The 57,435-nt window shown below is 72.6% G+C and carries 50 protein-coding genes (2 of these 50 cut by a window edge); 28 read left to right on the top strand and 22 right to left on the bottom strand.

The window, feature by feature from the left end; genetic code table 11:
• A protein-coding gene (locus HAV40_RS32830) for a polyprenyl synthetase family protein (protein WP_166388172.1) crosses the window boundary here: on the bottom strand, positions 1-337 show its start. Its footprint begins 794 nt before the window's first position; only the first 337 of its 1,131 coding nucleotides appear in the window; its start codon is at positions 335-337; its stop codon lies off the left edge, out of view.
• A gap of 68 nt (positions 338-405) precedes the next feature.
• Between HAV40_RS32830 and HAV40_RS32825 the strand changes: the two genes are divergently transcribed.
• The 7 genes from HAV40_RS32825 (at position 406) to HAV40_RS32795 (ending at position 7,051) form a co-directional block, all read left to right on the top strand.
• Positions 406-1,323, top strand: coding sequence for a phytoene/squalene synthase family protein (locus HAV40_RS32825; protein ID WP_166388171.1), 918 nt, complete (start codon positions 406-408; stop codon positions 1,321-1,323).
• Positions 1,323-1,730 carry a lycopene cyclase domain-containing protein gene (locus HAV40_RS32820; protein ID WP_166388170.1) on the top strand — a complete coding sequence of 136 codons (408 nt, stop codon included), beginning with the start codon at positions 1,323-1,325 and terminating at the stop codon, positions 1,728-1,730. The genes HAV40_RS32825 and HAV40_RS32820 overlap by 1 nt, the downstream gene beginning before the upstream one ends.
• Positions 1,720-2,055 (top strand): lycopene cyclase domain-containing protein, encoded by a 336-nt coding sequence (locus HAV40_RS32815; RefSeq protein WP_166388169.1) that lies wholly within the window; start codon positions 1,720-1,722, stop codon positions 2,053-2,055. The genes HAV40_RS32820 and HAV40_RS32815 overlap by 11 nt, the downstream gene beginning before the upstream one ends.
• Positions 2,048-2,713: a lysophospholipid acyltransferase family protein gene (locus tag HAV40_RS32810; RefSeq protein WP_166388168.1), complete on the top strand. Its 666-nt coding sequence runs from the start codon at positions 2,048-2,050 to the stop codon at positions 2,711-2,713. The genes HAV40_RS32815 and HAV40_RS32810 overlap by 8 nt, the downstream gene beginning before the upstream one ends.
• Positions 2,701-3,771, top strand: coding sequence for a glycosyltransferase family 2 protein (locus HAV40_RS32805; protein ID WP_166388167.1), 1,071 nt, complete (start codon positions 2,701-2,703; stop codon positions 3,769-3,771). The genes HAV40_RS32810 and HAV40_RS32805 overlap by 13 nt, the downstream gene beginning before the upstream one ends.
• Positions 3,768-4,886 (top strand): cytochrome P450, encoded by a 1,119-nt coding sequence (locus HAV40_RS32800; RefSeq protein ID WP_166388166.1) that lies wholly within the window; start codon positions 3,768-3,770, stop codon positions 4,884-4,886. The genes HAV40_RS32805 and HAV40_RS32800 overlap by 4 nt, the downstream gene beginning before the upstream one ends.
• 575 nt (positions 4,887-5,461) lie before the next feature.
• On the top strand, positions 5,462-7,051 hold the full coding sequence (locus HAV40_RS32795) for a pectate lyase family protein (RefSeq protein ID WP_166388165.1): 1,590 nt from the start codon (positions 5,462-5,464) through the stop codon (positions 7,049-7,051).
• 46 nt (positions 7,052-7,097) lie between these two features.
• Here HAV40_RS32795 and HAV40_RS32790 read toward each other — a convergent pair whose 3' ends face one another.
• From HAV40_RS32790 to HAV40_RS32760, 7 genes are all read right to left on the bottom strand, one after another.
• Entirely contained in the window at positions 7,098-7,682 is a 585-nt protein-coding gene (locus HAV40_RS32790; RefSeq protein ID WP_166388164.1) for a neocarzinostatin apoprotein domain-containing protein, read from the bottom strand.
• 11 nt (positions 7,683-7,693) lie between these two features.
• Positions 7,694-10,567, bottom strand: coding sequence for an ABC transporter permease subunit (locus HAV40_RS39010; RefSeq protein ID WP_166388163.1), 2,874 nt, complete (start codon positions 10,565-10,567; stop codon positions 7,694-7,696).
• Entirely contained in the window at positions 10,564-11,283 is a 720-nt protein-coding gene (locus tag HAV40_RS32780) for an ABC transporter ATP-binding protein (protein WP_166388162.1), read from the bottom strand. Before HAV40_RS32780 ends, HAV40_RS39010 begins: the two co-directional genes overlap by 4 nt.
• Positions 11,273-12,607 (bottom strand): type 1 periplasmic-binding domain-containing protein, encoded by a 1,335-nt coding sequence (locus HAV40_RS32775; protein ID WP_166388161.1) that lies wholly within the window; start codon positions 12,605-12,607, stop codon positions 11,273-11,275. The genes HAV40_RS32780 and HAV40_RS32775 overlap by 11 nt, the downstream gene beginning before the upstream one ends.
• A 3-nt stretch (positions 12,608-12,610) precedes the next feature.
• Positions 12,611-13,669, bottom strand: coding sequence for a COG1361 family protein (locus HAV40_RS32770; protein ID WP_166388160.1), 1,059 nt, complete (start codon positions 13,667-13,669; stop codon positions 12,611-12,613).
• Complete coding sequence (locus HAV40_RS32765; protein WP_166388159.1) at positions 13,666-14,610, bottom strand: WxL protein peptidoglycan domain-containing protein; 945 nt, start codon at positions 14,608-14,610, stop codon at positions 13,666-13,668. The genes HAV40_RS32770 and HAV40_RS32765 overlap by 4 nt, the downstream gene beginning before the upstream one ends.
• Positions 14,611-14,682: 72 nt before the next feature.
• The gene (locus HAV40_RS32760) at positions 14,683-16,338 is read right to left on the bottom strand and encodes a WxL domain-containing protein (protein ID WP_166388158.1); all 1,656 of its coding nucleotides are present in this window, start codon (positions 16,336-16,338) and stop codon (positions 14,683-14,685) included.
• Positions 16,339-16,549: 211 nt separating this feature from the next.
• Here HAV40_RS32760 and HAV40_RS32755 point away from each other — a divergent pair, with 211 nt between their 5' ends.
• Positions 16,550-17,239, top strand: a complete 690-nt coding sequence (locus HAV40_RS32755; RefSeq protein WP_166388157.1) for a hypothetical protein — start codon at positions 16,550-16,552, stop codon at positions 17,237-17,239.
• 133 nt (positions 17,240-17,372) lie between these two features.
• The gene (locus HAV40_RS32750; protein ID WP_166388156.1) at positions 17,373-18,959 is read left to right on the top strand and encodes an SDR family oxidoreductase; all 1,587 of its coding nucleotides are present in this window, start codon (positions 17,373-17,375) and stop codon (positions 18,957-18,959) included.
• Positions 18,960-19,034: 75 nt separating this feature from the next.
• On the opposite strand, the gene HAV40_RS32745 is transcribed toward HAV40_RS32750, so the two are convergent.
• The 3 genes from HAV40_RS32745 to HAV40_RS32735 all read right to left on the bottom strand — a co-directional run bounded on the left by HAV40_RS32745 (position 19,035) and on the right by HAV40_RS32735 (position 23,864).
• Positions 19,035-21,263, bottom strand: a complete 2,229-nt coding sequence (locus tag HAV40_RS32745) for a M4 family metallopeptidase (RefSeq protein WP_166388155.1) — start codon at positions 21,261-21,263, stop codon at positions 19,035-19,037.
• A gap of 162 nt (positions 21,264-21,425) precedes the next feature.
• On the bottom strand, positions 21,426-22,448 hold the full coding sequence (gene cydB, locus HAV40_RS32740; RefSeq protein WP_166388154.1) for a cytochrome d ubiquinol oxidase subunit II: 1,023 nt from the start codon (positions 22,446-22,448) through the stop codon (positions 21,426-21,428).
• 12 nt (positions 22,449-22,460) lie between these two features.
• Positions 22,461-23,864 carry a cytochrome ubiquinol oxidase subunit I gene (locus HAV40_RS32735; protein WP_166388153.1) on the bottom strand — a complete coding sequence of 468 codons (1,404 nt, stop codon included), beginning with the start codon at positions 23,862-23,864 and terminating at the stop codon, positions 22,461-22,463.
• A 275-nt stretch (positions 23,865-24,139) separates the two neighbouring features.
• Here HAV40_RS32735 and HAV40_RS32730 point away from each other — a divergent pair, with 275 nt between their 5' ends.
• A complete protein-coding gene (locus tag HAV40_RS32730) occupies positions 24,140-26,737 on the top strand; it encodes a cellulose binding domain-containing protein (protein ID WP_203671025.1) in 2,598 nt (865 codons plus the stop codon).
• A 94-nt stretch (positions 26,738-26,831) separates the two neighbouring features.
• Here HAV40_RS32730 and HAV40_RS32725 read toward each other — a convergent pair whose 3' ends face one another.
• Positions 26,832-28,052, bottom strand: a complete 1,221-nt coding sequence (locus tag HAV40_RS32725; RefSeq protein WP_166388151.1) for a thrombospondin type 3 repeat-containing protein — start codon at positions 28,050-28,052, stop codon at positions 26,832-26,834.
• A gap of 113 nt (positions 28,053-28,165) precedes the next feature.
• Here HAV40_RS32725 and HAV40_RS32720 point away from each other — a divergent pair, with 113 nt between their 5' ends.
• The 6 genes from HAV40_RS32720 (at position 28,166) to HAV40_RS32695 (ending at position 37,983) form a co-directional block, all read left to right on the top strand.
• Positions 28,166-29,650 (top strand): helix-turn-helix transcriptional regulator, encoded by a 1,485-nt coding sequence (locus tag HAV40_RS32720; protein ID WP_166388150.1) that lies wholly within the window; start codon positions 28,166-28,168, stop codon positions 29,648-29,650.
• A gap of 219 nt (positions 29,651-29,869) precedes the next feature.
• Entirely contained in the window at positions 29,870-32,119 is a 2,250-nt protein-coding gene (locus HAV40_RS32715; RefSeq protein WP_166388149.1) for an MMPL family transporter, read from the top strand.
• Positions 32,120-32,234: 115 nt separating this feature from the next.
• Complete coding sequence (locus HAV40_RS32710) at positions 32,235-33,014, top strand: adenosylcobinamide amidohydrolase (protein ID WP_166388148.1); 780 nt, start codon at positions 32,235-32,237, stop codon at positions 33,012-33,014.
• A 158-nt stretch (positions 33,015-33,172) separates the two neighbouring features.
• On the top strand, positions 33,173-36,547 hold the full coding sequence (locus HAV40_RS32705; RefSeq protein WP_166388147.1) for a 3-keto-alpha-glucoside-1,2-lyase-like domain-containing protein: 3,375 nt from the start codon (positions 33,173-33,175) through the stop codon (positions 36,545-36,547).
• Between the two features lie 153 nt (positions 36,548-36,700).
• Positions 36,701-36,859 carry a hypothetical protein gene (locus tag HAV40_RS32700; protein ID WP_166388082.1) on the top strand — a complete coding sequence of 53 codons (159 nt, stop codon included), beginning with the start codon at positions 36,701-36,703 and terminating at the stop codon, positions 36,857-36,859.
• The gene (locus HAV40_RS32695) at positions 36,859-37,983 is read left to right on the top strand and encodes a YeiH family protein (protein WP_166388146.1); all 1,125 of its coding nucleotides are present in this window, start codon (positions 36,859-36,861) and stop codon (positions 37,981-37,983) included. The genes HAV40_RS32700 and HAV40_RS32695 overlap by 1 nt, the downstream gene beginning before the upstream one ends.
• Positions 37,984-38,046: 63 nt before the next feature.
• Here the strand turns inward: HAV40_RS32695 and HAV40_RS38190 are convergent, their stop codons facing one another.
• Both HAV40_RS38190 and HAV40_RS32685 read right to left on the bottom strand, forming a co-directional pair.
• Positions 38,047-38,904, bottom strand: a complete 858-nt coding sequence (locus tag HAV40_RS38190) for a hypothetical protein (protein WP_203671026.1) — start codon at positions 38,902-38,904, stop codon at positions 38,047-38,049.
• A 254-nt stretch (positions 38,905-39,158) separates the two neighbouring features.
• Positions 39,159-39,626, bottom strand: a complete 468-nt coding sequence (locus HAV40_RS32685; protein ID WP_166388145.1) for a hypothetical protein — start codon at positions 39,624-39,626, stop codon at positions 39,159-39,161.
• A gap of 57 nt (positions 39,627-39,683) precedes the next feature.
• Here HAV40_RS32685 and HAV40_RS32680 point away from each other — a divergent pair, with 57 nt between their 5' ends.
• From HAV40_RS32680 to HAV40_RS32665, 4 genes are all read left to right on the top strand, one after another.
• Complete coding sequence (locus tag HAV40_RS32680; protein ID WP_166388144.1) at positions 39,684-40,340, top strand: HAD family hydrolase; 657 nt, start codon at positions 39,684-39,686, stop codon at positions 40,338-40,340.
• A gap of 73 nt (positions 40,341-40,413) precedes the next feature.
• Entirely contained in the window at positions 40,414-41,151 is a 738-nt protein-coding gene (locus HAV40_RS32675; protein ID WP_166388143.1) for an ATP-binding cassette domain-containing protein, read from the top strand.
• Positions 41,148-41,831 carry a hypothetical protein gene (locus HAV40_RS32670; protein WP_166388142.1) on the top strand — a complete coding sequence of 228 codons (684 nt, stop codon included), beginning with the start codon at positions 41,148-41,150 and terminating at the stop codon, positions 41,829-41,831. The genes HAV40_RS32675 and HAV40_RS32670 overlap by 4 nt, the downstream gene beginning before the upstream one ends.
• Before the next feature lie 258 nt (positions 41,832-42,089).
• Positions 42,090-42,845, top strand: a complete 756-nt coding sequence (locus tag HAV40_RS32665) for an alpha/beta fold hydrolase (RefSeq protein ID WP_308440995.1) — start codon at positions 42,090-42,092, stop codon at positions 42,843-42,845.
• Here HAV40_RS32665 and HAV40_RS32660 read toward each other — a convergent pair.
• Complete coding sequence (locus tag HAV40_RS32660) at positions 42,727-43,941, bottom strand: benzoate/H(+) symporter BenE family transporter (protein WP_239085756.1); 1,215 nt, start codon at positions 43,939-43,941, stop codon at positions 42,727-42,729. The genes HAV40_RS32665 and HAV40_RS32660 overlap by 119 nt on opposite strands.
• Before the next feature lie 245 nt (positions 43,942-44,186).
• Between HAV40_RS32660 and HAV40_RS32655 the strand changes: the two genes are divergently transcribed.
• Complete coding sequence (locus tag HAV40_RS32655; protein ID WP_166388139.1) at positions 44,187-44,768, top strand: helix-turn-helix domain-containing protein; 582 nt, start codon at positions 44,187-44,189, stop codon at positions 44,766-44,768.
• Between the two features lie 121 nt (positions 44,769-44,889).
• Here the strand turns inward: HAV40_RS32655 and HAV40_RS32650 are convergent, their stop codons facing one another.
• Positions 44,890-45,651 (bottom strand): class I SAM-dependent methyltransferase, encoded by a 762-nt coding sequence (locus tag HAV40_RS32650; protein WP_166388138.1) that lies wholly within the window; start codon positions 45,649-45,651, stop codon positions 44,890-44,892.
• 105 nt (positions 45,652-45,756) lie between these two features.
• Here HAV40_RS32650 and HAV40_RS32645 point away from each other — a divergent pair, with 105 nt between their 5' ends.
• The 3 genes from HAV40_RS32645 to HAV40_RS32635 are packed head-to-tail and all read left to right on the top strand — an operon-like array spanning position 45,757 to position 47,790.
• A complete protein-coding gene (locus HAV40_RS32645) occupies positions 45,757-46,044 on the top strand; it encodes a hypothetical protein (protein WP_166388137.1) in 288 nt (95 codons plus the stop codon).
• Between the two features lie 34 nt (positions 46,045-46,078).
• The gene (locus HAV40_RS32640; protein ID WP_166388136.1) at positions 46,079-46,684 is read left to right on the top strand and encodes a TetR-like C-terminal domain-containing protein; all 606 of its coding nucleotides are present in this window, start codon (positions 46,079-46,081) and stop codon (positions 46,682-46,684) included.
• On the top strand, positions 46,681-47,790 hold the full coding sequence (locus tag HAV40_RS32635) for a serine hydrolase domain-containing protein (protein WP_166388135.1): 1,110 nt from the start codon (positions 46,681-46,683) through the stop codon (positions 47,788-47,790). Before HAV40_RS32640 ends, HAV40_RS32635 begins: the two co-directional genes overlap by 4 nt.
• Here the strand turns inward: HAV40_RS32635 and HAV40_RS32630 are convergent.
• Complete coding sequence (locus HAV40_RS32630; protein WP_166388188.1) at positions 47,777-49,396, bottom strand: serine hydrolase; 1,620 nt, start codon at positions 49,394-49,396, stop codon at positions 47,777-47,779. The genes HAV40_RS32635 and HAV40_RS32630 overlap by 14 nt on opposite strands.
• 134 nt (positions 49,397-49,530) lie before the next feature.
• On the opposite strand from HAV40_RS32630, the gene HAV40_RS32625 reads away from it, so the two are divergent.
• From HAV40_RS32625 to HAV40_RS32615, 3 genes are all read left to right on the top strand, one after another.
• The gene (locus tag HAV40_RS32625) at positions 49,531-50,739 is read left to right on the top strand and encodes a cytochrome P450 (protein WP_166388134.1); all 1,209 of its coding nucleotides are present in this window, start codon (positions 49,531-49,533) and stop codon (positions 50,737-50,739) included.
• The gene (locus HAV40_RS32620; protein WP_166388133.1) at positions 50,736-50,960 is read left to right on the top strand and encodes a ferredoxin; all 225 of its coding nucleotides are present in this window, start codon (positions 50,736-50,738) and stop codon (positions 50,958-50,960) included. Before HAV40_RS32625 ends, HAV40_RS32620 begins: the two co-directional genes overlap by 4 nt.
• Positions 50,961-51,236: 276 nt before the next feature.
• Positions 51,237-52,688, top strand: a complete 1,452-nt coding sequence (locus HAV40_RS32615; protein WP_166388132.1) for an SDR family NAD(P)-dependent oxidoreductase — start codon at positions 51,237-51,239, stop codon at positions 52,686-52,688.
• Here the strand turns inward: HAV40_RS32615 and HAV40_RS32610 are convergent.
• Together HAV40_RS32610 and HAV40_RS32605 are read right to left on the bottom strand one after the other, a co-directional pair.
• Entirely contained in the window at positions 52,667-53,383 is a 717-nt protein-coding gene (locus tag HAV40_RS32610) for a 4'-phosphopantetheinyl transferase family protein (RefSeq protein WP_166388131.1), read from the bottom strand. The two genes, HAV40_RS32615 and HAV40_RS32610, sit on opposite strands and share 22 nt — an antisense overlap.
• Positions 53,380-54,390, bottom strand: a complete 1,011-nt coding sequence (locus HAV40_RS32605; protein WP_166388130.1) for an alpha/beta hydrolase family protein — start codon at positions 54,388-54,390, stop codon at positions 53,380-53,382. Before HAV40_RS32605 ends, HAV40_RS32610 begins: the two co-directional genes overlap by 4 nt.
• 115 nt (positions 54,391-54,505) lie before the next feature.
• On the opposite strand from HAV40_RS32605, the gene HAV40_RS32600 reads away from it, so the two are divergent.
• On the top strand, positions 54,506-54,898 hold the full coding sequence (locus HAV40_RS32600; RefSeq protein WP_166388129.1) for an ATP-binding protein: 393 nt from the start codon (positions 54,506-54,508) through the stop codon (positions 54,896-54,898).
• A gap of 21 nt (positions 54,899-54,919) precedes the next feature.
• On the opposite strand, the gene HAV40_RS32595 is transcribed toward HAV40_RS32600, so the two are convergent.
• From HAV40_RS32595 to HAV40_RS32580, 3 genes are all read right to left on the bottom strand, one after another.
• Positions 54,920-55,315 (bottom strand): PPOX class F420-dependent oxidoreductase, encoded by a 396-nt coding sequence (locus HAV40_RS32595; protein WP_166388128.1) that lies wholly within the window; start codon positions 55,313-55,315, stop codon positions 54,920-54,922.
• A 70-nt stretch (positions 55,316-55,385) separates the two neighbouring features.
• Positions 55,386-56,447, bottom strand: a complete 1,062-nt coding sequence (locus tag HAV40_RS38185; protein ID WP_203671029.1) for an N-acetylmuramoyl-L-alanine amidase — start codon at positions 56,445-56,447, stop codon at positions 55,386-55,388.
• Between the two features lie 179 nt (positions 56,448-56,626).
• Positions 56,627-57,435: the final stretch of a PQQ-dependent sugar dehydrogenase gene (locus HAV40_RS32580; RefSeq protein ID WP_166388127.1), read on the bottom strand. 1,270 nt of this gene lie beyond the right edge of the window; 809 of the gene's 2,079 nt are visible here — the last part of the coding sequence; its start codon lies off the right edge, out of view; its stop codon occupies positions 56,627-56,629.

Here is a 57,435-nt window from a genome sequence, read left to right as displayed (position 1 = left end):
CGTCGTGGACGAGCGCGAACGCGTGCAGCAGTTCGAGGGCGGCGAGCGCGGGCAGCACCGGCTGCACCGGCGCGTCGGGCCCGGCCACGCTGCGCCAGCCCCAGTAGGCGAACAGGGGCCGCAGGCGCTTGCCGCCGCCGAGCACCGCGTCGCGGGTGGCGGCGAGCAGCGGTTCGAGGGCGTGGTCGACGTCCAGCAGCGCGGCGGTCTCCGCGAGAACGAAGTCGCTGAGCGTGGCCTCGACACGTTGTTGCAGGTCGGCGGCGTGGTCTACCGACCCTGGGCCCGCTGGCAGGGTAAAGGAAGGAGCGGTCGCGGAGAAGGTGTCGTTTGCCACGGGCCAAGATTAACGTAGACTCGGAGTTGCGTCGATTGTTGAGTCGATTTTTCTGACAGGAGAGCCCCGTGGAGCCTGAACTCGCCGCGGCGTACGAGCGCTGCCGGCAGCTGCACCGCCACCACGGCCGCACCTACTACCTGGCCACCCGCCTGCTCCCGGCCGCCAAGCGCCCCCACGTGCACGCCCTGTACGGCTTCACCCGCTACGCCGACGAGATCGTCGACAGCACCGACGACCTGCCGCCCGCCGAGCGCGCCGCCCGGCTGCGCGAGTGGTCCGACCGCTTCGTGGCGGGCCTGCACGGGGCCCGGGTCGACGACCCGCTGCTGCCCGCGGTGCTGCACACCATCGAGCGCTACGACATGGACCGCGCCGACTTCGCGTCGTTCCTGCGCAGCATGGCCATGGACCTCGAAGTCACCGAGTACGCCGACTACGACGACCTGCTCGACTACATGGAGGGCTCCGCCGCGGTCATCGGCACGATGATGCTGCCCATCCTGGAGCCGGAGAACGCCGCCGCGGCCCGCGAACCCGCCCGCCAGCTCGGCCTGGCCTTCCAGCTGACCAACTTCCTCCGCGACATCGGCGAGGACCTGCAGCGGGGACGGATCTACCTGCCCCAGCGCGACCTGCGCACGTTCGGGGTGAGCCCGGCCGAGCTGTACCAGGCCGCCGCGCGCGGCACCGCCACCACGGCGATCCGCGAACTGGTCCGGTACGAGATCGTCCGGGCGCGGGAGCACTACGCCGCCGCCGCACCCGGCGTCACCATGCTCGCGCCGACCTCCCAGGCCTGCATCCGCACCGCGTTCCACCTGTACGGCGGCATCCTCGACGAGATCGAGCGCGCCGATCTCGACGTGTTCGCCCGCCGCGCGACCGTGCCCACCCGCCGCCGGTTGCAGGTAGCCGCCCGCTGCCTGCTCACCCCCGCCGGCACCCCGATCGCGACGCCCCGCGCGCCGGAGCGGGCGAGCTGATGGACCCACTGCGCTACCTGTTGATCCTGGCCGCCTGCGTCGCCGTGACGCTGCCGCTGGAGCTGGTCCTCGGCGCGCGCGTCTACCGGCAGCCACGGCGGCTGCTCCTCGCGCTGGCGCCGGTCGTGGCCGTGTTCGCGCTCTGGGACCTGATCGCCGTCGCGCGCGGCCACTGGTGGTTCTCCGAGCGGTACACCACCGGCGTGATCCTCGCGGGCCTACCGTGGGAGGAGTGGCTGTTCTTCCTGGTCGTGCCGCTGTGTGCGCTGCTCACCTTCGAGGTGCTGGGCCGCGGCCCGCAGCTGCTGCGCCGCGCCCGTGAGGCCCGGTCGACGCACCGCCGCGCCACCGACGGGGAGCCCGCTCAGCCGCAGCTGCCCGCCACCGGGAGCAGCCGTGGCCGCTGAGTACACGATCGCCGCCGTCGCCGCTCCGGTGGCCGTGGTGGGGCTGGAGCTCGCCGTGCTGCGCACCGGTCTGCTGCGTACGGTCCGGTACTGGGTGACCGTGGCGATCTCGCTGGCGTTCATGGTGCCGGTCGACGGCTGGCTGACCCGGCCCGACGCGACCGTCGTGCACTACGCCGAGGAGCAGATCAGCGGTCTGCGCGCGCCGTGGCACATCCCGGTCGAGGACTACGGTTTCGGCCTGGCCCTGATCACGCTGACCCTGCTGCTCTGGCAGCGCCAGCGCGGCCGTACGCCCGCCGAGGGCGAGGCCCGTGATGGCTGACCCGGTGGGCGCGTTCCTGCGCCGCGGCTTCACGTACATGGTCCGGCGCGACCTGCGTGGGGTATGGCTGCGCGGCGGCCTGCCCCGCGGCCCGTTCGTCTGGGCCGCCAACCACCACAGCTGGTGGGACCCGTTCGTGGCGTCCGTCGTGCTGGACCGCTCGCAGCATCAGGCGTGCCTGGTCATGCAGCAGGACAACCTGGCCCGGTACCGGTTCATGCGCCGGGTCGGCGTGTTCGGCACCGCCGAACCCCGCACCGGCCTGCGGCTGCTCGCCGACGGCCGCTCCCTGGTGATCTACCCCGAGGGCGAGTTGCGCCCGGCGGGCCCGCCCGGCCCGCTGTCGCCCGGCGCGGCCTGGTACGCCCGCCAGGCGCGGGTACCGCTCTACGCGGTCGCGGTCCGGGTGGTGCTGCGCGGGCAGACCAAGCCCGAGGCGTACGTCTCCTGCACCGAGGTGACCCGGCGCGGCCGTGACGACCAGGTCACCGAGCTGCTCACCGACACCCTCGCCGCCGACCTGTCCGCCCTGGACAGCCAGCTCGCCGCCGCCGAGCCCCGGCGGCCGCTGGCCAGCTTCCGCCGGGTGCTGACCGGGCGGCGCAGCGCCGACGAGCGCATCGACGCCGTGCAGGGGGCCGCGCCGTGGGCCTCCTGAGCACCGCCGTCACCGGCTTCCACCTGGTCAAGACGGCCGGGCTGGTGAGCAATACGCGCTCGTTCCCGGTGCTGGCGCGCGGGCAGTCCACGTCCGGCCGGCCGCGTACGTCGCTGCTGGTGCCCGCGCGGGACGAGGCCGCCCGGCTGCCGTACACCCTGCCGGGCCTGCTGGCGCAGCCCGCCGAGGAGATCCTGGTCCTGGACGACGGCTCGACCGACGGCACCGCGCGGATCGTGGCGGGTTTCGACGACCCGCGCCTGAAGCTGATCACCGGCACGCCCCGGCCCGACGGCTGGATCGGCAAGAACTGGGCCTGCCACCAGCTCGCCCGGGCCGCGACCGGGGACCTGCTGGTCTACCTGGACGCCGACGTGACACTGCGGCCCGGCGCGCTCGACGCGGTCTGGACGCAGGTGCGCCGCCAGCGCGCCGACGTGTTCTCAGTGTTCCCGCGCCAGCAGACCGGCACCCTCGGCGAGCGCTTCCTGGTCCCGCTGATCGACGAGAACCTGCTCGGCTTCCTGCCGCACCAGCTGCTCGACCTGCCGATCCGGGCCGCCGCCGTGGCCAACGGGCAGCTGCTGGCGTTCCGGCGCGCCGCGTACGAGCACGTCGGCGGGCACGCGGCCGTCGCCGGGGAGATCGTCGAGGACCTGGAGCTGGCCCGGCTCAGCCGCCGCAAGGGCCTCAAACTGGGGCTCGCGCTCGGCGGCGACCTGGTCAGCACCCGGATGTACGACGGCTACCGCAGCGCCGTACGCGGGGTCGGCAAGAGCATGCGGGCCGCGCACGGGGGCAGCGACGTGCTGCTGGCGGCCAGTTTCGCCTGGAACGTGACCGCGTACACGCTGCCCTGGCTGCTGTGGCGGCGCGGCGGAGCCTGGCGGGCCGCAGCGCTGCTCGGGCTCGCCGAACGGGTGCTGTCCAACGCGAAGACCGGGCGCGGCGCGTACGCCGAAGCGGCGCTGGTGCCGTTCACCGCGCCCGCCGCCGTGCCCGTCTACCTGACCGCGCTGCGCCGCACCGCCGTCTGGAAGGGACGGGAGTACCGGTGAGCCTCCCCTCCCCCGCGGGCACGCCCCTGCTCGGCCACCTGTGGCGCTGGTCCACGAACCCGGTCCGGCTGCTGCAGGACGGGGCGCGCACCGGTGACGTGTTCCGGCTGCGGCTGTGGCGCACCGCCGTGGTCGGGTACACCCCCGACTGGAACCGGGCCGTGCTCGGCGACCTGGACACCTTCCGCAGTATCGGCAGCCTCAGCGGGCTCACCCCGTACCTGTCGGCGGGCGTGGTGTACCAGGACAACCCCGAGCACGATCCGCGCCGCAAGGAACTCAACCCGCACTTCCACGCGCGCGCCCTGGACCACCTGCTCGAACGCCTCGACCTGGTGGGGCGTGCCGACCTGCCCACCGGCCGGTTCGAGGCGCTGGGCTGGGCCAGCGACGTGGTGCGCCGGATGCTCAACGCCGCGTTCTTCGCCAACACCATGCCCGATCGGCTGCTGGCCGACTTCCTGCACCCGCTGCAACGCGCCGCGCCCGGCCCGATGATCCCGCGCCCGCTGCTGTTCCGCCGCCTCGACGCCGCCATCGCCGCGATCCTCGCCGACCCGCCGCCGGGCAGCCTCGCCGAGGCCATGTCCGGGATGGACGGCGCGGTCGCCGAGATCCGGGTCGGGCTCGCCGCCGGATACGACACCACGGCGCACACCCTCGCCTGGGCGCTGTGGCACCTGGCCGGTGCGCCCGAGTGGCGGCAGGCCGACACGCTCGGGCAGGTGCTCGACGAGATCCTGCGCCTGTACCCGGCCGGGTGGCTCGGCAGCCGCGTCACCGCCCGCGACACCACCGCCAGCGGCGTCCACCTGCCCGCGAACACCCTGGTGCTGTACTCGCCCCTGCTCACCCACCGCGACCCTCGGCTGTGGCCCGACCCGCACGCGTTCCGGCCGGAACGCTTCGACGACGGCCGTCCCGCGTGGGGTTTCCTGCCGTTCAGCGCCGGACGGCGCACCTGCCTCGGCGCGCACCTGGCCCGAGCCATGCTGCTCGCCGCCCTGCGCCCCTGGTCCGACGCCAAACTAGCCCAGCTAGAGGGCGACCCCACCCCCTCCGCCGCCATCGCCCTACGCCCCCGCGGCCCCCTCCACCTCGACCGCCGCTGGTAACCGCCCTACCCGGCGCCCTGCGAAGCGGCCTGCGGCCGAAGATCGCCGTTTCAGGTCGAAAGGTGAGGTCTGGCCGCACTTTTCGACCTGAAACGGCGATCTTCGCCTCGGGACCGGCAGCGGGTCTGCGGACGATCGTCAATGGATCGCGGGGCGTGCAACCGGCCGACGCTGCAACAATCCTGCAAACGGTGATCCATTGACTTCGTCTCGTCCGGACTGCACCGTGTTAGGGAATGCGCTTTCCCGAAGCGCCGGCGGAACGGGCCTCCCGCCGGTCGTGACCGGGGCGCGTGGCTACCGGCGCCCGGCCGTTCCCCGATCGGGCGGCTCCGGCTCGAGACGGCAGCCCGCGACCCCGACGGTTCGGCACGAGCGCAGCCGCCGCCGGCCTCGAAGGCCCGATTCCTGGCCGCGACGGCACCGAGGTCCGATCCATCGCGACAACAGCACCCCTCCCCCAGGTCGATCCGCGACCCGCCGGCACAGGCGACAGGCCCGTAGCCTCGCCGACCCGCCGCGTCGACCATCACCCGCGGCGTACCTCCGCGACCGAACACGAAAGCGAGACGACGATGAAACGACGACTCGGATGGCGGCTCCCGGCCGCACTGGCCAGCACGGCCGTGGTGGCCGCGGTGGGCGTGGCCCTGCAGGCCCCCCAGGCCGTGGCCGCGACCGGCGGTGTCACCGGCTACGCCACCCAGAACGGCGGCACGACCGGCGGCGCGGGCGGCGCGACGGTGTCGGCCTCCACCGGCACCGCGATCCACGCGGCCCTGTGCAACCGGGCCAGCAGCAGCACCCCGATCATCATCCAGGTCTCCGGGACGATCAACCACGGCAACACCACCAAGGTGTCCGGCAACAGCTGCAACACCGCCGCGGACAAGATCGAGCTCAAGGAGATCAGCAACGTCACGATCATCGGGGTCGGCGGCGGCGCGATCTTCGACCAGCTGGGCATCCACATCCGGGACTCCAGCAACATCATCATCCAGAACGTGACCGTCCGGAACGTCAAGAAGTCGGGCTCGCCCCTGTCCAACGGCGGCGACGCCATCGGCATGGAGAGCAGCGTGCGCCGGGTCTGGGTCGACCACGTCACGCTGGAGGCCTCCGGCGGCGAGTCGGAGGGCTACGACGGCCTGTTCGACATGAAGGACGACGTCCAGTACGTGACGCTGTCCTACGCCATCCTGCGCAACTCCGGCCGCGGCGGCCTGATCGGCTCCAGCGAGAGCGACACCGGCAACGGCTTCATCACGTTCCACCACAACCTGTACAGCAACATCGACTCGCGTACGCCGCTGCTGCGCGGCGGTATCGCGCACATGTACAACAACCACTACGTGAACCTGCACGAGTCGGGCATCAACTCCCGGGCCGGCGCGAAGGCCAAGGTGGACAACAACTACTTCAAGGACTCCAAGGACGTGCTCGGCACGTTCTACACCAGCGAGCTGGGCTCGTGGCAGGTCTCCGGCAACATCTTCGACAACGTGACCTGGTCCTCGCCCGGCACCGACAACCGGCCCGCCGGTCCGAACGTGGTGTCCAACACGACCGTCAGCATCCCGTACGCGTACACCCTGGACGCGGCGAGCTGCGTGCCCAGCGTCGTCGCCGCGACGGCGGGTGCCAACAAGGGCCTGCAGGTGTCCAACGGCAGCTGCACCCCGGTCTCGCCGAGCGCGGGCCCGACCAGCAGCCCCACCCCGCGCCCGTCGGCGAGCACCAGCCCGTCGGCGCAGCCGTCGGCCTCGCCGAGCAGCAGCCCGCAGCCGCCGAGCGGCACCAACCTCAGCCTCGCCTCCGACGCCGGTGCCGACGGCTCCAGCAAGGCCAGCGGCACCAGCTACGGCAACGTGAAGGACGGCAGCCTGACCACGTTCTGGTCGCCTTCCGGCGCGACCGGTGACATCTCGGTCAAGTGGAGTTCCGCCAAGTCGGTGTCGCGGGTCATCATCCGCGAGGCGTCCGGCTCCACCGGTGCCATCGGGTCGTGGCAGCTGCTCAACGGGGCCAACGGCGCGGTCCTGAAGTCGGGCAGCGGCGCGGGCACGATCACCTTCACCGCCACCTCGACGACGAAGGTCACCCTGCGCATCACCAGCTCGTCGGCCACGCCGAAGGTCGCCGAGTTCGAGACCTACGCCAGCTGACAACGTCCGAGCGGGAGCCGTCGACCTGACGGCTCCCGCTTTCCTGTCAGCCGGTGACCGCTCGCCTGCGGCGCGGCATGAGCAGCAGGAACCCGATGCCGGGCAGCAGCAGCGCGGTGCCCGCCAGCACGATCACCCAGTGCTCGTCGCCCGGCCCGGTCTTGGCCAGCGTGCCGCCCGGCGACTGCGGCGCGGGCGAACTGCCGCCCGTACTCCCGAAAGAGATCTTCGTGCTGGTGGCGTTGGCCTTGACGATGTCGTCCGAGGCCGACGACGGCAGGATCTGCGCCGCGATGACGCATTGGCGCGTGGTGCAGTCGAACGAGCCGAACTTCTTCGCCACCCGCAACGTCACCGAGGGGATCTTCCCGCTGGCGTCGGCGTTGACGAACTGCGCCCCGCCCGCGAGATTGCAGTCGGTCGGGCCCTTCACCTCGGCGATGCACTGCCCGATCGCGATCTGCTTGAGGTTCGCGGTGAACCCCGAACCGTTGACCGTGATCGACGTACCGTCGCTGAGCCCGGTCGCCTTGCTCAGCGTCAGCACCGGTTTCGCGGCGGCCGGTGACGCGATCATCGGCACGGACACCGCCAGGACGGCGACGACCGCGACCGCACGTGCTCTCCACATGGGAACCTCCTTCAGACGGGGGCACCTGATCGGTGCACCGCGGCGGTATCGGCGCCGAGGTACGCGGCGACCACGGCGGGATGGGTGCGTACCTGGTCGGGTGTGCCGTCGGCGATGACCCGGCCGGAGTCCATGGCGACCATCCGGGTCGCGAGCCGCGACAGCAGCGGCAGATCGTGCTCGATGACCAGCAGCGCCACGCCGAGCTCCTGGTTCACCCTGGTCAGCAGGTCGGCCAGCGCCACCCCGTCGGCCTGCGACACCCCCGACGACGGTTCGTCGAGCAGCAGCAGCGACGGCTCCAGCGCCAGCAGGCAGGCCAGCTCGACCGTGCGGCGCGTCCCGGTGGACAGCTCCCCCACCTGCCTCTGCGCGTACGCCGCGAGCCCGAACAGGTCGACCAGGTCCCCGGCCAGCGCCTCCTGCCGCCGCTGCGGCCCACGCCCGCCGAGCGCGGCGGTCAGCAACCCGGTCGGCGCGAGCCGCTCCCCCGCGACCAGCAGCGACTCCCGCACCGTCAGCGTCGGAAACAGCCGCGCGTCCTGGAACGACCGCACCAGCCCCAGCCCGGCCCGCCGCTGCGGACTCCACCCGGTCACGTCCCGCCCCGCGAACGCCACCCGCCCCTGATCCGGCCGCGTGAACCCGGCCAGGATCTCGAACAGCGTCGTCTTGCCCGCCCCATTCGGCCCGATGATCCCCACGACCTCCCCGGCCCCCACCGCGAGATCGACCCCGCCAACGGCCCGCACCCCACCGAACGCCCGCGCAACCCCCCGCGCCTCCAACAGCGCCCCCGCCCCGACCACGACCGGCACCGCCCGCCGCGGCAACCGCACCGCCCTCACCGCGCCCGCACCACCGCCCGCACCCGTCGAGCTACCGCCCGCCGAGGCCCCACCCGGAAGATCGCCGTCTCGGGTCAAAACCTCAGGTGAGACCGCAGGTTTCGACCTCAAGCGGCGATCATCGTCGTCCAAGGGCCACCGTCCGCCGGGCAGCAGCCGGGCCACGCGTGAGCGCCACCCGCGCCGCCCGCCAGGCGACTCGACGCGTGACCGCTGCCTGCCGGGTAGCCGGCCGACCAGGCGGGCCAGGGGTTCGCCGAGGCCGCCTGGCATGGTCACGATGACCAGTAGCCAGCCCAGGGTCAGCGCGGCCTGGCCGAAGATGCCGAGTTCCACGAGGCCGGGCAGGCCGACCAGGAGCAGCGCGCCGAGGATCGAGCCGCCGAGCAGGCCGAGGCCGCCGACCACGGTCAGCGCGACCACGTCGATCCCGGCCGCCGCCGGGAAGCTGTTCACGGTGACCTGCGTCTGACCGTGCCCGATGACGACGCCGCCGAGCCCGGCCAGCGCGCCTGCCGCCGCGTACAGCTGGAGTTTGCGGCGCGGCGCGGGCACGCCCAGCGCGCGGGCCGCGTCCTCGTTGTCGCGCAGCGCCAGCACCACCCGGCCGAAGCCACCGGCCCGCAGCCGGTGCGCCAGCCAGAGCGCGAGCACCAGCATCAGCAGCGCGAACAGGTAGTAGTCCTTGGCCAGCACCAGCGCGTACCCGGTCCACACCGGCTTGGGCGCGCTGATCCCGTCGCCGAGCAGCCACGGCAGTCGCAGCAGCCACGCCTCGGCGGCCAGCGCGAACGCCAGCGTGGTGGCCGCCAGCGCGATACCCCGCAGCCGCAGCGCGGGCAGCCCCACCAGCACGGCCGCCCCGGCAGCGGCAGCGCATCCGGCGACCGCGCCGGTGAAGAAGTTCCCGGTGGATCCGGCCACGTGCAGCGACACCGCCGCGCCGATGCCCGCGAACGCGAACTGCCCGAGCGACAGCTCCCCGGCAAGGCCGGTCACCAGCAGCACGGACAGGCCGACGACCGCGAACCCGGCCACGGTGGTCAGCGCCGACGCGGTCTCGTTGGTGACCAGGTAGGCCGCCCCGGCCGCCGCCAGCAGGGCGAGCCCCGCCAGGACCCGTCCGGCCAGGGACGCGGGTGCGGGCACGGCGCGCGGCCAGCGGGCCTGCCCGCCGTCGCGGCGGCCGAGCTGCGGCTGGACCAGCAGCGCCACCAGGATGAACAGCGCCAGCGCCAGCGACACCCCGCCCCGGCCCGCGCCCATCGACAACAGCACCTGCTCGCCGACGCCGACACCGAGGCAGGCCGCGAACGCGACCGGCAGCGAGGCCATCCGCGCCGCCACCGCCCCGGCCAGGCCGCGCAGCAGCAGTTCGGGCCCGAGGGTGTCGATCGACTGCGCGCCCTGGGTGGGCGTCACCAGGATCGCCGAGAACGCCGCGACGGCACCGGCCATCGCCCAGGCCAGCGTCGTCATGCGCGCCGCCGGGATGCCGTTGAGCTGTGCGGTGTCCGGCGCGTCGGCCCCGGCGCGGACCGCCAGGCCGAACCGGCTGCGCCGCAGGAACAGCGCCAGGCCGCCCAGCAGCAGCGGGGCCAGCAGCGCCATGGCCGTGAACGCGGGCCCGACCGGGGTGCGCCCGAGCGTGAACGACGGCATGCCCGGCGGCTTCGGGAAGGTCAGCCCGTTCAGCCCCTGACTGCTCACCAGCAGCGCGAGGACCAGCACGAACTGCGACAGCCCCAGCGTGGCGATCATCCCGGTGACCCCGGGCCGCCCGCGCAGGCGGCGTACGACGGCGACCTCGATCAGCGCGGAGACGCCCGCCGAGACCGTCATGGCCAGTGGGAACGCCACCCAGTACGGCACCGCGGCACCGGTGACCAGCTGGCTGAGCACGGCCGCGCCGAAGACGCCGACCGAGCCGTGGGCGAAGTTGAGGAAGCGGCTCGACCGGTACACCAGCACCAGGCCCACCGCCAGCAGGCCGTACGTGAGGCCGGTGAACAGGCCCAGGACGATCGGGTCGATCATGCGTGACCGCCCAGCATCAGCGAGCGCACCAGCTCGGGCTGCGCGCGCAGGTCCTCGGGGCGGTGCTCGGCGGCGATCATGCCCCGTTCCATGAAGCAGATCCGGTCGACCAGCGACAGCGCCACGTTCACCGACTGCTCGACGACCAGGATCGCCACGCCCGTCGCGTTGAGCCGCCGCAGCAGCTCCAGCAGGCCGCCGACGACGATCGGGGCCAGGCCGAGCGACAGCTCGTCGACGAGCAGCACGCGCGGGCGCTGGATCAGGGTCTTGGCGAGCACCAGCATCTGCCGCTCGCCGCCGGACAGCGCCGAGGCGGGCTGGTGCGCGCGCTGCGCCAGGCGCGGGAACACGGCCAGGGCGGCGTCGACGGCGTCGCGGACCTGGGCGGGCGGCATGGCGTACCCGTGCAGGCGCAGGTTGTCCAGCACGGACAGCGAGCCGAACGCGGCCTGGCCCACGACGGTGGACAGGCCCAGCCGCACCCGGCGCACCGCCGAGACCCCGGTGACGTCCGCGCCGCCCAGCTCGACCCGGCCCGCCGTGGGCCGGTGCAGGCCGGACAGCACCCGCAGCAGCGTGGACTTGCCGACCCCGTTCGGGCCGCACAGGCCCACCATCTCGCCGGGCCCGACCCGCAGGCCGACCCCGAACAGCACCTGCACCGGACCGTACGAGCAGTCGATCCCGGTCGCCGAGAGCGCGTCAGCCGGCAAAGCGCTTCTCCTCACCGCGATAGGCGAAACACGAACACCCGGTGTCGTACGCCAGCACCCGGTAACCGCCGCCCGCCGCCCGCCGGTCCCCGCCGAGCAGCCCGCGCATGCCCGCCGCCGGAGTGAACCGGTCCCCGAGCGCGGCGGCCGCCCGCGCGAACGCGGCCGCGTTGAGGTTCGCGCCGAGGTCCTCCGCGGCGGCGTGCAGCAGCAGCGCGGCGTCGCAGTAGGTGACCGCGACGCGGGCGTTCTCCCTGGTCTTGAAGCTCTGCCCGCCCTTGGCGAGGATGTCCAGGCAGGCCCGCTCGGCGTCGCCGCCGGGGAACGGCAGCCCGCTGTCGGGCACGTCCTGGCTCGGGTTGAAGCCGATGCCGACCATGCCGTCCAGGGCCGCGACCGGAATCGTGCCGGGGTTGTTCACCAGGAACGCCGGGTTGTCGAAGCTGGACACCGCGTAGCGGGCCGTGTAGCTCTGCGCGGCGGCCGTGGTCAGGAAGAACGACGCCAGCCGGGCCCCGCCGAGGAACATCACCCGGCTGATGCCACGGCTGCGGAAGTCGACGACGGCCTGGTTGAGCCCGGCGTTCAGGGTGCCGAGGTCGGTGGTGTCGACCCAGGAGACGGCCGGTGCGACGCCGAGCCTGCGCAGCTCCGGCTCGGCCAGCCGCTCGTAGACGGCATGGTTGACCGGGGTGTCGGCGGCGACCACGCCCGCCGCGTCGACGCCGGTGAAGAAGCCCTCGCCGTCCAGCGAGGCCAGCAGCGCCCTGACGAACTCGTCGTAGCCGGGATAGCTGGCCGACCACAGGTACGGCGACAGCCGCGCGTACGTGGCGTCGTCGTTGGGGACCAGGGTCGCGTCGAGCATCAGCGTGCCGCGCGAGGCGTAGCAGGGGCGCGCGTTGGACTGGAACTGCCCGGTCAGCACCACGGCGAACGCCTTGTCGTCCTGGGTGATCTGGTTGCACAGCTTCTCCTCGGCGGCCGGGGAGTCGTTGCTGGCCTCGTACGAGCGGAACACCGCCTGCATGCGCCGCCCGGCGATGCCGCCGTTGGCGTTGACGTGCTCCTCCAGGGCTTTGACCTGTGCCGGGAGGTCGCCCGCGTCGGCGGTGCGGAAACCCAGGGTGCTACCGGTGGTGCCCAGGTCGACGCCGACGAAGACGACCTTCACGGTGCTGTCGGTGACGCCGGGCCCGGTGCCGGTCAGCGCCACCGGCGGCCCCTGGTCCAGCGCGCCCGGCATGACGGCCGAGCAGCCGGTGAACGCCACCGCCGCCACCACCGTCGCGGCCACGGCGCGCAGCGCCGTAGATCTGTCCACGGGTCACCCTCTTTCGCGAACGGCAAGGTAGGCGTCGAGCGCTGCCAGGTCGACGACCGCGTCCGGCTGCTGCGGCTCGCGTTCCAGCAGGCGGCGTACCTCGTCGGGGGCGAGCTGCCCACCCGCGAGGCGGCGCATGCGGCCCGCGCCGGGCGCGTCGTCGAAGACGAGGTACGCCCCCAGCTCCGGCACCCGCACCACGGCGGGCAGCAGCATCGGCCCGTCCACGGCCAGCACCGGCCCGGCGGCACGCAGCCGTCGGCGGCGGACCAGCCGCAGCACCCCGAACACGATCAGCGCGACGCCGACGACGTTGAGCAGCACCAGCCCCCACGGGTACGCCTGGTGCACCGCCTTCGCCTGCCCCAGCCCGCCCAGCTCGGCGGTCACGGGGTACGCCCCGAACGCCGCGAACGGGATCGTGACCGCGACCTCGTACGTGCGGGTCTCGCCGGGCCGCAGCTCGCCGCTGGCCGGGGTGGGCACGGCGTCGAGCCCGTTGCCGACACGCACCGTCAGCGGGGCACCGGTCAGCGTCGACGCCCCGGCGTTGCGCACCGTGTAGACCAGGGTGCGGTGCTGCGGCCCGCCGAACCAGGCCGACACCGACCCGCCCCCGCTCAGCCGCGCCTCGACCACCTCGACCCGGGCCTGGGTACGCGGAGCCGCCGGCACTGGTCCCGTCGGGTGCCCGGACACCTCCAGCGGGGTGTCCACGTGCCCGCTCTCGCCGCTGCCCACCGCCGCGGCATGTACCACGCACGGGCAGGGCCGGGGCGGCTCGCCGACGGTGAGCACGACGGAGAACGTGCCGTCCGGCTTCACGGCGGTGGCCAGCGCGCCGCGCATGTCGCACGACGCCGACCCGCCCAGCGCCAGCTCCCCGCACGTGACCAGCTGCACCAGCCGCCCGGCGGGCCAGTTGGCACCCGTCACCCGCACGGTGTCCCCGGGCCGGGCCTTGGGCGCGGACAGCGTCACGCTCCAGCCGTCGGCCCGCGCCGGAATCGGCACCGCGAGCACGGCCAGCAGCGCGATCAGGGCGGCGGCCACGCGCTTCATGCCAGGCCTCGCGGGCGCGGGCGGCGGGCCCGTCGGCGGCGGCGGAGCAGCAGGAACGCGACGGCGGCGAGCAGGGCGAGCACGCCGAGCGCGGGCCAGACGCCGGTGACCGTGGTCGTCGAGCCGGTGGCGGTGACGCCGCCCTCGGCGGTGGCGGTGACCGTGGTGGTGACGACGTCGACGGGCCACGTGCCGCGCAGCGCCGCCCGCAGGCGGGTGCGCGCGCCGGGCACCAGGTCGGGCTGCGAGCCGGGTCCGGTCGCGGTGACGGTGTGTCCGAACAGGCCGGACGAGGTCACCGTGAGGGCGGGCACCAGGTGGATGTTGCCGGTGTTGGCCAGCGTGTAGGTCAGCTCCCCGGCGTCGGCGTCGACGTCCTGCACGGCCAGGCCGGGCACGGTCGGGCCGCTGACCCGCAGGTAGACGCGCGCCGCCACGGCGTGGGTGACGCCGACCGTCAGGCCGCCCTCGGCGAGCTGCCCGCTGGGCGTGGCCTCGGCCGCGACGACGCCGCCGACGTGGTCGCCGGGTGACGCGTTCGGCGGGACGGTGATGGTGAACGGGATGTCGGTCTGGCGCTTGGCGGGCACGACGATCTCGGCCAGGCCCAGCTGTGTCCACGCGCCGATGCCCTGCTGCCGCTCGGCCTGCGGGCGCAGCCCGAACCCGCCGTCGGCGCTGGTGTTGAAGGCGTCCGCGCCGTACAGGCGCAGGGTCATCGGGCGGTCGGTCAGGTTCGCCACGCGCACCGTGTCGATGACGGTGCGGCCGGGCGGCGACTCCAGGAAGAAGTACTGGCGGGGGGCGGGGCCGGGCTTGTCGGGCGGCGTCGGCACGACCGCCCAGCGGCCGTTGCCCGCGGCGTGGGCCGGGACCGGTGCCGTGACGGCGAGCAGCGCGGCGGCGAGCACGACCGCGGCCGTACGCGACCAGTTGGCCATCAGCCTCTCCCCGGGTGGTGGGATACAGGGGGCCGGTGGGGACGGATAGCGCCCGCCCCCACCGGTTCCCGCTCAGCTCAGCGTGATCGTGAGCGTCGCGGTGTACGAACCGGCCTGCTGGTACGCGGGCACGGTCAGGGCGAGCGCCGCGGAGGCGTCGAAGCTGCCGCCGGTGCCCGCCGCGTCGGCCGGAGCCGAGCACAGCGTGGCGCCGTCCACCGGTCCCGCCGTGCCCGCGGCCGCGGTGGCGGCGTTGGTCGCCCCGGCGGTGCCGGCGCAGGCGGGGGTCCAGGACAGGTTCGCCTTCGGGATGGTGCCGCCGGGGGTGCCGGTGAAGTCGGTGAGCGTGCCGACCAGGCTCCAGCCGAAGGTGCTGCCGCGGTAGTCCGTCACCGTGATGACCGGCAGCGTTCCGGTGCTGGTGTGGACCGTGCCGTCGAGCGTGACGCCCGGCAGCGTGATGTTTCCGCTGCCCGCCGCGCGGGCCATCGCGAGGTTGCCCGCGGTGACGGTCTGCGACAGGTTGTACGTCAGCGAGCAGGTCCCGGTCGTCGCCGCGCCGGTCTTCGCGACGCAGGCGTCGGCCGAGGCCGCCCAGTTCGCGATGGCGAAGAGTGTGCCGGGGCCGACCCCCGACGACGCGCCGAGGTACGCGGTCGCGGGGTCGTTGACGGTGTAGGTGGTGCTGATGCCGCCGGAGGCCGAGGCCGTGATGTTCACGGGTGCGTCCCCGGTCGGGTTCGGCGGCGGGGGTCCGGCCAGCGCCTGGTAGCCGCGGATGGCCACCGTGCTGCCCGGGTTCCAGTTCGTGCCGGTCACCGCCGTCGAGGTGCCCGCTCCGCCGCCACCGGGGTTGATGGAGACGGTGGGCGTGCCCAGGATGGTGATCGGCGCGAGGACGGTGTTGACGCCGTCGGAGACCGCGATGCTGCGGACCCCGGTGGTGGCGCCCGCCGGTACGGCGATGGTGCCCGTTCCGGCTCCCGACCCGTTGGTGCTGCCCGTGCCGGAGCCTTCGCCCGTGCCCGCGCCCGCGCCGTCCCGCAGGGAGGCGGTGAGCGTCGCGCCGGGTGCCAGGCCCGTCACCGCGAAGGTGGCGGTGTTGCCCGCGCGGGCGTGCGTGGTGACGGTCTGCCCGGTCACCGCGGTGACCGTCGCCGAGCCGTCGAACACGCTGAACGCCTCGACGATGGTGCTGGCCTGGGGTGCGGCCTTGTGGTCGCGGTCCCCGGCGTTGGAGCAGTACGTCGCCGCGGTGGTGTTGGCGAACTTCACCCGGGTCACCGTGGCGGTGGCCGCACCGGCGGTTCCGGCGACGAAGGTGCCTGTCGCCGAGATCGCGCCGAGCGCCGTGTACGGATCCTTGGCCGACGTCGGGTACGGCGCCAGGTTCAGCGTGACCGTGCCCGACTGCGAGCCGCCGAGCGCCACCGTGGCGACCACCGGGACGTCACCGGCGGACAACGGGGCGGGCCCGTTGAGCGGTCCGGCGGCGGCCGTGAGCGTCACGGTGACGGTCTGGCCCGGTGCCGGCGTGGCCGGTGACAGGGTCAGCCCGAACGTGTCGCTCCAGGTGGTCGGTGACGAGCCGGTGCCCGTGTCGCCGAAGTAGAGCCGGCAGCCCAGCGAGTTCGCCGCCGGTCCGTACGCCTGTGCCGGGGCCTCGATCAGACCCAGCGCGGCGACGACAGCGATACTGCTGGTGACGACCGCCCACTTACTTCGCATGGAACCTCCCTTCTCCCTCTGTTTCGCTAGACGAAACGACGTTCTCGCCAGCGATACGTCAATGAAGTCAGCGGTTACCCGGCTTGTCAACCGTCCGACCGGAGCTGTTTCCGGGCGGGCTTGGGAAACCCTTGCGCCATCAGGGCGGGGAGGTTTAGCTTTCCCACTGACGAAACGGTGTTCCCATCTACGAAACACCAGGGCGGCCCAGATGATCTCTGTGTTGATGGCGTCGATCGCGGTATGCATGCTGATCCTGTCCGGGCTCGCACTGCGCCGCCGAGCCGCCGCCGGACCCGCCGCGGTGCTCGTCGCGGTGATCTGCGCGGGCCTCGCCTACGACAGCGGCGCCGTCGCGATCGGACGGCTGATCGGCTTCGGCCCGGCCCTGGAAGCCGTGAACGCGCCGCGCTACTGGATCCACGCCCTGTTCACGCCGCTGCTGATCGTCGCGGGCGCGGCGCTGGCCGCCCGGCTCGGCGTCGCCGCGCTCGCCCGGCAGCCCGTACGCATCGCCGGAGGTGTGCTGGTCACCGCCCTGATCGCGCTGGGCGTCGGGTCCGACATCGTCGGCCTGCGCCTGGAACCCCGGGAGTACGCCGACACCCTGCGCTACGGCAACGCCGCCACCGCCGGGCCACCGATCCCCGCGATCGTCACCATGCTCGTGCTCGTCATGATCGGCATCCTGGTCTGGCGGTCGGCCCGATTCCCCTGGCTGCTGCTCGGCGCGATCGCCATGTTCGCCGCCGCCGGGGCCGGGGCCGCCCACTTCTGGCTCGGCAACGTCGGTGAACTGCTGCTCCAGCTCGCGGTCGTCGCCACGGTGTACCGCGCGGCCGGGCCCACCGCCTGGACGTCACCGCCTCAGCCGAGCCGGCAGCCCCTCCCGCAGACCTGACTTCGGCGTCCCGAAACGGGCACGCGGTCACCGATGTCCACTGCGCGGTGCCCGTGCCCGGAATGCGGGACGAATTCGACGCGGCATCCGTCGCAGAGGTCCGCCCAGTGGCGCAAAAACGTAGAATTCAGGCATGTCACGGCGAGCGGCGGAGCGGCGGGCACGGGTTCTGGTGACCGGGGCGACCGGCTACATCGGCGGGCGGCTCGCGCCGCGCCTGATCGAGGCCGGGCATCAGGTCCGGTGTCTGACCCGGTCGGCGGGGCGGCTGCGGGACGTGCCCTGGGCGAGCGGGGCGGAGATCGTCGAGGCGGACGTGCTCGACCTGGACGCCACCCGCGAGGCCCTGGACGGCATCGACACGGCCTACTACCTGGTCCACTCGCTCGGCTCGCCACACTTCGAGGACGTCGACCGGCGCGCCGCGCACACGTTCGCCGAGGCGGCACGCCTGGCCGGGGTCAAGCGCATCGTCTACCTCGGCGGCCCGGAGCCGCATCCGACGGCGGGCGGTGAGCCGCCCTCGGCCCACCTTCGTTCCCGCGATGAGGTGGCTACCCTGCTGGCCGCCTCCGGGGTGCCGACGGTGACGCTGCGGGCGGCCGTCATCATCGGCTCCGGGTCGGCGTCGTTCGAGATGCTGCGTTACCTGACCGAGCGGCTGCCGATCATGGTCACGCCCCGCTGGGTGGGCACCCGCATCCAGCCGATCGCGGTCCGCGACGTGCTGCACTACCTCGTGGAGTGGGCGAGCGTGCCGGAGCGGGTGAGCCGGTCGTTCGACATCGGCGGCCCCGACGTGCTGACGTACCGCCAGATGATGGACCGGTATGCCCGCATCGCCGGGCTGCGCCCGCGGGTCATCGTGCCGGTCGGGGTGCTCACGCCGTGGCTCAGCTCGCAGTGGGTCAACCTGGTCACACCGGTGCCCGGCGCCATCGCCAAACCGCTGGTCGCCAGCCTGATCCATGAGGCGGTGTGCCGCGAGCACGACATCGCGCGGTTCGTGCCCGACCCGCCGGAAGGGCTGAAGGACTTCGACGAGGCGGTGGAACTGGCCCTGGTCAAGATCCGCGACGCCGACGTGGAGACCCGCTGGTCGAACGCGACCTGGACGGGCGCACCGGCCGATCCGCTGCCCACCGACCCGGACTGGTCGGGCGGCAGCGTCTACGTCGATCACAAGACGCGCCGGGTGCACGCGCCGCCGGACGCGCTCTGGAACGTCATCATCCGCATCGGCGGCGAGACCGGCTGGTACTCCTCACCGCTGGCCTGGATCATGCGGGGCTGGCTGGACCGGGTCATCGGCGGCGTCGGACTGCGCCGGGGACGGCGCGACCCGGTGGAGATCTACGTCGGGGAGGCGCTGGACTTCTGGCGGGTCGAGGAGATCGAGCACGGGCGGCTGCTGCGGCTGCGGGCCGAGATGCTGCTGCCCGGCCGGGCCTGGCTGGAACTGCGGGTCGACCACGACCTGCTGAGCCCGGAGCATGTGTGCCGCTACGACCAGCGGGCCGTGTTCATCCCGCGCGGGCTGCCGGGTCATCTGTACTGGCAGTGCATCTCGCCGTTCCACCACTTCATCTTCGGCGGCATGGCCCGCAACATCGCCCGCGCCGCCGAGCGGGCCGCCTCGCCCGCCGAGCCGACGCCGCCGCCGGTCCGGGCGCTGTCGTCCACCCGGGTTCGCGCCGAGGCCGCCCCGTCCGGCCCCTGACCGCCCGGACGTGGGCGGAGGCGCCACCCATGGGTGCGGGTGGCGCCTCCGTCATTTCTTCTGGGGAGGATCAGGTCAGAGGGTCAGCGACCATGTGTCGATACGCCCGGTGTCGGCGCTCGCGGCGTCGCGGACCCGCAGGGTCCAGGTGCCGTTCGCAGCCTCGGTGGACAGGTTCACGGTGTAGGTCTGGCTGATGTTGTCGGCGCTGCCGCCGGTCCGGTTGTGCAGGTTGTACACCGAACCGTCCGGCGCGACGAGGTCGACGACCAGGTCACCCTTGTAGGTGTGGATGATGTTGACCGCGACCGCGCTGGTGGCCGACGCGTTGCGGGCACAGCCCGAGATGGCGATCGTGCTGGTCACCGTCGTGTTGTCCGGGATCGTCACGTCGGTCGGGTTGGTGCCCGAGCAGCCCGGCGCGCCGTTCACGGTCAGGCTGTACGTGGTGGTCCGGGTCGAGCTGGCGCCCGTGCCGGTCACCGTCACCGCGTACGTGCCCGAGGGGGTCGACGCGCTGGTGGCGATGGTCAGCGTGGAGGAACCGCCGGCCGAGGAGATCGACGCCGGGCTGAACGACGCGGTCGCGCCGCTCGGCAGGCCGCTGGCCGACAGGCTCACGGTCTGCGCGCTGCCGTTGGTCAGCGTGGCACCGATGGTGCTGGTGACCGAGCTGCCCGGGTTGACCGAGCCCGACGCCGGCGACGCGGCGAGGGAGAAGTCGTTGCCGGTCGGGCAGGCGGTGTCGCTGCCGGCCACGTTGACCGCGGTCCAGGCGGCCTGGACGGTCTTGTACTCGACCGAGCAGGTGCCGTAGAGGTCCGTGGCAGCCCGCAGGGTGTAGGCGCGGGCGGTGTTGGCCGGGTTGCTGGTCAGCACGTAGCGGGTGCTGGAGGTGAAGTACACGTCCAGCGCGCGGTACCAGATCTTCTCAGCCTTGGCGCGGCCGATGCCGGTCACGGCCGGAGCCGAACCGCAGACCGGGCTGGTGCCGAACGACGTGGCGCCGGTGCCCTCGGCCAGGTTGAAGAAGAAGTGGTTGCCCGGGCCTGAGCTGTAGTGCACGTCGACGCTGTTGGTGCTGGTCGACCAGCAGCCGTGCGACGCGCCGTCCAGGGTCGGGTTGTACATGTAGCGCAGCGGGGTCCCGTTGCCGTTGATGTTGATCTTCTCGCCGACCTGGTAGTCACCCGGGTCGGACGGCGCGGCCGCGTAGAACTCGACCATGTTGCCGAAGATGTCCGAGGTGGCCTCGTTCAGACCGCCGGACTCACCCGAGTAGACCAGACCCGCCAGGGCCTCGGTGACGCCGTGGCTCATCTCGTGGCCGGCGACGTCGATGGAGACGAGCGGGCGGCTGTTGCCCGAGCCGTCGCCGTAGGTCATCTGCGCGCCGTCCCAGAACGCGTTGACGTACGCGTTGCCGTAGTGGACGCGGCTGGGCACGCCCGAGCCGTTGCCGAAGATGCCGTTGCGGCCGTGCACGTTCTTGAAGTAGTCGAACGTCTTGGCCGCGCCGAAGTGCGCGTCCACACCGGCGGACTGCCGGTTGGAGTTGGCCCCGGTGCCCCACGCGTTGTCCGCGTCGGTGAACGTCGTACAGGTCGACGTGCCGTTGTTCATGTCACAGGTGCGGCCGTTGCCGCGAACCGGGTCGATGAGCTGGTACGTCGAGCCGGACAGCGTCGTGTCGATGCTGACGTTGCCCGTGTAGATGCCGTTGCCCGTGCCGGTGACCGTCTCGATCTCGTCGAACGAGCCGATCAGGGCGCCGGTCTGCGCGTCGGTGATGACGTGCAGCTTCGACGGGGTCTGGCCGTCGGCCAGCCAGCCGTGCAGCGTGGTCTCCCACGCCAGGCGGGCCGAGCCGGTGCTGGCGTCGACGAACAGCTCCGAGCCCACCGACTGGGTGATGGTGCCGGCGAAGTTGGCCTTGGCCGTCTCCAGCGCCTTGGCCGCGGTGACCTTCGGGGTGGTCGCCACGGCGATGGGCGCGATCAGGCCGTTGGAGACGCCCGCGTAGGCGCCGCCCGCCTTGGTGTGCACCACGAAGTCACCGCCGTACACGCGCAGACCCTGGTAGGTCCGGGTGTACTTGGTGTGGGTGGCGCCGTTGGCGTCCTTGCGGACGCGGTCGACGGTGTAACCGTCCGAGGCCGACGAGCGGATGTCCGCCGCGTTGGCGCCGACGGCCGCGGCACGCGCCGCGGCCGTATCGGGCGCTGCCGCGCCCGAGGTTGCTGACACTGCCACGAACGCGACCGCGGTGACGGCCACGCCGGCAGTGGCGAGGATCTTCCTCACGAGTCCTCCCCGACTCTCCACAAAGTTCTCGTGGCGGTAGCCACGAGCACCCTATGGATACCCTGTTACCCCCTTACATAGAAAGACTTGAGTATGGAGATTCATGTGTGACATACTCACGCGCGCTTGCGGCCGGACCCGTAACACATTCGACCCATCCGGTCAGTCCGGAATGTTCTGAGTACCGATGCGCTTACGGAACACCCAGTACGTCCAGCCCTGGTAGAGCACCACGATCGGCGCGAACACCACGGCCACCCAGGACATGATCTTCAGGGTGTACGCGGACGACGCCGCGTTCAGCACGGTAAGGCTGTTGACCGCCGGCTCGACGGTCGACGGCAGCACATAGGGGTGCAGCCCTGCGAACAGCGACGCGACCGCCAGCGCGATGGCCGCCGCCGTGCCCGCGAACGCCCAGCCCTCGCGGCGGCCCTCCGCATCGGTGCGCGAGCGCACCCGGTTGGCCACCAGCCCGCCGACCAGGCACACCGCCGCCAGCGCGGACAGCACCACCGCGGCCGTGCCGCCCCGGTGGGCCAGCGTCAGCCCCAGGAACAGCACCGCCAGCACCGCCGCCCCGAGCCCGGCCTGGCCCGCCACCCGGTTCGCCCGCCGCCGGATGTCCCCGGTGGTCTTCAGCGCGATGAAGATCGCCCCGTGCGTGACGAACAGCGCCGTCATGGTGACCCCGCCCAGCAGCGCGTACGGGTTCAGCAGGTCGAGCAGGCCGCCCACGTGGTTGTGCCCGCCGTCGAGCGGGATGCCGCGTACCACGTTGGCGAACACGACGCCCCACACGAACGCGGGCACCACCGACCCGAACACGATGCACGCGTCCCAGCGCCGCCGCCAGGCCGCCTCCGGCCGCTTGCCGCGGAAGTCGAACGCGACCCCGCGCAGGATCAGCGCCAGCAGGATCAGCAGCAGCGGCAGGTAGAACCCGGAGAACAGCGTCGCGTACCACTCGGGGAACGCGGCGAACATCGCCCCGCCCGCGGTGATCAGCCAGACCTCGTTGCCGTCCCACAGCGGGCCGATGGTGTTGATGACGACGCGGCGCTCCCGGTCGTCACGGCCGAGCACGGGCACCAGCATGCCCACGCCGAAGTCGAAGCCCTCCAGCACGAAGTAGCCGACGAACAGTCCCGCGATCAGCAGGAACCACAGGGTGGTCAGTTCCATGGCGCACCTCTCCTAGTACGCGAAGGCCAGCGGGCGGTCCTGCTCGGACTCGTCCTGCGGAGGCGGCGTGACGTCGGGCAGCCCGGCGCGGGCGTACTTGAGCAGCAGCCGCACCTCGATGAACGCGAGCACCCCATACACCAGGGTGAAGACGGCCAGGGAGGTGATCAGCTCGGCGGGGCCGACGTTGGGCGAGTTGGCGGCGGCGGTCTTCAGCTCGCCGAACACCACCCACGGCTGGCGGCCCATCTCGGTGAAGATCCAGCCGGTGGAGTTGGCCGCCAGCGGCAGCAGTGGCAGCAGCGGGAGCGCGCGCACCAGCCACCGGCTCGTCGGCGTCCGCCCGCGGCGGATCGACCAGAGGGCCCACAGCGCCAGCAGCGCCGCCGCCGCACCCAAGCCGATCATGAAGCGGAACGTCCAGTAGGTCAGCGGGATGTTCGGCGAGTAGTCCCCCGCGCCGTACTGCTGCTCGTACTCGGCCTGCAGGTCGTTGATGCCCTCGACCCGGCCGTCGAAGCTGCCCGTGCCCAGGAACGACAGCAGGCCGGGGATCTCCACCGACCAGACCGGCCGGCTGCCGTCGAGCGTGCCGACGGTGAACACCGAGAACGGGGCGGGCTGCTCGGAGGAGTACAGCGCCTCGGCGGCCGCCATCTTCATCGGCTGCACCTCGGTCATGATCTTGCCCTGGATGTCGCCGGTGAGCAGCATCGCGCCCATCGCGACCAGGGTCGTCCACGCGCCGATCTTCACCGCGCTGCGGTACGTGCCGGCGTCCTGCCCCGGACGCCGCACCAGGTGCCAGACCGCGACCGCGGTGACCAGCCCGCCCGCGACCAGGAAACACCCGGCGACGGTGTGCGGCACGGTGATCAGCGCCACCTTGTTGGTCAGCACGGCGACGATGTCGGTCAGCTCAGCCCGGCCGGTGTCGGGGTTGATGCGGTAACCGACAGGGTTCTGCATCCACGAGTTCGCGGCCAGGATGAAGTACGCGCTGAGCACGGTGCCGACCGCGACGACCCAGATGCAGGCCGCGTGGACCTTCTTCGGCAGCCTGTCCCAGCCGAAGATCCACAGGCCGAGGAACGTCGATTCGAGGAAGAAGGCGACCAGCGCCTCCATGGCCAGCGGCGCGCCGAACACGTCGCCGACGAAGCGCGAGTACTCGCTCCAGTTCATGCCGAACTGGAACTCCTGCACGATGCCCGTGACGAGACCCATCGCGAAATTGATCAGGAACAGCTTGCCGTAGAACTTGGTGAGCTTGAGCCACTTCTCGTTGCCGGTGCGCACCCAGGCCGTCTCGAAAGCGGCGACCATGAACACCAAGCCGATGGTGAGGGGCACGAAAAGGAAGTGGTAGACGGTGGTGACACCGAACTGCCAGCGGGCCAGATCCGTCACGTCCATGCCGGGACTCCTGCCTGTGCGAGGCTACTGGCAGCAGCGTGCTCCCTGTATATGAGCTGAATGACGCCGTCTCCCCCCAATGCGAGCTGTGTCACGCTCGTACGTCACCGTCCGGCTCGCGCCGGACCACAAGCCATTTCGAAACGTCTATGCGATTGCCGGTCACCACTGAATCCTGGGGCCTTGGAAGCGCTCCCACTTCCGTCCCGGAAAGGATTCCCGTGTCCCTGTCCCGAAGGCGGCGACCGCCCGGAAGGCGTGCCGCACATCTCACCGTGGCCGCCGCCACAGCACTGGCCGCAGCCCTCGCGCTCGGCTCCGGCCTGCTGCCCGGCCAGCCGGACGCCCCCGCCCACGCGGCCACCGTCGAGTCCGTCATCACCGTGTACGCCGACCGCCCCGGCGGCCCGCTGAAGAAGGCCGGACTGGGCACCCTGTTCGGCGTCGCGTCCACCCCCGACACGCCCGCGAACCTGGCCGCAGGGTCGCAGCTGTACCTCAGCCAGCACCAGAGCGCCCAGGGCGACGCGTCCTACCCGACCTCGACCGAGGCCGTGGCCGCCAAGACGCGGGCCGCGGGCATCAAGATGATCGGCCGCTACAACGACCTCATGGGCGGCTGGCCCTACCAGTGGAAGGGCACCGCCGACTGGTACGCCAAGGTCGACAGCGCCACCCGGGGCATCCAGGCCTACAAGGACGTGCTGCTGGCCGTGGCCCCGTTCAACGAGCCGGACAACAAGCTGCAGGGCGGCTTCGCCCAGGACGCGGGCGTGCCCGGGGCGACGTACGACCAGAAGTTCTTCTGGTTGTGGACGCAGACCTTCCGCCGCATCCGCGCGATCGACGCGACCGTGCCCATCATGGGCCCCAACTTCGAGCACTACCGCGGCTGGGAACCCGCGCTGCAGGAGCGCATGCGCGGCTTCCTGGCCAACGCCGTGGCCACCGGCACCGTGCCGAACATGATCGGCTGGCACAGCCTCGGCGCGAGCCCCGGCGACGTGCCCGAGAGCCTGTCGCGCTACTACCGGCCGCTGGAGAACCAGCTCGGCGTGCCCGGCCGCCCGCTGCCCGTGGTCATCGAGGAGTACGGCCCCGGCAACGGCGAGTTCGAGGGCGTGCCCGGCACCATGGTCAAGCACTGGGCCGAGTTCGAGCGCTACGGCGTCGACTACGCCGCGATGGGCATCTACACCAATCCCGGCCTGCTCGGGAACACCCTGCGCCGGACAGTCGCGGGCACGCTCGCGCCGAACGCGGGCTGGCACATGATGAGCTGGTACAAGTCGCTGCGCGGCGACCGGCTCGACGTCAGCCGCTGGGACACCCGCCGCTACCAGGCCAGCGACGGCGTCGCGAGCTGGGACGCGGCCTCGCGCACGATCACGCTGCTGGCCGGGGGCGAGGACGGCGACGTCGACGTGGCGGTGACCGGCCTGGCCGCCCGCGGCCTGACCGGCACCGTGCGGGTACGCCTGGAGACCGTGCCCTGGGACAAGGAGCCCACCGACACCGACCCGCGCCCCGAACGCGGCGGCGACCCGGTCACCGGCGGGTACAGCCTGTTCGACAAGGCGATGACGGTCGACGCGTCCGGCCGCCTCACGGTGCCGATCCGCACCATGCGCCGCCACGACGGCTACCGCGTCGTCATCTCCCCCGCCGCCGCGCCCGCCGCCTACCCCACCAAGTACGAGGCCGAGAACGCCGCCCGCCAGCACGTGGTCGTGCACGACGGCGCCGACGGCCGCGCCCTGGCCTCCGGCGACGCCTACGTCGGCGGCCTCGACTTCGCCGACAGCGCGGTCACCTTCACCGTCGACGCGCCCGCCGCGGGCATGTACGTGATGCGCGTGCGCTACGCCAACGGCACCGGCGCGGCCGCGAGCCACACCGTCACCGTCAACGGCACCGCGCAAGGTGTGGCCGACTACCCCGCCACCGACGGCTGGGCGAACTCCGCCCTGGCCAGCGCCCCGAAACGGGTCGCGCTGGCGGCGGGCCGCAACGAGATCCGCCTCAGCCGCGGCACCGGCCACGCCGAGCTCGACTTCATCGACGTACGCCCCGACACCCACCGGTACGAGGCCGAGCTCGCCGTCGTCACCGCCGCGCGGATCTCGCACTACGGCTACAACGAGTTCCCGGACCTGGTCGGCGGCATCGACCAGCCGGAGTCGGCGGTCGAGTTCACCGTGGACGCCCCGGTCGCCGGGTCCTACCGGCTGACCGTCGGCTACGGCAACGGCCTGCCCGGCACGGCGACCCACCGGGTGCTCGTCGACGGCGTCGAGCGCGGCGTGGTCGCGTACCCGACCACCGGCGCGTGGCTGACCGGCCCGCGCCAGGACGCGGTCCTGCGCCGCGCCGAGGTCACCGTGCCACTGCCCCAGGGACGGCACCGGGTACGCCTGGCCAAGGGTGAGGGCTTCGCGGAACTGGACTACCTGTCGGTCACCCCGCCCGCGATCCCCGGGCCTGGACCGGACCCGTCCCCGCAGCCGAGCATGTCACCGAGTCCACGGCCCAGCCCGTCAGCCTCGACGCAACCGTCGCCGAGCGCGCCGCCCGGCGCGCGCTGCACGGCCGCGTACACCGTGGTCAGCCCGTGGGACGGCGGCTTCCAGGCCGAGGTGACCGTGCGCAACTCCGGCACCCTTGCCCTCACCGGCTGGCGGGTCTCCCTCGCCTACGGCCAGGGCCAGCGGCTCAGCCAGGTCTGGAACGCGGTCCTCGGCGGCAGCGGCCCGACGCCGACCCTGTCCGGCCTGGACTGGAACAGCGCCCTCGCGCCGGGAGCGACAGCGGTCGCCGGGGTCATCGGCACCGGCCCGCCGACACCCCCGACGGCGACCTGCACCCCGGCCTGACGCCACCGTGCCGGGGCGGGCAGGGTCCCGGCACGGTTCAGCTTGCTCCTGCCGGGCCGGGTGGCGGCCGATCACCGCCACCCGGTCCCCCAGGTCAGCAGAGACCGTTGCATCCGCCGCCCGTGCCCGGCGGTCCTACCGGGATGCGGTCCAGCGGGTTCGGCAGATCGGGACGGAACTCCGGCCCCGGTGCGGTGGCCAGCCGGGTCGGCTCGACCAGCACGTACAGGCTTCCCGCCGTGTCGTCCACCAGCATGATCGTGCTCGGGTCGCGGATGTCGTCCGGCGTCCCGTCGGTGCCGGGAGCGTGCCAGCCCTGGACCACGCTGGCCGCCGCGCCGCGCAGCTTCAGCACCCCGTCTACCAGTTCCTGGGTGACGATGCCGCCGTACGCCTGGTCCGGGTCGACGTACCCGCCGTCGCCGTCGGCCGGCCCCGTCACGCCGGAGTAGCCGTCGTCGGTGCCGTCGACATCGTCGTGGGACGTGCCCTCGTAGGTCGACTCCGGCTGGCCGTCGGGCTGGTAGAGCTGCCCGCGCATCTCGGCCACCGCCGCCGCGCCGTCCACCCTGGTGTCCTCGTGACCCTTCCAGGTTCCGGTGGTCGTGTTCGCCGCATCGCGGTACACGATCTGTACGCTGCCGTCGGCCCGGGTCACCTCCTCCGAGCTGCCGTCGCGGTAACGGTTGACCATGGCGCCGCCGACGGCCTCCGCCCCGGCCCAGCCGCCGTGCGCGAAGTGGGTGCTGGACCCGCCCGCGCTGACCAGGCTCGCGTCGAAGCGTCCGAGCTTGACCCCGGCCGGCAGGCCCGGCTGCGCGGTCGCCCCGGCCAGGCCCAGCGAGAAGCCGTCCCGCTCCAGCGAGATCCCGTACGTCTCCAGCGTCTGCGCGGAGATGCCGAGCCGGGTCAGCGTGTCCGCGCGGGCGGGCAGCTCGAACGCGCCGAGCGGGTCGATGCCGAGCCGCTGCCGCGCCGCCAGCACCTCGGCCGGGAACACCGCGAACCCGCCGACGCCGTGCTCGAACGTCGGCAGCACCCGGCCCGCGGCCAGCTCGGCGAGGCGCCGCAGCGGCGGGCGGCTGGCCGGGTCGTGCGGGTCGGTGCCCGCGGCGGCCTCGTCGACGTCGCACACCCCGTCGCGATCGGAGTCGTACGCCCGCCACGCGACGTAACAGGCGGTCGGGTCGCACAGGCGCAGCACACGCTGCTCCCGGCGCGGCTCCTCGGCCGCCGCCGCGGGCACCCCGCCGCCGAGGACGAACGCCGCCGACACGGCGATCGCCGAGCCGATACTGAAATATCTTCGATGCATGGCGCGACGGTCGCACCGGCCCGCCCCGGATGCCGCCAGGTGTCGCCTTCCCGCCACTGGAACCCCGGAATCACCTGGGGATATCCCTGGTGCGGCCCCACTACTCTGTGCGCGTGTTTTTCGATGTCGAGGCCGATCGGCTGCTGGCCGCCGCGCGGCGCACCACCGAGCCGGTGGCCGCCGCCCGGCTCACCGCCGAGGCGTTCTTCCACGTGTCCCGCACCGCCGACCCGGCCGCCCTGGCCCCGCTCGCCGACCGGCTGTCGGCGCTGCGCTCCGACCCGGCGCGGCCGCAGATCGAGGCACTGTTCCACACGGTGGCCGGGGTCGTCGGCGTACGCACCAGGAAAGCGCACGCCACCCGGCACCTGGAGACCGCGCAGCGGCTCATCGAGACGCACGGCCTGCACAGCGACCCGCTCTACCTGGAGTGCGCGCTGCTGGGCAGCCTCACCCTGATGCGCCCGCAGGAGACCCGCCCGCGGTACGCGCACCTGGTGGCCCAGGCCGACACCGATCCCGCCCGGCGCGCCCGGCTGGTGTCCATGCTCGGGCTCGGCGACGCCTGGAGCGGCGACCTGCTGCGCGGCCGGGCCGAACTGCACGAGGCGCGGCGGCTCGCCCGGGCGGCGCAGCGGCTCGACATCGAGGCCGAGGCCACCTCGTGGCTGGTCAAGGTCGAGGCCATGTGCGGGGACCTGGCCGCCTCAGCGGCCTGCCTGGCCCAGGCCCGCGACCTCGCGGCACGGTCCGGCTCGCGCTGGGTCGCGGCCCACATCGCCGAATGCGCGTCCGTGCTGCACCTGGCCTCGGGCGACACCGACGCCTGGCTCGGCATCCTGGAGTTCCTGGTCGGCACCGTCGTCGGGGCCAACTCCGGCCTCATCTTCGAGCACCGCTGGGAACTGGCCACCCACTACGCCCTGCACGACCGCGCCGACGCCGCCGCGGCGCTGCTCGCGGCCATGCCCGACCCGCCGCTGGGCTGGCCCGGCGCACCGGCCCTGCCCGCCTGGCGGGCCTGGATCAGCGAGCCCGCCGACCCCGCCGCGATGGCCCGGTTCGAGACGTCCCTGGCCGGGCTGAACCGCCCCGTGGAGCGGCTGTCCCGGCCCCGGATGGCCTGGCTGCTCGGCGCGCAGCACGCCCGGCTCGGACGACGGGCCGACGCGACCCGGCTGCTGGAGGCCGCCTGCACCGGCTACGCCGCGATCGGCGCGGCCGGGCTGCTCACCCGGGTAATGGCCGACCTGCAACACCTCAGCGCACCGGGCGGCCGCACGGTCACCGTGCCCAGGCCCCGGCGCCCCGTCCCCGGTCTGGAGGACGGCCTGCCCGTCACCTCGCCGTCCGCGCCCTCACCAGCCCAGACGCACGCCGCGCGCGGGTCCGTGCCCGACGGACAGCGGCTGACCGAGGCCGAGACGCGCGTCGCCCAGGCCGTCTCGGGCGGGCTCAGCAACCGGGAGGCCGCCGAGCTGCTGGGCGTCTCCGCCAAGACCGTCGAGTTCCACCTCGGCAACATCTTCCGCAAACTCGGCGTCCGCAACCGCACCGAACTCGCCGCCACCACCTCCACCCTCCGCCTAGGCGCATGACCTGACGATCTGGATGAGTGGTGGTCGCCGGAACGACCACAGCTCATCCAGATCCGATCGGATTGCCGTCAGCCGCCCCGGGTCGGCCGGGACCGGGCGCGGTGGCCGGGATGTACGGCTACCGCTTGGTCAGCACCGCGCTGTTGCGTTCGGACGGTCGGCGGTATTTCATGGCGTCGGCGATCACCGGATCGCGGCACGGCCATCCTGGAGGACGCGATGCTCGCACGGCTCGGTCGGATCGCCGCCCGGGGGCGGTACGCGGTGATCGCGGGGTGGGCCGCGATCGCTTTGTGCGGGGCGGTGTTCGGCGGCTCGGTGTACGACAGGACCGAACCGCTGGACGACCTGCGCCCCGACGCCGAGTCGACGGTCGCGCAGGCGCGGCTCGACGCGCTGACCCCGACCGGCGAGCAGCTGGTCGCGGTGCTGTCGGGGCGGAACTTCTTCGCGACCGACCTCGTCAACCAGGCCACCCAGATCATGTTCGAGATCCGGGCGATCCCGGGCGTCGTCAAGGTCACCGACGCGTACACCGCCGGCTCGTCACAGATCTCCGCCGACAGCGAGAGCTCCCTGGTCGTCGTCGAGCTGTCGCCCCAGCTGAGCGACGACGAGGCGCTGGCAGTGGCCGACAAGGTCAGCGCGGCGCTGCACCGCATCGACGTGCCGCAGGTGCTGGTCGGCGGGAAGCTGCTGGCCGAGCGCGACTTCGGCGACCAGGCGATCGCCGACGCCGCGCTCGGGGAGTCGGTCGCGCTGGTCGTGCTCTGCGGGGCGCTGATCGTCATGCTGGGCGGGCTGGCCGCGGGCAGCCTGCCGATCGGCGCGGCGCTGGCCACCGTCGCGGGGACGCTGCTGGCGCTGACCGGCCTGGCCGGGGTCACCGGCGTCAGCGACTACACCGTCAACGTGGTCACCCTGCTCGGCCTGGGCCTGGCCGTCGACTACAGCCTGCTGATCGTGGCCCGCTTCCGGGAGGAACGGGCCGCCGATCCGCGCGCGCCGCTGCCGGAGCTGCTGTCGCGTACGGTCGCCACGGCCGGGCGGGCCGTGCTGGTGTCGGGGCTGGCCGTCGGGGCCGCGCTGTCCGGCCTGTTCGTCTTCGCCGATCCGCTGCTGGCCGCGATGGCGCTCGGCGGCGCGCTGGTCGTCCTGCTGGCCACGGTGGCCGGGCTGACCCTGGTGCCCGCGCTGATCACGATCGCGCACCGGCACATCCCCGCGCCGGGCACCAGGACGTGGGTGTGGCGGCGTCCGGCGCGGCGCGGCCCGGGACTGCTGGCCCGGTCGGCGGCGTTCGCGCAGCGCCGGCCCGTGGCGGTGGCGCTGGCGGTGACCGCCGCGCTGCTCACCCTGGGCGTGCCGCTGCTGCACGTGAACCTGGCCGACTCCGACGCCCGCTCCCTGCCCGCGAGCAGCGAGGCCCGCCAGGCGTACGAGGCCTACGAGCACCACTTCGCCGCGAAGTATCCCGAGCCCGTCCCCGTGGTCATCGAGGGCGCCGCCACCGACCTCGCGGTGCAGAGCCTGCTCGCACGCATCCGCGCCCTGCCCGGCGTGACCGACGTGGACCTGCGCGAGAACATGCCGCCGCAGGTCGTCGTCGCCGAGGTGGAGCGGCCCGGCCTGGCGGCGGGAGAGCAGACCCAGCAGCTCGTACGCGACGTGCGTGCTCTGGACACGACGGTGCCCGTGCTGGTGGCGGGCCCGGCCGCGCAGCTCATCGACGCGAAGGAGGCCACCGGCGACCGGCTGCCGATCGCGCTCGGCGTCGTCATCGTCGCGACGGCGCTGCTGCTGTTCCTGCTCACCGGCTCACTGGTGGTGCCCGTCAAGGCGCTGCTGATGAACCTGCTGACCATGCTGGCCACGCTCGGCGTGCTGGTCGCGGTGTTCCAGTGGGGCTGGGGCTCGGGCCTGCTCGGCTTCACGCCGTGGGGCGCGCTGGACCTGACCACGCCGCTGCTGCTGTTCGTCTTCGTGTTCGGCCTGTCCATGGACTACGAGGTGTTCCTGCTGGCCCGGATCCGCGAGGAGTGGGCCCGCCGCACCGGCGACGACCGCGCCGCCAACGACCGGGCCGTACTGGCCGGGATCACCGCCACCGGCCCCGTGGTCACCGCCGCCGCGGTGTCGATCGGCATCGTCTTCCTCGGCTTCGCGCTGGGCGAGCTGATCGCCGTCAAGGAGATCGGCGTCGGCATGGCCGTCGCCGTCCTCCTCGACGTCACCGTCGTACGCGGCCTGCTCCTACCCGCCGCGATGTCCCTGCTCGGCCGCGCCAACTGGTGGCCCACCCGCACCCCCGCCCTACCCACCCCATCCGCACCGACCGTCCCGCAACCCCGCCGAACCCGCCCCACCAAGCCCACCACCTCAACCACCCCCTCCGCCTCCGCCACCACCTCCACCCCGGTCGCGCCCGCCACCCCTGCCGCGCCCGCGCGCACACCCCGCTCCTCATAGACACTGGCCTATTACATCGATTATTCGTGCATCAAATTCGATGTAATAGGCCAGCGTCTATGCTCAAAGGGGACTCCGGCCCGCGCGAGCGGCCACGTTAAGGTTCCGTGTGCCGATGCCGAACCCCGATGCCGTGCTGCTACGCGCCCTGCTCGTCCCACACGAGGACGAGTCGGGAGCCTGGCCCGCCCTGGTATGGCAGGCCGGTGACGACTGGCAGATGATCTCCAGCGCGGTACTCGGCGGCGGCATGGGTCCACGCGCCTGGGTGCTCAACGCCCAGGTCGGCCACGGCTACACCCGGCTCGACCCGGAGCGGCACCTCGCCGAGATCGCCCAGCGGCACGGCCTGACCGGCCCCGGCGTCGGCCTGATGACCGCCGCCCGCGTAACCGAAGCCGGCTTCGCCACCGACGGCGGCGCCGAAGCCCTTGTCACGGCAGGCATCGGCGTATCCGGCTGGGCCGCGCAGCCCCCCGACGCGGCCGCGCGGCCCGCCGGTCTGGGTGCCCACGCGCTCTTGCGGTCTCCCGATACGGGTGCCGACGTGGCCGTGCGGCTGGCCGATCCGGGTGCCGACGCCCAGAACCCCGGCGGCGCCGCTTTCGTCCCCGGCACGATCAACATCATGGTGGCCGTGCCCGTGGCGCTGTCGCCCGCCGCGCTGGTGAACGCGGTGGCCACCGCCACCGAGGCGAAGGTGCAGGCGCTGCGCGACGCGGGGTTCGACGCCTCGGGCACGCCGACCGACGCCGTGTGCGTCGCCGCCCGGGCGGCGGGCGAGCAGGAGCGCTTCGCCGGACCGCGTTCGGCGTGGGGATCGCGGCTGGCCAGAGCGGTCCACGCGGCCACTGTGGAGGCCGCGCTGCGGTACCGCGCCCGGCGACTTTCGTAGAGACAGCAAGAACTTTTGCTGTATCGATTGAAAGATATAGACAGCGCGATCGAAAGCGTCTAATGTCTCGCTTCACCCTCCGATGTTTCTGGTGTGTTAATCGTCGGCGTCGATGACCGCCCGGGCACGGCCACCCCCGCATCTCCCCAGGAGTAACGATGGGCAGACGACTGCTACGCCGAATTCGCGGTCCCGTGCTGGTATCGCTGGCACTCGCCCTCGCGGGCGGGGTGTGGGCCGCGCCCGCCGCCGCGGTGCCCGCCCAGGAACCCGGCGTCACCCTGCGCGTGTTCGACCTCCAGGTGCCGCTCAACGAGCTCTGCGTGCTCAAGACCGGGCAGACGCCCAACGTCGACAAGCTGATGCCGACGATCAACTGGAGCACGGCCGCCGACTTCGGGTTCGAGGACCTGTTCATCGCCCAGGCGCTGGGCAACATCAACATCACCACCGCCGGGTCGTACACCTTCCGCCTCACCAGTGACGACGGCTCCGAGCTGCGGATCGACGGCGCGATGGTGGTCAACCACGACGGCCTGCACGGGGCGACCGCCCTGGAGGGCACGGTCAACCTGACCACCGGCTACCACGCGCTGCGCCTGGACTACTTCGAGCGCACCGGTGGCCAGCAGCTCACCCTCGAGTGGCGTACGCCCGGATCGTCGTCGTTCACGCTGGTGCCGAACTCGGCGCTGAGCACCGACGCGGGCGTGGTGCGGGTGACCGCGCCGGGCCGCAAGGAGTGCGAGGGCGTGGCCGACTCCCCCGGCGACGGGCTGCCGCTGACCAGCGTGCACCCCGGCTTCTCGCTGACCAACCTGCGGCCGGGCTCGTTCCAGCCGAAGGTCACCGGCATGGACTGGCTGCCCGACGGCCGCCTGGTGATCTGCACCTGGGGCGGCACCGACCAGTCCGGCACCTCGCAGGCCGGTGAGGTCTACGTGCTGGCCAACACCGGTGGCGCGACCAGCCCCGGCAACGTGACCACGAAGAAGATCGCCGGCAACCTCAAGGAGCCTATGGGTCTGAAGGTCGTCGACGGGGTCGTCTACGTCTCCGAGAAGCAGCGGCTGACGCAGCTGCTCGACACCAACGGCGACGACGTCGCCGACCAGTACAACGTGATCGCGACCTGGCCCTGGGGCGGCGGCTTCCACGAGTTCGCGTTCGGGCTGCTGTACGCCGACGGCTTCTTCTACCTGAGCCTGTCGGTGCCGATCGACTACGGCGGCGCGAGCACCGTCCCGCAGCCCGTGGCCGGCCGCGGCACCGCGATCAAGGTGAACAAGGCGACCGGCGCGGTGTCCTACATCGCCGGTGGCCTGCGTACGCCGCACGGCATCGGCTGGGGTCCGGAGAACGGCGTCTTCGTCACCGACAACCAGGGCGGCTGGCTGCCCGCCTCGAAGCTGGTGCACATCAAGCAGGGCCGCTTCTTCAACCACTACAACACCCCGGCCGGGCAGTTCGACACCGCGCCGGTGACCCCGCCGGTGCTGTGGATGCCGCAGAACGAGATCGCCAACTCGCCGAGCACCCCGATGCTGCTGCCCAGCGGCGTGTACGCGGGGCAGTTCGTGATCGGTGACGTGACCTACGGCGGTCTGCAGCGGGCGTTCGTGGAGAAGGTCAACGGGGAGTACCAGGGCGCGCTGTTCCGCATGACGCAGGGCCTGGAGGCGGGTGTCTCCGAGGTCAACATCGGGCCGGACGGGGCGATCTACCTCGGCGGGCTCGGCGCGGGCGGCAACTGGGGCCAGTCCGGCAAGCTGACCTACGGCCTGCAGAAGCTGACCCCGAACGGCACGTCGGTGTTCGACATCCTGGCCGTGCGGGCCACCGGCGCCGGGTTCGAGATCGAGTACACCCAGCCCCTGTCGGCGGCGACCGCGGCGAGCCTGGCCTCGGCGTACAAGCTCAAGCAGTGGCGCTACCAGCCCACGGCCGGCTACGGCGGCCCGAAGATCGACGAGCAGAACCTGACCGTCACCTCGGCCACGCTGTCCGCGGACGGCAAGAAGGTCACGCTGGCGGTCGACGGCCGGCTGGCCGGGCGCGTGGTGCACATCCGCTCGCCGCGCCCGTTCAGCTCCAGCACCGGCGCCTCACTGTGGAGCACCGAGGCCTGGTACACCCTCAACGCCATCCCCGGCCAGGTCACGCCCCCTTCGGACGGGATCTACCAGGCGGAGTCGGCGGCCCGGGCCGGCGGCGCGACGGTCGCCACCGACCACACCGGCTACACCGGCAGCGGTTTCGTCGCCGGGTACGGCACGCTCGGCGCGAGCACCACGTTCACCGTGACGGCGGGCAGCGCCGGGACCTACCAGGCAGCGCTGCGCTTCAGCAACGGCCCGAACCCGTTCGTCGGCCCGAAGACGGTCAGCCTGTACGTCAACGGCGTCAAGCAGCGCCAGGTGACCATGGGCAACACCGGCAACTGGGACACCTGGTCGACGATCACCGAGAGCGTCGCGCTGAACGCGGGGGCCAACACCGTCGCGGTCAAGTACGACAGCGGCGACACGGGGCACGTCAACCTGGACGCCCTGACGCTGACCGGCGGGGCCGGGGCGATCGTCGGCATCGGCGGCAAGTGCGTCGACGTCGACAACGCGGGCACCGCCAACGGCACGAAGATCCAGCTGTACACCTGCAACGGCTCGGCCGCGCAGCGCTGGAGCCGGGTCGGCGGCACCCTGCAGGCGCTGGGCAAGTGCCTCGACGTCGACAACGCGGGCACCGCCAACGGCACCAAGGTGCAGCTGTGGACCTGCAACGGCACCGCCTCGCAGGTCTGGCAGCCGCAGCCGGACGGCACGGTCCTCAACCCGCAGTCGGGCAAGGTGCTCGACGCACTGAGCGGCAGCTCCGCCGACGGCACCCAGCTGCACATCTGGCAGGCCGCCGGGGTGCTCAGCCAGCGCTGGGCGATCTCCGGCAGCGGGCAGCGCATCCAGCTGTTCGACGGCGACGACGTGGCCTCGTGGCAGAACTCCAGCGGCGGCGCGGCGACGTGGCCGTTATCCGGCGGCTCGCTGGAGTCGCTGGGCGGCGACATCCGCTCCCGGCAGGCGTTCGGCGACTTCAAGCTGCACGTGGAGTGGTACGAGCCGCTCTACCCCGCCAACGTCACCGGCCAGCAGCGCGGCAACAGCGGCATCTACCTGCAGGACCGGTACGAGCTTCAGGTGCTGGACTCCTACGGTGACGCCTCGCTGGACAACACCGAGGCGGGCTCGATCTACACCAAGGCGGCCGCCAGTGTGAACGCGGCGGGCGCTCCGGAGACCTGGCAGTCGTACGACGTGGTGTTCAAGGCGGCCCGCTTCGACGGCTCGGGCAACAAGACGGCCGACGCCCGGGTCACCATCGTGTGGAACGGGTTCGTGGTGCACAACGACATCACGATCAACGGGCCGACCGGGGCCGGTGCGCCGGAAGGCCTGTCGCCCGGCCAGATCCGGCTGCAGGACCACGGGGACGCGGGCGCGAACCCGCGATTCCGCAACATGTGGATCGAACCGCTCTAGCCACGACTCACAAATAGGACGAAAGCTGCGCCCCTGCTGCTACAACAGCAGGGGCGCAGCCCTGTCACCAGGCAACAAATCTATTCTCGACTAATCCTACCGGCCTTGTATAGAATCGACGACGCCACCACCTCCGCCCGAAAGGCGTACGCCATGAGTGATCTGACCCCGCCGCAGACCGCCGCCGACACCAACGCCGTCGCCCGCGTCGTGCGCGCCGCCCTCAACGAGGACTGGCTGGCCACCGCCGTCGGCCTGCTCCTGGTCGCCCTCGTGCTGACCGGCGTCATCCCGACGGGCCTGGTGCCCTGATGGTCGCCACCGACGAGGACCTCGCGGCGCCACCCGCCGAGCAGCCCGTTCGCACCTGGCCGTGGATCGTCCTCGGCGTGCTCATCGTGCTCGTCCTCGGTTCGGTGGCCCGCTACCTGGAGGACACCGTCCCGGCCCTGGCCAAGGGCACCAGCCTGGAGAAGTTCGCCGCCGCCGTCGAGTACCCGATCTACGCGATCGCGCTCGGCCTGATCGGCAACGTCGTCGTCTACGTCACCGGGCTGCGCGAGCGCATCGCCGACGCGGTGTTCACCGAGTTCTTCATCAAGACCGGCCTGGTGCTGCTCGGCGCGTCGATCAACCTCAGCCTGATCGTCAAGGCCGCCGGCCCCGCCATCGCGCAGGCCGTGCTGCTGATCAGCAGCGTCTTCCTGATCACCTGGTACCTCGGCGGCCTGCTCGGCCTCGACGAGAAACTGCGCGCCCTGCTGTCGGCCGCCGTGTCGATCTGCGGCGTGAGCGCCGCCATCGCCGCCGCCGGAGCCGTGCGGGCCAAGCGCGAGCAGCTGGCGTACGCCGCCAGCCTGGTCATCATCTTCGCCCTGCCCTCGATCTTCCTGCTGCCGTGGCTCGCCGACCTGCTCGGGCTCAGCCCCGCCGTCGCCGGAGCCTGGATCGGCGGCAACATCGACACCACCGCCGCGGTCACCGCCGCCGGTGCCATCGCCGGCGAGCAGACCCTGCAGATCGCCACCATCGTCAAGGCCACCCAGAACGCGCTGATCGGCATCGTCGCGGTCGCCCTGACCGCCTGGTTCGCGTTCAAGGTCGAGAAGAACGCCGACGCCCCGCGCCCCGGCCTGCGCCAGCTCTGGGACCGCTTCCCGAAGTTCGTGCTCGGCTTCATCGCCGCGTCCGCGATCGGCACCTGGTACGTCGGTACGGTCAGCGCCGCCGAGGGCAAGGCCCACATCGCCGTCATCAACGACCTGCGCACCTGGTTCCTGATCCTGGCCTTCGTCAGCATCGGCCTGCAGCTGCGCGTCAGCGCCCTGCGCGAGGCGGGCTGGCGGCCGGTCGCCGTGTTCGGCGGCGCGACGATCGCCAACCTCGCCATCGGCCTGGGCCTGGCGTCCATCCTGTTCGCGGGCTTCACCGCCTGACGGACCCCGACTCCGCGCGCCGGTCCCCGGGCCACGGGACCGGCGCGCGGACCGTCTGCCGGGTCAGCCGATGGGTGCGCCGACCCGGGCCGGGTCCATCGTCGCCGGCGGCGTCACCGGCTCCGGGTCCACCGAGCGCAGCAGCTTCGTCGGCGGCGGCACCGGCTCGCCCACGGGTGGCGGCGGCAGCATCACCGACGGATCGCCGGACGGTCCGGCCGTAGGCTCCGCCGACGGTTCCGCCGAGGTCGACGGGGACGGGCTCCCGGCTGCGGACGGGCTCATCGACGGTGACGGGTTCACCAGGTCCGGCGGTCCGGCCGACGGCGTCGTGGACGCCGACGGGTCGGCCGCCGACGGGCTGGCGCTCGCGGAGGGAGCCGCCGACGGGCTCGGCGACGGCTCCGCCGAGGGAGACGGCGACGGGCTCAGTGCTTGATCGTCGTCGTCGCCGGAGCAGCCGCCGCAGCTGTAGTACAGGATGTCCCAGTGGTTGCCCTCGTCGGTGTAGATGTTGCCCGACGGGGCCTTGTACTGGTATCCCCAGCCCTTGATGTAGCCGACGTAGCGGAAGTACCGCTTGATGTAGCGGCCGATGCAGTCGTACTTGCTGATGTCGAGCTTCCACCCGTTCCAGTGGGTGTACGTGCCGGAGCCGTGGCCGGTCTCGGTGCCGCCGGTGACCCGCAGGTCGCACTTGCTGGCCTTGCGCAGGGTCAGCAGCCCGTCGACGGTGGACCGCCGGACGCGCTCGAACGAGGTGCAGTTCGCGTTGTTGCGGTTGGAGCAATTGCCGCTGGACCAGGTCGAGATCCCGGCGTCGCGGAAGATGTCGACTGTCGTGCGGTGACTCAGGTAGGCGGCGGCCTGCGCGCTGGCGGCGGGCCAGCCGAGGACGAGGACGGTAGCCGTGGTCAGCAACAAGAGACCACGTCGCACTGGGCGGCGCATGGATTCTCTCCACTGCTCGGGGATGAACCTTCGTGCCCCGACGCTACCGAGATTCCCATCAAACCGGACAACAATTCGTAGATTGCTCCAAAAGCCCCATTACCCACCAGCCGGTCGTACCAACCACGGCCAGCAGGACCACCTCGCGCGCCCGCGACCGTTTCGGGACGCCCAGGACACGTTTCGGGACGCCCTTTCCCGCGCGACAAACCTCCTGCCGAGGCTCAGGCGGTCCCGCCCCGGGCCAGCGCCCGCCGAACGGCCGAAGCCGCCGCCTCGTGCGCCACCAGCTCGGCCGAGCCCGCGTCGGCGCGCACCTGGCCCGCGCCCCCGACCAGCGGCCCGCCCGGATGAAACGGCGCCAGATTGAAGTGCAGGTGAGGCACCCGGTCACCGAAGACGGACACGTACACCTTGTCCGCGCCGGTCGCCGCGCGCAGCGCCGCCGTGGCCCTGGCCAGCACCGGGCCGAGGGTGACGGCCTCCGGCCCGGCCAGGTCGGTGATGTACGGGATGTGCCGGTGCGGCTCCAGGTGCGCGAACCCCGCGACCGCGCCGCGCAGCACCACCGACAGCCGCCAGTGCCCGTCCTCCCACACCCGGCGGCGCTGGAAGAACGCGTCCGCGTCGGCGACCCGGCACAGCAGGCAGCCCCCGTCCTGCGCCCCACTGGCATCGGAACCCGTCGACATCCCGCCATTGTGCGGCACGGGCAGCACGCGCAAGCAGCGGCATGGCAGCCTGTACCAATGATCAAAGCGGTGGTGTTCGACTGCGACGGTGTACTGGTGGACTCGGAGATCATCAACAACGCGGTCTTCGCGGAGCTGGTCACTCGCGCCGGGCTGCCCACCACCCTGGAGCAGAGCATCGAGCGCTACATGGGCCGCTCCACCACCGAGTGCGTCGCCGACGTGGAGCGCGAGCTGGGCCGCCCCGTCGGCTTCGACCTGCCCACGGTCTACGAGCACGAGGTCCTGGCCCGCCAGCGCGACGAGCTCAAGGCCGTCGACGGCGTACGCGACCTGCTGGAAGTGCTGCGCGACGCGGCAATGCCGGTGTGTGTGGCGTCCAGCGGCACGCCGCCGGAGATCGCGTTCCGGCTGCGGGTGACCGGGCTGGCCGCGTACTTCGGCGAGCACTGCTACAGCGCCTCGATGGTGGCCCGCGGCAAGCCCGAACCCGACCTGTTCCTGCTGGCCGCCGACCGGATCGGGATCGACCCGGCGGACTGCGCGCTGATCGAGGACAGCCCGTTCGGGGTGCGCGGCGGCCGGGCCGCGGGCATGACCGTGCTCGGCTACGCCGCACTGGCCTCGGCCGACACCCTGCGCACGGCCGGGGCCGCGCACGTGGTCACCGCGATGGCGCAGGTGCCGCCCCTGCTAGGGCTCACCGCCGCCTGACGCGCACCACGTGCTCGCCGAGGCGGTTGGCAACGCCTGTACCGCTTCCCGGAACCGGTGGCACAATCGCCCGGTGCATCTCGACGACGTGTGGCTGCGCTACCACCGCGGCACCCCGTGGGTCCTGCAGGCCGTCAACGCCCGCGTGGAGCCCGGCGACATCGTGGTCGTCCTCGGCCGCAACGGCGCGGGCAAGTCCACGTTGCTCCAGCTCATCGCCGGAGTACTGCGCCCCACCCGGGGCCGGGTGAGCGACCGCCCCGCCGTCGTCGGCTGGGTCCCGGAACGCTTCCCCGCCGACCAGGCCGGCACCGTCACCGGCTACCTGCGCGCCATGGCCGCCGTACGCGGGCTCCGCCCCGCCGCCGCGGCCCGCGCCGTCGACGCGTGGGTGCAGCGGCTCGGACTCGACGCCTTCCGCGACGTCAAGCTGCCCGAGCTGTCCAAGGGCACCGCGCAGAAGGTCGGCCTGGCGCAGGCCCTGCTCGCCCCGCCCGACCTGCTGATCCTCGACGAGCCGTGGGAGGGCCTGGACGCCGCTACCCGCGACCTGGTCCCCGGGATCGTCCTGGAGGTCGTCGCGCGCGGCGGCTCGGTGCTGGTCAGCGACCACCGGGGCGAGACCGTACGGCTACCCGGCGCGGCCACCTGGACCGTCGCCGACGGCACGCTGACCACTGCCGCCCCCGACAGCGGGCAGCGCTGCGTCGTCGAGGTGGCGGTCGAGGCCGCGGACCTGGCGGGCGCCGTCGCGCGCCTGCGCGAACAGGGCCACCACGTGCTGCGGGTACGCGAGGAGGTCGGCTCGTGATCGCGTTGACGAGGATGCGGCTGCACGCCTTCGTACGCACCGGCCGCGCCGTCGCGCCCCTGATCGCCGCCCTCGCCGTCCTGTCGATCCTCTACGGCGGCGGACAGGCCGAGGCCGTCGAGGCGTACGGCGTCTCCGCGCTGGTCGCCTTCCCCGTCCTGGCCTGGCAGACGAAGATCCTGCTGGACGTCGAGCCCGACGTGCAGCGCCGCCTGGCCCGGGTCGCCCTCGGCTCGGCCCGCCGCGAGATCGCCGCCGGGCTGCTCGCGGCCGCCGTCGCGGGGCTCGCCGTCATCGCCGTCGCGCTGGTCGTGCCGTGGCTGGTCGGCGGCGTCAAGACCGGCACCGCCACAGAGACCGCCGGCAGCATCCTGACCGGACTCGGCGTACACCTGCTGGCCCTGGGCCCTGCCGTCGCGCTCGGCGCCCTGTCCTGCCGCGCGGTCACCCGCTCCGCGGGCATGGGCGCGGCGGTCCTGGTCACCGGCGCGGTCCTGGCCATCGTCCTCGGCCTCCAAGGCTCCCCCGTCCCCTGGCTGGTCCCGCCCCTCATGGCCACCACCCGCCTCGCCACCTCCGGCGGCACCCCCCTCGCCGCCACCCTCCTCACCGCCCAAGCCCTAACCTGGACCGCCCTCACCACCTGGCTCTACTCCCACCTCCGCCACACCCGCACCTAACCCACCCACCCTGCGCCCCGCCGCCCCGCCCCCGCCCCGCCCTCTGGCGCAACTCTTAAAGAGTCGCGCCCAAGGTGGCGCACGGATGGCGCAAGTCCCTAAGAGTTGCGGCGCGGGGAGCCGGGCGGCCCGGGGGGGTGGGGCTGGCAGGATGGGACGGTGGACAGGTTTCGATCATGGGATGGGACCAGGCTCGCCTACCGGGTCACCGGTAAGGGGCCGCCGCTGGTGTGCGTGCCGGGTGGGCCGGGGCAGGCGGTGCGGTACCTCGGGGAGCTGGGCGGGCTGTCGGCCACGCGCACGCTGATCCTGCTCGACAATCGGGGCACCGGGGACTCGGCGGTGCCCGCCGACCCGGCGACGTACCGCGTCGACCGGATCGCCGACGACGTCGAGGCGCTGCGCGCCCACCTGGGCCTGCCCACCATGGACCTGTTCGGCCACTCGGCCAGCGGCGGCGTGTGCTTCCTGTACGCCGACGCCCATCCGCAGCGGCTGCGCCGCCTGGTCATCGTCGACCCGTCGCTGCGCGTGCTCGGGCTGCCGTCCGACCTGGACGTCGCCGGGGTGCTGGCCGAGCGCTCGCACGAACCGTGGCTCGACGAGGCCGCAGCCGCGCTCACCGCCGACGCCGCCGACGCCGCGGACCTCGAACGCCTGCGCCGGCTGTCGGCCCCGCTCCTCTACGGGCAGTGGAACGACGCCGCCAAGGCGCAGGCCGCCGCCGAGCCGGCCGAGTTCGCCAAGCCCGCCACCGACGGCTTCTACGCCGGTTACGAGCCCGACCCGGCCCTGCCTGACCGGCTGGCCGCGCTCGCCGTGCCGACCCTGTTCGTGGTCGGCGAGCACGACATCTGGCCCACCCGCCACGCCGTACGCGCGCTCGCCGAGCGGATCAGCTCGGCACGGCTGACGGTGCAGCCGGGGTCGGGTCACTTTCCGTGGGTGGACGATCCGCGGACGTTCGCGGCGACGGTGGAGGCGTTTCTGAGCGGGGCCGCAGCAGCATCATGAGACCCCCGGCCAGCAGGCCCCAGAAGGCCGCACCGACGCCGAGCAGCGCCACGCCCGACGCGGTCACCACGAAGGTCACCACCGCAGCCTCCCGGCCCCGCGCCTCGGCCGTGGCCGACGCGATCGCCGCGCCGAGCGCGCCGAGCAGGGCCAGGCCCGCCACGGCCTCGATCAGCAACGGCGGCGCGTTCAGCACGAACGCCGTCGCCGCGCTCGCGCCCAGCCCGAGCGTGATCATGCCGACGCCCGCGGTCACCGAAGCGATCCAGCGCCGCCGTGGATCGGGGTGCGCGTCCGGGCCAGCGGCCAGCGCGGCGGTGATCGCGGCCAGGTTCACCGCGTGCGAGCCGAACGGCGCGGCCAGCGCCGTGGCCGCCCCGGTGCCCAGCAGCACGCCGCGCAGCGGCGGGGTGTAGCCGTACCCCTGCAGCACCGCCATGCCCGGCACGTTCTGCGAGGCCATCGTGACCAGGAACAGCGGCACCGCGAGGCTGACCAGCGCCTGCCAGGTGAACATCGGCGCGGTGAGCACGACCTCCGGCGCGACGGCGGCCCCGCGCAGCGCGGCCGGGGAGTCCAGCACGATCACCAGCACGGCCACGGCCAGCGCCGCGGGCACCGCCCACGCCCGCGCGAACCTGTTCAGCACCAGCCACACGCCCACGACCGGCGCGGCCAGCAGCGGTACGTCGACCAGCGCGCGGACCGGGGCGATGCACAGGTCGAGCAGCACACCCGCGAGCATCGCCGCCGCGATCGGCCGCGGGATCGCCGCGATGGCCCGCCCCAGCGCCGGGAACAGCCCCGCCGCGACGATCAGCGCCCCGGTCACCGCGAACGCGCCCACCGCCGCCGCGAACCCGCCGTCGACCGCCCCGGTGGCGGCCAGCAGTGCCGCGCCCGGCGTGGACCAGGCGATGCTGATCGGTATCCGGTGCCGCAACCCCAGCACGATCGCCGTCGCACCGGCGGCCACGCATACCGCCAGCAGCCCTGACGCGGCCTGCCGCGAATCCGCCCCGACGGCCCGCAACCCCGCCAGCACCACCGCGAACGTGCTCGCGAACCCGACCACGGCGGTGACCACCCCAGCCATCACCGGCTGCAAAACGCCCCGCCCCACGCCCACCCCTCCACCCCACCGACCGCACGACCGCCCCGGCCACCCCACCCGTTTTTTCATAGACGCCGGCCTATTACATCGAAATCGATCTACATATTTTCGATGAGATAGGCCAGCGTCTATGGCAAACGGGGTGATCCGCGCCCCGCCGATCCGGCACGTGTTCAGGTCGCGCCGTTCCGCAAACGGAACGGTGGCTCGTGGTGCACGATAGCCCCATGAGCGCGCGTCCGGCAACCGCCCGCAGCAGCCCGCCCCCGGCCCTGGAGACGGGCGCCGAGCACGTCGGCGTACGGCTGCGCCAGTTGCGGGAGCAGGCCGGGATCTCGCTGTCCGAGCTGGCCCGACGGGCCGGCGTCGGCAAGGCCACCCTGTCCGGCCTGGAGAACGGCACCCGCAACCCGACCCTGGACACCCTGTGGTCGGTGACCGCCGCCCTCGGCGTCCCGATCACCGCACTACTGGCCGGAGCGCAGGCCGGAACGGTACGGGGCACCGCGGTCGAGGCCACCCTCCTGCAGGTCTTCGACGACGCCGAAGTCACCTACGAGCTGTACCGGATGGTCGTCCCGCCGGGCGCCACCCAGTCCTCCCCCGCCCACCACACCGGCGTCACCGAGCACATCACCGTCTTCGACGGCGTCCTTCGCGCGGGCCCCGCCGACGCCCCCCTCACCGCCCACCCCGGCGACCACATCTCCTGGCCCTCCGACGTCCCCCACCTCTACGAGGCGATCGGCGACATCCCCGTCCACGCCAGCCTCCTCATCCGCTACCCCCAGCCCCCCACGCCCCGGTGAAGATCGCCGTTTCGTGTCGAAACCTCTGGTCCCACTGCACTTCTCGACACGAAACGGCGATCATGACCAGCCGGAACCAGCCGGAACCAGCCGAAGCCGGGCCGGTGCCGGGCGGCGGCGGTCAGGGCCGCCGGGCCGCGAGGAGGAACCGCTGGGAGTGAGCCACGAACGGCCCCTCCGCGCGGATCAGCGCATCCATCGCCGCCAGCCGCTCGCGGAACCTGTCCACATCGAACCCCGGCACCGTCCAGATCACCTTGCGCAGAAATACGATCACCGCCGCGACGTCGTAGAACTCGGTACGCAGCGCCTGCGTCCGCACCTCGGTCACCACCAGCCCCGCGCCCCGCGCCCCAGCCGCCAGCGTCTCCGGCAGCCGCCCCGTGCCCGGATCGACCGGCCCGAGGAAGAACTCGCTCAGCTCCCGCATCGACCCCGCCCCGATCTGCTGCGACAGGTAGACCCCGCCCGGCGCCAGCACCCGAGCCGTCTCAGCCCAGTCGGTGACCGTCGGATGCCGACTCGCCACCAGGTCGAACGCCGCGTCCGGGAACGGCAGCGCCGCCCCGTCAGCGGATTCGGCCACGGTCACGCCCATCGGGGCAAGGTTGTCGCGGGCCAGCGCCAGGTTCGGCGCCCAGGACTCCGTCGCGGCGGCCACCGACGGACGGCGCGCGGCCCGTCGCAGCACTTCGGCGTACACCTCCCCGCCGCCGGTCTGCACGTCGAGCACGGCGTCGGCCACGCCGACCCGTTCGGCCAGCATTCGCGCGTACCCCCAGGCGGGCCGCTGTTCGGTGGCGCGTCCGGCGAACCAGCCGAAATCCCACCCGTCCACGGGCGCGTTCGCGCCTTCTGCCAGCAACTCTTCAAACGATCTCACCCGATGAGTTGACCGCAGGGCACCCGCCGCAGCAACGGGTTTACGACAGCTCGGCACCTTCTGCGGGCATCCGGCGTTAAGCCGGATGACGGCAGGAGAAGACGTATGTCAAAGCCCCAGCCACGACCCAGGTTCGCCGGCGATCGCCGGCGCGACAACGCCCACGGCACCACCTACGTCGGCCGTACGGCCATCCAGAGCCGCGCCCTGGCGCTGGTCGCCGAGGGCCGTCAGCGCTGGAGCGAGCACCACATGCAGGTGCAGGGCATCTGCGACCGGTGCGGGCACACCTACCCGTGTGAGGACGCGCTCCGGGCGGCCTGGCAGATCGTCTACTGGGAGCCCTACCTGCCCGCGCCGGGCCTGGTCCGCCCGTACGTCGAACTCGCCTAGCCATCCTAGGCAGTTACCTAGTATCCTTAGGTTCATGGCACGGGCAGGGCTCTCGGCGCAGCGGGTGACGCTGGCGGCGGCCGACCTGGCGGACTCCGCCGGGCTCGACCACGTCACCATCTCCGCCGTCGCGCGCGGCTTCGGCGTCAAGGACGCCAGCCTCTACTCCCATGTCCGCAGCCTGCAGGACCTGCGGCACCGCATCGCGCTGCTGGCGGGCGGCGAACTCGTCGAGCGGATCGGCGCGGCCGTGGCGGGCCGCTCCGGCCGCGACGCGCTGATCGCGTTCGCCGACGCCTACCGGGCCTACGCCCTGGCCCACCCCGGCCGGTATGCCGCCTCACAGCTCCCGCTGCCCCCGGAGCTGGTCGACCCGGCCGCGTTCCGGCGCACCTACGAGCTGACCTACGGCATGCTGCGCGGCTACGGCCTGTCCGAACCCGACCTGACCGACGCGGTGCGCCTGCTGCGCAGCACGTTCCACGGGTTCGTGAGCCTGCAGGCGACCGGCGGTTTCGGCCACCCCCGCGACGTCGAGCAGTCGTGGCGGCGGTCCGTCGAGGCGCTGCACGTGCTGCTCGCACACTGGCCCGCCGCGACCGGCGGCGGCACCCCCCGAGAGGACACCCCCGCACCATGAACTGGCACCACCTGCAGCAGCGTGTACAGCAGCGCGTCGACGACCTGGTCGGCTCAGGGCAGGAGACCGGCGTGCAGGTCGCCGCGTACCTGCACGGCGTGAAGATCGTCGACGTGGCGGCCGGGCTGGCCGACCCGGCGACCGAGCGGCCGGTCACCGCGGGCACCCCGTTCTTCAGCTACTCGACCGGCAAGGCGCTCACCTCGACCGTGGTACACGTGCTGGCCGAGCAGGGCCGGATCGATTACGACCTGCGCCTGGCCGACGTGTGGCCGGAGTTCGCCCGGCACGGCAAGTCCGGGATCACGCTGCGCCACGTGCTCACGCACACGGCGGGCCTGCCCGCGCTGCCGCCCGACGTGACCACGGCCGACTTCACCGACTGGCACCGCATGTGCGCGATCATGGCCGACGCGAGACCGCTGTGGGAGCCGGGCACGGCGCACGGCTACCACGTGTGGACGTACGGCTGGCTGGTCGGCGAGACGGTCCGCCGGGCCACCGGGCGCACGCTGTCGCGGGTGCTCGCGCAGGACGTGGCCGCACCGCTGGGCGTGCCCGGCGAACTGCTGCTCGGCGTACCCGAAAAGGATCTCGACGGGCTGGCCGAGCTGCACGACCGGAGCTGGTCGGACGCGCTCAAGCAGCTCAGCGCGAACCTGCCGAACTTCGACCGGGCGGTGCCGCACGGCGCGCGACCCGACGCCGACCTGGGCAACGACAGGGCCTTCCTGCGCGCGGACGTGCCCGCGGTGGGCACCATCACCGCCCGCGCGGCGGCCCGGATGTTCGCGGCGCTGCTCGGCGAGGTCGACGGCGTACGCCTCATCTCGCCGGACCGGCTGCGCGAGGTGAGCAGGCCGGTCACCCGGGGTCCGGAGTGGACGTTCGGCATGCCCGCCCGGTGGACGCTCGGCTACGCGGCCGACGGCCCCATGATCGACGTCGGTGGCATCGGCGGCAGCCTGGCCGGGGCGCTGCCGGAACTCGGCCTCACCGTGGCCGCGACCAAGAACGCCCTCGCGGTCGGCGACGGCGACCCGATGGAGCAGCTCCGCGAGATGATCATCTCTGGCGTACGCGACGGGCAGGTCAGCCGCGCGTGAACGTGCCCAGGCCGTTGGCGTCCAGGTGCGCCACCCGCACCTGCCCGGCCGGGCCCGCGCCGTCGACCGTGAACGTCACCCCGTCCAGGCCGACCGCGTTCTCGCCGGTGGTCCGGTAGCTGAAGGTGTCCGCGTCGAAGTGGGTCAGCGGGAACGCCTGCCCCTGCGGCCCGAGCGTCATGACCAGCTTGCCGTCCCGCTCGGCGACGGTCAGCGGACCGTAGTAGGCGTTGGCGTAGGTGCCGGTGTACGCCGCTGACGGCCGGGCCGCGGCCGGGTTCGCGGGCGGCTTGGCGTAGTCGGTCTTCGACGTGCCCTCACTGTCGATCTTGGCGAACACGCCGAGCAGGAACGGCAGCCAGTCGGTCGTCTGCCTGCCGTAGGAGGCGATGTCGAGGAAGTTGTACGCGATCGACTCCGCGACGCCGATCGGCTGCGCGTTGGTCAGCACCACGATGCCCAGCCCCTCGCCGGGGATCATCGCCACGTTCGTGGCCGCACCCAGGTCGAACGCCCCCGAGTGACCCAGCCGCAGCCGCCCGGACTGGTCGTAGCCCACGTTGAAGCCCAGCCCGTAGAACCCCGGCACCCCGTCGGGCGCGCGCGGCGGCGAGGCCGTGTTGTGCGGCTCGTGCGTCTGCTGCAACGCCATCGCGTCCACGACCTGCCTGCCGTCGTACTTGCCGCCGCCGAGCTGCAACCGCATCCACTTGACCATGTCGTCCACGGTCGAGCTGACCCCGCCCGCCGGGCTCTGCGCCTGCGGGTCCCGCACGTACTTCGCCTGCCAGGCGTCGCCGACCTTGACGTGCCCGACGGCCCGGTCCGGGTTCTTCTCGTAGTCGGCGAAGTCAGAGCTGGTGTGCGACATGCCCAGCGGCCTGTACAGCGTCTGCGCCGACAGCTGCTCCCAGCTGGTCCCGGCCGCCTTCGCCACGGCCAGCGCGGCGGCGGTCAGCCCGAAGTTGGTGTAGAAGTAGCTCGCCCGGAACGGGGCCAGCGGCTCCAACCGCAGGTGCGACAGGATGTACGCGCGGTCGTAGCCGAGGTCCTCCAGCAGGTCCCCGGCATGGTCGGGCAGGCCGCTGCGGTGCGCGAACAGGTCAGCCACGGTGACGTCGCGGGTCACCCAGGGGTCCTTCAGCGCGAACCCGGGATCGTGCTTGACCACCGGGTCGTCCCAGGCCACCTTGCCGTCGCCGACGACGCCCGCCACCACGGTCGACGCCACCGGCTTGGACAGCGACGCGAGCTGGAAGACCGTGTCGGCCCCGACCGCGCCGGGCTCGCCGACCTTGCGGACGCCATACCCTTTCGCGAAGACGACCTTGTCGCCGTAGACCACGCCGACGGCGACTCCGGGCACACCGGTCTGCTTCATCGCGTCCTGCACCAGACCGTCGAGCGCGGCCAGCGCCTTGTCGACGTCAGCCTGGTCGAGCAGGGGCGGCTGCTGCGGGAGCGGCCCGGCCAGCAGGGGCGGGCTCGGCGCGGGCGCTGGAGAGGGCGCGGGCGTCGGCTGGACCGCCACCGGCTGCGGCGCGGCCACCGCCAGGAGTGCGGAGAGCACGGCCACCACCGGCATCCGGCGGCGGCGAGAGATCATCACGTTTCCAGTCAAGCCACGGTTGCCGGAACTGTCTCGAATATCCGACTATTTCCTAGAATGGGCATCGACTTCGTGACCAGTTCACACTAGCATCCATAGAGTTGAATTCGTACGCACACGAGGGGGCGACGATGTCGACCGACAGCGAGCTCAAGCCTGCCCGCACCTACCCGTTCGGCGACCCCGACCGGCTCAACCTGAACCCGATCTACGAGCAGTTACGCCGCACCGAACCGCTGACCCGGGTGCGCCTGCCGTACGGCGAGGAGGCCTGGCTCGCCACCCGCTACGACGACGTGCGCACGGTCCTCGGCGACGCCCGCTTCAGCCGCGCCGCCAGCGTCGGGCGCGACGAGCCACGCACCCACCCGCACCAGGGCGACTCCGGCATGCTCGCGATGGACCCGCCCGAGCACAGCCGGCTGCGCAAGCTCATCGCGAAGGCCTTCACCGCCCGCCGCGTCGAGACCCTGCGCCCGCGCACCCAGGAGATCGCCAACCAGCTCCTCGACGACATGGAGCGGCACGGCTCCCCCGCCGACCTGGTCGAGCACTTCGCCACCCCGCTGCCGGTGACGGTCATCTGCGAGCTGCTCGGCGTGCCCTTCGCCGACCGCGACCGGTTCCAGCTGTGGTCCGAGGCGATCATCTCGACCACCTCGCTCACCCCGCAGCAGATCATGGAGTACCTCGGCAACCTGCACGCGTACATCGCCGGGCTGATCGCCCAGCGCCGCGAGCGCGAGACCGACGACCTGCTCGGCGCCATGGTCAAGGCCCGCGACGAGGACAACGACCGGCTCACCGAGACCGAGCTCGTGCAGCTGTCCGCCGGGCTGCTGGCCGCCGGTCACGAGACCACGGTCACCCAGCTCCCCAACTTCGTGTACGTGCTGCTCACCAACCCCGACCGGTTCGCCGAACTGCGCGCCGACCCGTCGCTGGTCCCCGCCGCCGTCGACGAGCTGATGCGGTACGTGCCGCTGGGCACGGCCGCCGCGTTCGCCCGCTACGCCACCGAGGACGTCATGCTCGGCGACGTGCTGGTCCGCGCCGGTGAGCCGGTGCTCGGCGCGCTCGCCTCGGCCAACCGTGACGACAAGGTCTTCGACCACCCCGACGAGCTGGACTTCCACCGCGAGAGCAACCCGCACATCGGCTTCGGCCACGGCCCGCACCACTGCGTCGGCGCCCAGCTCGCCCGGATGGAACTCCAGGTCGCCCTGCAGACCCTGGTCACCCGCTTCCCGAACCTCCAACTGGCCGTAGCCGAGGAGGAGCTTCCCTGGAAGAAGGGCATGCTGGTGCGGGGTCTCAAGGAACTGCCGGTGCGCTGGTGAGCGGCCAGTGGCAGGTGGCGGTCGACCGCGACCGCTGCATCGGCTCGGGCCTGTGCGCGGGCACCGCCCCCGCCCACTTCGCCCTGGTCGACAAGAAGTCCACGCCCCTGCACCCCCTGGTCGACCCCGACGAGGCGGTCACCGACGCCGCCGACTGCTGCCCCGTCGAAGCCATCCTCATCACCGACCCCACCACCGGCACCACCCTCGCCCCCCTCTGACCCACCCACACCGACCCGCCCGCGCCCCGCCACCCCGATTTTCATAGACGCTGGCCTATTACATCGAGTATTTCGAGATCAAACTCGATGTAATAGGCCAGCGTCGATCGAAAGTGCGGGTGGGTGGGCCGGGGCGGCGGCCGGACTCGGAGGCGGTGGGGTGGGTGAGATGGGCGACAGTGGTGGGGCGGGTTCGGTGGCTGGTGCGGTCATCGTGGGTTCGTTTGCGTACAGTTTCCGGGCGAGGTAGTGGGCTAGCACGGAACGGGCAGCGGGATGACGATCAGCGAGCAGGAGCGCACCGGGATCGATGCTGCGCGCCTTGAGGTGTGCCTGAGCGTGCTGGCCGAGGTCGAGGACCTGCCGACCGAGCACCCGGACGCCGTGGCGGTGCGCCGGGCGGTGGGTCGGCTGTTCAAGAGCGTCAAGCTGCAGCGCCGCCGGGACAAGCGCGAGGAGATCCTCGCCGCGGACGAGGCCGTGACCGCGGCGACCGCCACGGGCGCGCCGGGACGCATCGACGACGAGACCGCGGGCGTGTTCGGCCTGACCTCGCCCACCAAGGGCGACATCGCGGGCCACCTGCGCCAGGCCCGCGCCTGCTACACCTGCAAGGACCGGTACACGCAGGTGGACGCCTTCTACCACCAGCTGTGCCCGCCGTGCGCGGAGCTGAACCACGCCCGCCGCGACGCCCGCACCGACCTGACCGGCCGCCGCGCGCTGCTCACCGGCGGCCGCGCCAAGATCGGCATGTACATCGCGCTGCGGCTGCTGCGCGACGGCGCGCACACCACGATCACCACCCGCTTCCCCGCCGACGCGGTACGCCGTTTCCAGGCGATGCCGGACAGCGGCGACTGGCTGCACCGGCTGCGTATCGTCGGCATCGACCTGCGCGACCCGGCCCAGGTCGTCGCGCTGGCGGACTCCGTCGCCGCGCAGGGCCCGCTCGACATCCTGATCAACAACGCGGCGCAGACGGTCCGCCGGTCTCCGCAGGCGTACGCGCAGCTGCTGGCGGCCGAGTCGGCTCCGCTGCCGGACGGGCCGCTGCCCGAGCTGATCAGCTTCGGCCACTACACCGGGTCGAGCCCGGCCGCGGCGGCCATCCAGGCGATGCCGCACCAGCAGCTGAGCCCGGAGCTGGTCACCTCGCTGGCGCTGACCACGGGCGGGGCGAGCCTGGCCCGGATCGCCGACGGTTCGGCGATCGACGCGGGCGGCCTGGTGCCCGACCTCGACGCCACCAACAGCTGGGTGCAGGTCGTCCAGGAGGTCGACCCGATCGAGCTGCTCGAAGTGCAGCTGTGCAACGTGACCGCCCCGTTCGTGCTGGTCGCCCGGTTGCGGGCGGCGATGGCCGCATCCCCGGCGCGCCGCAAGTACGTGGTGAACGTGTCGGCGATGGAGGGCCAGTTCAGCCGCAAGTACAAGGGGCCGGGGCACCCGCACACGAACATGGCCAAGGCCGCGCTGAACATGCTGACCCGCACCAGCGCCGGGGAGATGCTCGACGACGGCATCCTGATGACCGCCGTGGACACCGGCTGGATCACCGACGAGCGCCCGCACCCGACCAAGATCCGCCTCGCGGACGCGGGTTTCCACGCCCCGCTGGACCTGGTCGACGGCGCCGCCCGGGTGTACGACCCGATCGTGCGCGGCGAGCTCGGCGAGGACCTGTACGGCTGCTTCCTGAAGGACTACAAGCCCTCGGCCTGGTGACGCAGCAGCGCTGACCCGTCGTGCTCGGTGACGGCCGACGGGGTGCCGAGCACGGTCAGCGCGCCCTGGTAGCCCGCGCCCGGCGCGAGGGTGAACATGCGGGCTGCGGCGACCACGTCGGGCCGCCCGTCGAAGCGGTGCAGGCGCGGGTCCTGCGCCGGAGTCGACACCTCGATCTTGGTCATCGCCACCCGCAGCCCGTCGCCGGTGGCCTTGAGCACCGACTCCTTGCGCGTCCAGTACGTGTAGAAACCGTCCTGGTCCAGCGGGGCCGACGCGGCGATCTCCGCCTCGGACAGCGCCAGCCGGGCCACGCCGAGGATGTCGCGCTGCGGCTGGGCCTGCTCGACGTCGACGCCGACCGGCCCGGCGAGGCTGAGCACGACCGCGATCCGGTCGCCGGAGTGCGACACCGACACGTCCAGGCCGCCGGGCACGCTCGGGCGGCCGTGCGGGACCGCGCAGTCGGTGCAGGCCCGCTCCACGCGTACGGCCGAGGGTCGTTCGTCCAGGTGCCGCCCGGCCAGCAGGCGCAGCAGCGCCGCGGCCACCGTCTGGCGCGCGCGGTCCTCGGCGCGGCGCAGCGACGCGCGCCGCGCCCGCTCGCCCTCGCTCAGCAGCCGCTCGTGCCAGGGCTGCTCGTCGGCCGGATCGGCCCAGTAGATCCGGCACTCGCCGGGCGACAGGCCGGTCACAGCTTCGCCTCGAATTTGGACACGCCCGCGCGGTTGCCGTCGGCGGACAGGCGGCCCTTGGCTGCGGCGTCGCCCCACAGTGCCCAGCGCAGGAAGTCGGTCGTGGTCTTCATGGTCTGGTCGAAACCCTTCGCGCCGGGCCCGAGGAACGCACCGTGGTCGCCGCCGAGCAGCGTCAGGAAGGCGCGCGGCCAGGACGTTCCGTTGTACGCGTTCCGCCCGGTCTGATAATTCACCACCGCGTCGGCGTCACCGTGCACGAACAGCACCGGCGTACGCGTGCCCTTGAACGCCCCCATCGAGCCGCCCGAGATCACCACGGCGGCGTCGACGCGGGTGTCCCGGGTGCCCGCCAGCATGCCCGCCGAGGTGAACCCGCCCGCGGAGTGGCCCGCCACCCCGATGTGCGCCCCGTCGAGGTGCCCGGCGAGCCGGTCGCCCGCCTTGGTGTCCAGCTTCAGCAGCGCCGTCAGCACCGCCGACCCGTCGGCGGGCTGGTTGGCCATGTCGGACTGCTTGAACGGGTTGGCGTCGTGATTGGTGAACGGGTAGGCCGGTCCCGCCACCACGAAGCCCGCGGCGGCCAGCCGGGTCGTGATCTGCTGGTAGTACGTGGGCAGCCCGTGCAGGCCGTGGCTGAACAGCACGACGGGAAAGCGCCCGGCGGCGGCCGGGGCGTCCTTGCGCGGCGAGCCGCCTGCCTTGCCGGTCGCCGGATACCAGACGGTCGTCGGCAGCTTGCGGTCGCCACGGGTGAACGTCAGCGTGCGTACGCCCACCGCCAGCGCGCTCCTCGGCGCGGCCCGCACCACCGGCGACGCCGACGGGCGTGCACTGGCGCTCGCCGAAGGGGCGAGCGACGGGCCGGTCGACGGCGCTCCCGAGGCGGCGGCGGTGCCGCTGGGCTGGGTGAACACCGGTGCTTCGGCGGGCGGCGACGAGCACGCCGCACCGCTCAACACCAGGGTCAGGGCGAGCAGGCAGCGGGGGGCGCGACGGTCCAGCACGCCGCCGACTCTACCGGCGTACCCCGGCGGCCGAGGGGTGCCCCATCGCCGCCGGGTATCCACCCATCCGGATGCCGCCGTGCTCCGAATCCCGGTGGAGACGAGGAGGCGGGTCATGGAATCAGGCAGGCAGGGCCGCGACGTGGCGGCAGCGTCGATCCGGCTTCCGGGCGGCCGGTCCAGCGGCATGATCGCCCGGTATTTCGTCAGGGCCCAGCTCGGCGCGTGGCAGCTGCGTGACCCGTCCGGCGACGCGCTCATCCTCGCGTCGGAGCTGGTCAGCAACGCGGTGCTGCACGGTGGCGGGGCGGTGGCGATCCGGCTGGCGCGGATCGGCGGCGGGCTGCGCATCGAGGTGACCGACCGCAGCCCGGTGCCGCCGCAGCGGCGTTCGGCGGGCGTCGACGGCGGCCTGGGCCTGGGGCTGGTCGAGGGCCTGTCGGCCAGGTGGGGCGTGGTGCCCGGCCGCACCGGCAAGGTCGTCTGGCTGGAGTACCCCCTGGGCTGACCTGCCGCGTGGCCGCTCCGCTCAGGCGAGCAGCGTGGAGTCGCCGAGCAGGCGGGTCACGGTGATCTCGATGGCGACCCGGTTCGGGTTGACGCGCGGCTCGCGGTAGCGGGTGGCGTAGCGGGCGACGGCGTCGGCTACCCGGTCCGCATCGGCGGTGACGGTCGCGTCGCCCTGCAGGGTCAGCCAGAAGCGGCCCTCGAACTGGCACAGGGCCACGTTCGGGTTGCGCCGGGCGTGCGCGGCCTTGCGGCTGGCGCCGTCGCAGATGACGCGGGCCAGGCCGGTCGCCGCGTCATAGGTGAAGCCGACCGGGGTGACGTGCGGGGTGCCGTCGGGCCGCAGGGTCGTCAGCGTCGCGAGCCGCCGCTCCGCGAGGAACAGCAGCCCCGCGCTGGCCAGTTCCCGTCCACCCATCGCATTCCCCTGTCCACACCGAAGCTCCGTCCACACCGATCCAACAGCATGGACGGAGCTTCGGCCGCCGCTACACGCGGGTGACGCGTACCGCGTCGGCGATGACGTAGCCGGCCGCGCTCGTCCAGCGGCTCACGCCGACCAGGTTGCGGTCGCCTGCGGCGAGGTTGAACGTGCCCAGCGAGCGCCACGCGCCGCCGCCGGTGCGCTGGTCGAGGTTGACGGTCTGGTTGCCGCCGGAGGTGGCCACGATGTGCGGCGCGGAGGCGCTGTAGCCGGGGTCGGCGGCGTGCCATACGTCGACCCGGTAGTTGGCCGTGGCCGGGATGTTCACCTTGAACCAGGCGGCGTCGCTGGCCAGCACCGGGTTGGCGTAGCGGTAGTCGGCACCGTACCGCTGGCCGGAGAACGTCGAGGTGCCCCAGTTGGCGCTGGCCGTGAACCGGCCCGCGGTGGTGTTGTCGACGATGGTGCTGAACGTGGGCGGCGGCGCGGTCAGGCCCAGGTGCGCCGCGATGCCGTTGGCGTGGCCGAGCGCGTCGGCGGCCAGGAAGTCGGCGCGCTTGAGCAGGTTCGCGTCGGCGAGGGTGTCGATGAACAGGTTCTCGGTGAGCACCGCGGGCATGTTCGACTCGCGCAGCACGTGGAAGTTCGCCGTCTTCAGGCCCCGGTCGGTGACCGAGCCGACGGTGCGCATGCCGCTCAGCGAGCGCGAGTGCAGGGCGTTGTGCAGGTTGACGGTCGCCGCGTCGGAGGTCAGGTAGCGGTAGCTCTCGAAGCCGGTGCCGCCGCCGGAGTTGATGTGCACGCTGACGAAGATCGTCGCGCCCCACGCGTTGGCGTCGCTGGTGCGCTGGGCGAGGCTGACGGTCGCGTCGGTGGTGCGCGACATGCGTACGTCGACGGCGTAGTTGGCCTGCAGGATGTTGCGGATCTGCAGGGCGATGTTCAGGGTGAGCGCCTTCTCCTGCAGGCCGTTGGCGACCGCGCCGGGGTCGGTGCCGCCGTGGCCGGGGTCCAGGTAGACCTTCGGGTTGGCGGCGAAGGCCGGGCCTGCGGCGAACGGGGCGGCCGCGAATCCGGCCGCGGCGGCCAGCAGGGTACGGCGGCGCACGGTGGGGTTACCGAGCATGAGCACCTCGCAGAGGGGGTGGAGGGGATGCGTCGGCGCACTATAACGACTGTCGATAGGTCAATGAAAGATGCCTACCGAATTTTGTGGAAGAACGAAGGTTTCCTACACAGCGGAGACACGCGACGGCGCGGCGTCCGTGATGGACGCCGCGCCGGGTGTGTCGCGAGACCGGCCCGTCAGTGGATTTTGATCGAGACCGGCACGCTGCGATCGGAGCCCACCCGCGCGAACAGCTGGTACGAGCCGTCCGCCGGGACCGGACCGGTCGCCACCCGCACCTGGCCCTTGGCGCAGGCACTGCTGGACTTGCCGTTCCAAGGCACCGTGAACACCATCTCCCGGCCCGCCGCCAGCGCGGTGACCTGCTTGCCTGTCGGCGCGCCGCAGTGGTCCGACGACCACACCTTCTCCGTGCCGTGCATCAGGAACAGCTCCTGCGCGCTGGCGCCGATGTCGCGGTTGCAGGTGTGCTTCGACAGGTTCTTCAGCACCAGCGTGAAGGTGATCGGGACGCCGGGCTTGACGTCGGTCTTCGACGCCCGCGCGATCACCTGCAGGTCACCGTCGGTGCAGGACTCCTTCGCCGCGACCGGCTTGGGCTTGGCGCCCGCGGCCTGCGGCGCGTACCGCACGCGGTAGATCTTCGCGGTGGGCAGGACCGGGTTGTAGCCCTGGTCGGGGTAGAGCCCGGAGAAGTAGAGCCCGTCCGGTCCGGCCGCGATCCCGGCGACCGTCGTCTTGCCGTACCCGTTGTATTCGACCAGGGTCTTGGGCTTGGAGACCGAGCCGTTCGCGTTGAACGTGAACTCGACGATGCGCTTGCCCCGCAGCTGCGGACCGGTGCCGTAGGTCGGGCCGCTCTCCGACACGAACGCCTTGCCGAGCTTGTCCTCCGGGAAGCCCGCCGTCTGGTTGCCCTCCTTCTGCACGAAGGTGATGCCCACCGGCGCGTGCGTCGGCGCCCAGTTGTAGAGCGCCTTCTTCT

The sequence above is a fragment of the Catellatospora methionotrophica genome (assembly GCF_011297335.1).
Lineage (GTDB): Bacteria > Actinomycetota > Actinomycetes > Mycobacteriales > Micromonosporaceae > Catellatospora > Catellatospora methionotrophica.
This window is presented reverse-complemented; position numbering and strand designations above follow the sequence as displayed.

Coding starts and splice junctions, on each gene's coding strand:
- HAV40_RS32820 (WP_166388170.1), top strand. CDS start 1,323: ATGGACCCACTGCGCTACCTGTTGATCCTGGCCGCCTGCGTCGCCGTG.
- HAV40_RS32810 (WP_166388168.1), top strand. CDS start 2,048: ATGGCTGACCCGGTGGGCGCGTTCCTGCGCCGCGGCTTCACGTACATG.
- HAV40_RS32795 (WP_166388165.1), top strand. CDS start 5,462: ATGAAACGACGACTCGGATGGCGGCTCCCGGCCGCACTGGCCAGCACG.
- HAV40_RS32790 (WP_166388164.1), bottom strand. CDS start 7,682: ATGTGGAGAGCACGTGCGGTCGCGGTCGTCGCCGTCCTGGCGGTGTCC.
- HAV40_RS39010 (WP_166388163.1), bottom strand. CDS start 10,567: ATGATCGACCCGATCGTCCTGGGCCTGTTCACCGGCCTCACGTACGGC.
- HAV40_RS32770 (WP_166388160.1), bottom strand. CDS start 13,669: ATGAAGCGCGTGGCCGCCGCCCTGATCGCGCTGCTGGCCGTGCTCGCG.
- HAV40_RS32765 (WP_166388159.1), bottom strand. CDS start 14,610: ATGGCCAACTGGTCGCGTACGGCCGCGGTCGTGCTCGCCGCCGCGCTG.
- HAV40_RS32760 (WP_166388158.1), bottom strand. CDS start 16,338: ATGCGAAGTAAGTGGGCGGTCGTCACCAGCAGTATCGCTGTCGTCGCC.
- HAV40_RS32755 (WP_166388157.1), top strand. CDS start 16,550: ATGATCTCTGTGTTGATGGCGTCGATCGCGGTATGCATGCTGATCCTG.
- HAV40_RS32750 (WP_166388156.1), top strand. CDS start 17,373: ATGTCACGGCGAGCGGCGGAGCGGCGGGCACGGGTTCTGGTGACCGGG.
- cydB (WP_166388154.1), bottom strand. CDS start 22,448: ATGGAACTGACCACCCTGTGGTTCCTGCTGATCGCGGGACTGTTCGTC.
- HAV40_RS32735 (WP_166388153.1), bottom strand. CDS start 23,864: ATGGACGTGACGGATCTGGCCCGCTGGCAGTTCGGTGTCACCACCGTC.
- HAV40_RS32725 (WP_166388151.1), bottom strand. CDS start 28,052: ATGCATCGAAGATATTTCAGTATCGGCTCGGCGATCGCCGTGTCGGCG.
- HAV40_RS32715 (WP_166388149.1), top strand. CDS start 29,870: ATGCTCGCACGGCTCGGTCGGATCGCCGCCCGGGGGCGGTACGCGGTG.
- HAV40_RS32710 (WP_166388148.1), top strand. CDS start 32,235: ATGCCGAACCCCGATGCCGTGCTGCTACGCGCCCTGCTCGTCCCACAC.
- HAV40_RS32705 (WP_166388147.1), top strand. CDS start 33,173: ATGGGCAGACGACTGCTACGCCGAATTCGCGGTCCCGTGCTGGTATCG.
- HAV40_RS32700 (WP_166388082.1), top strand. CDS start 36,701: ATGAGTGATCTGACCCCGCCGCAGACCGCCGCCGACACCAACGCCGTC.
- HAV40_RS32695 (WP_166388146.1), top strand. CDS start 36,859: ATGGTCGCCACCGACGAGGACCTCGCGGCGCCACCCGCCGAGCAGCCC.
- HAV40_RS32685 (WP_166388145.1), bottom strand. CDS start 39,626: ATGTCGACGGGTTCCGATGCCAGTGGGGCGCAGGACGGGGGCTGCCTG.
- HAV40_RS32680 (WP_166388144.1), top strand. CDS start 39,684: ATGATCAAAGCGGTGGTGTTCGACTGCGACGGTGTACTGGTGGACTCG.
- HAV40_RS32660 (WP_239085756.1), bottom strand. CDS start 43,941: ATGGCTGGGGTGGTCACCGCCGTGGTCGGGTTCGCGAGCACGTTCGCG.
- HAV40_RS32655 (WP_166388139.1), top strand. CDS start 44,187: ATGAGCGCGCGTCCGGCAACCGCCCGCAGCAGCCCGCCCCCGGCCCTG.
- HAV40_RS32645 (WP_166388137.1), top strand. CDS start 45,757: ATGTCAAAGCCCCAGCCACGACCCAGGTTCGCCGGCGATCGCCGGCGC.
- HAV40_RS32640 (WP_166388136.1), top strand. CDS start 46,079: ATGGCACGGGCAGGGCTCTCGGCGCAGCGGGTGACGCTGGCGGCGGCC.
- HAV40_RS32635 (WP_166388135.1), top strand. CDS start 46,681: ATGAACTGGCACCACCTGCAGCAGCGTGTACAGCAGCGCGTCGACGAC.
- HAV40_RS32630 (WP_166388188.1), bottom strand. CDS start 49,396: ATGATCTCTCGCCGCCGCCGGATGCCGGTGGTGGCCGTGCTCTCCGCA.
- HAV40_RS32625 (WP_166388134.1), top strand. CDS start 49,531: ATGTCGACCGACAGCGAGCTCAAGCCTGCCCGCACCTACCCGTTCGGC.
- HAV40_RS32615 (WP_166388132.1), top strand. CDS start 51,237: ATGACGATCAGCGAGCAGGAGCGCACCGGGATCGATGCTGCGCGCCTT.
- HAV40_RS32600 (WP_166388129.1), top strand. CDS start 54,506: ATGGAATCAGGCAGGCAGGGCCGCGACGTGGCGGCAGCGTCGATCCGG.
- HAV40_RS32595 (WP_166388128.1), bottom strand. CDS start 55,315: ATGGGTGGACGGGAACTGGCCAGCGCGGGGCTGCTGTTCCTCGCGGAG.
- HAV40_RS38185 (WP_203671029.1), bottom strand. CDS start 56,447: ATGCTCGGTAACCCCACCGTGCGCCGCCGTACCCTGCTGGCCGCCGCG.